Raw genomic sequence first — 57671 nt, forward strand, 5'->3', positions numbered from 1 at the left:
GCTAATAGTAACACTCTCAGTTTAGGTCGTGCCCGTAATCGATTAGAAGGTTTAGTTAGCATAGTCCTCTCAGTATTTCGTTCAATTATTATGTTAACACCTTTTATATAAAGGGCTTTAAGTTTACAGCCGTAAACTTATCTAGCCTATAATGGTTGCTAAAATACCGAGATAGCGCTATAAATAGTAAAACGTCAGTAGATAAGTTGCAGCAGCCATACAATCATCAATAGTATAAATGGCAAAACCCTTTTGAATCACCGAGGATTTATTATATGAGTCAACACAGTCATTCAAACTCATCATCACAAAAACATCGTAAATCGCCACATTTTGAGCGCTCTGATGAGACGCGCGTAGTCGTCACTGGGATGGGCGCGATCACTCCACTAGGCTTGGATGTAGAGAGCACTTGGACGCGGTTGCTGGCTGGTGAAAGCGGTATCTCAACGATTGAGCATTTTGACGCCACAGATTACCGTACTCAAATTGCGGGTACAATTAAAGATTTTGACGCCAAGCAGTATATGAATGTCAAAGACGCGCGACGCTATGATAAGTTTATGCAGTATGGTATAGCAGCGACCTCTATGGCGCTAAAAGATGCAGGGTTTATCAGTGAGGTTAGTGCAGATGAAGCACCTGTACAAAATGTCGATCCAGAACGTTTTGGGGTAATCTTAGGCTCAGGTATTGGTGGTATTCAGACTATCGAAGACAGCTCTGCGATGCTCAATAGTAAAGGCCCTCGCAAAGTCTCACCCTTTATTATTCCAGGTTCTATTGTGAATATGGCAGCTGGGCTAGTGGCGATCAAGCACAACTTGCAAGGCCCTAACTTGGCGACTGCGACTGCTTGCACCACTGCGACCCATGCTATCGGCTTAGCCGCACGGCTTATCGCTTATGGTGATGCCGATGTGATGGTAGCAGGCGGCAGTGAGAAAGGCTCAAGCCCACTTGGTATGTCAGGCTTTGCCGCGATGCACGCCTTATCGACACGTAATGACGAGCCTACTCGTGCCTCGCGTCCGTTCGACAAAGATCGCGATGGTTTTGTGCTTGGAGACGGTTCAGGCATGATGGTTCTTGAGAGCTTAGCTCATGCTAAAGCTCGCGGCGCTTTGATCCTGGCCGAGATGGTGGGCTTTGGCATGAGCGATGATGCCAGTCATATCACCTCGCCGCCTGAAGACGGTCGCGGTGCAGCGCGAGCTATGCAAAACGCAGTTAATGACGCAGGTATTGATGCCTCGCAAGTCGGTTATGTCAACGCTCATGGTACGAGTACGCCAGCGGGCGACGTGGCTGAGTCAATTGCGATCGAGACGGTATTTTCTGCGGTAAAAGACAGTATATTAGTCAGCTCAACGAAATCTATGACTGGTCATTTGCTGGGCGCGGCAGGTGGCATCGAGGCGATATTTACAGTGCTAGCATTGCAACATCAGCAAGTACCGCCGACGATCAATCTGGATAATCTTGAGGATAACTGTAATCTTGATTATGTCGCCAATCAATCACGCAAAGTTGATGATTTAAATTATGCAGTGTCGAATAGCTTTGGCTTTGGTGGCACCAATGGCTCCTTAGTATTCGCCCGTTGGCAGGCTTAGCTTTTATATTGCACCCGATGCTATCCTAGTAGAATAAGGTTTATATTAATTTTGCTACGTTTGCCCCCTTGCAGCCTCTTATCGACCTTGGGTATGATAAGGGGTATTTTTCATTCTGGAAGCCACTATGTCAAGCTATTCGTTTTCCCATCAATTTTATCAGCACTGGACGGGCGCGCCCAAGCCAGTACGGGCAGCGATCGTACAAGAGCTGACCGATATTACTGATTTACTGCAAACTGAGATCCCGTTTGAAAAGTTTGTCTTTACCACTCATGATCTCGATGCGCACCTCGATGACTTATATTGTGTCTATGATCTACAACAAGCAGCGGCGCAAAGACAAGCTGACGAGCAAGCGGCCGAACAACAAAGATTAGAAGAGCAAAAATTAGAAGAGCAAAGACAGCTTGAAGCGCTTGAGAATGAAGCTAAAGAAAAGCAGCAGCAAGCTGAACGGCAACAAATAGAAGCATTAGCCTATACAGAAAACGCTGTAGAAAATACTGATATCAAAAACGAAGACTCTAAGCAGCCAAATAGCAAAGACACACCGAACAAAAAAGCCACTACTCTTACTACTCCTGTAAAAGCGGTCGTGGACAATCTAAACATAGAATCAGCTATCGATCTGAAGCTAAAGAACACTAAGCTAAACGTTGAGCATGAGGCATTATTCAGCGAGCTTGAAGGTCAGATCGATGATTATCTCACCGAGCAGATGTTACAGATGTCTGAAAACCTAAAATCTTGGCTGCGTGCTGAGATCAGTCGTCAACTGGCTGATAAAGAGTAAAATTTTAAATATTGTTCTAGTTAAAATAGGTATTGTTTAGAATAAAAAAGCTACTCTTAACTAAATTTAAAACCTATTTTTTGTTATTAAGTATTATTACTTTAAAAGTCTTTTTCTGAGCTAAAGCCACAGCCTACGCGACATTAACTACATTTTTGCTAACTCAAAGTTTATATATATCTTATAGGTTATTACAAAAAGTAATTTCTATTAATAATTTGGGCTATGCCGTAGGCTGGTGCTTTTAGCCCAGCATCTTTTCCTCGTGTTGTAGAAAAGCGCTCAGTAATTACTTACTGAGCGCTTTTCTATTGGCTTTAAAAATTGCCCTTTAAAATAAACTGCTTTTATATCGCTTGGGTACGCTGGGTCAGCCACTCCAACGCTGCGCCTGATACTCGGCTCTTTAGCTCAGTATAAACTTGGCTATGATAATTGTTAAGCCAGTCAATCTCGACTTGGTTAAGCAGTGATTTATCAATCAGGCGCGTATCAATCGGACAATAGGTTACTGTTTCAAAGTATAAAAACTCACCAAACTCAGTCTCAATCGGATTAGCGACCGCTCGGCTAACGACTAAATTCTCAATACGAATACCCCATTTGCTTTCGCGATATAGACCTGGCTCATTACTAGTAATCATATTGGCTCTCATGGCGCGCTCTTTAGTATTAGGCGCGTTATAAGAGATACCTTGTGGGCCTTCGTGTACATTTAAAAAGTAACCAACACCATGACCTGTGCCATGTCCATAATCCATCTGCGCTTGCCATAACGGCGCACGGCAGATCGCATCGATAGCAGGCGATGAGATACCTTTAGGGAAACAAGCATTGGCCAAGGCAATATGCGCGCGGAGCACGGTAGTAAAGTCGCGCTTATGCTCGCTAGTGATTTGCCCAATACCGACGACGCGAGTGATATCCGTTGTGCCGTTTTGATATTGTGCACCTGAATCTATCAGTAATAATCCGCCTGCGCCAGCCTCGACGTCTAAATAGCTAAACTTTTGCGGTGTCGCCCGATAATGCGGCAATGCCCCGTTTTCATTAAAGCCTGCAATGGTCGGAAAGCTTGGCGAGACATAGTTTGGCTGCTGACTACGCACGGCTATCAACATACTATCGACGTCCAGCTCGCTGAGGCGCTCGCCTTTGTCTAAGCGCTGTTCAAACTCTGCGAAGAACTTGCATAATGCCGCGCCATCTTGACGCATGGCTTCGCGAACATGCTCAATATCAGCATCTGACTTGACAGATTTGAGCATCGTGCTCGGTGCTATTTGCTCAATAAAACCGACATTATCGACTATCTCAGACAAAGTACCAACGGCAACTTTGCTGGGATCCAATAGCAATAAATCATCAGGGGTTAATTGACCTAAAGCACCTTGTATCGCCTCATAATCTGCTAAAGCAATACCGCTATCTGCTAAGCTTTGCGCAATTTCACTGCTGACTTTATTATTATCAATAAACAAAATAGCAGTATCGGCATCAATCAGCATATGCGCCAAAAACACAGGATTGTAATCGACATCAGCACCACGCAAATTAGTCAGCCACGCGATATCATCTAAGCTAGATAATAAATGATGACTCGCACCTGCCTCCGTCATGCCAGCACGTACTGCGGCAAGCTTTGAGGCCGCTGATTGAGCCACGAATTGCGCATCATGCTGATATAACTTGGCGTTCGGTAATGCTGGACGCTCCGCCCAAATCTCAGAAATAACATCTCGATCGGTAATCAAGGTTATGTCATTGGCCTCAAAAGCATCGAGCAATTTATCTTGTTCGCTAATAGACAACACATTGCCATCGACAGCGACGCTATCGCCCTCGCTTAAATGCTCAGCGAGCCAGTCAATATGATTGAGCTGATGAGCAGCACCGAGCTTTTGCAGCTCAATACCTGTCTCTGCTAGCTCATCCGCCGCATGTACCCAATAGCGGCTATCCGCCCAAAGTCCTGCAAAGTCAGCGCTCACAACTAGCGTGCCTGCTGAACCCGTAAACCCTGATAGCCATTCGCGGGTTTGCCAATACTCTGGCAGATACTCGGACAAATGCGGATCGGCTGATGGCACGATAATGGCGGTCAAATCTTGCTTGGCTAGGACAGTGCGCAGATCGGTAATGCGCTGCTGGATATCGGCCTTAGAGGGAATAGTTTGAGTGGTCATAGGATCTCTTTTTATTGATTTGGATATATGAATGGTCAGGTTGCTATTCTATATGGAGCGCCCTACCCATATTCCAAGCTAGAGGCTGTTAGCAGTGATGAATTATATAAAAGCTGAACAATCATTTGTCATTTACCTAGCAGCTCGCTATAGTTAATGTCACTTAAAAATCTATAAAAACATCACCAGAACCTCATAAACTCTCATAACAACATCCAATAAGGCAAGCCCTAATAATGAGTCTAGACTACGCCCATATCCGCGAGCAATTAAACCGTATTATCCACGATTACAAAGACGCTGAAGGCTATGAGCGTGGACAAAGTCAGAACTTTTGGACGCAAATATTCAATGCCTATGGCGTCTCAGGTCAAGTGCAGCTCAAAGCCTTTGAGCATCGCCTCAAAAACGACAAAGCGCAAAAGTACGTCGATGCTTTTATCCCCAAGCTGGTGATGATTGAGCAAAAAAGTCGCGGGCTGGATCTAAATAAAGCCTACACCCAAGTCAGCGAATACTACGATAAGCTCAAGACCGATAAGCCTAGATATATCGTGTTATGCAACTTTGATGAGCTATGGCTGTATGACATCGCCAATCCTATGGATATTAAAGAGCATAAATGTGCGTTGACCGATTTGCCCAAGAACGCAGAGTGGCTAGACTTTTTAGCACCAAATGCGGCGATGACTGAGATCGTTGAGGAAAACCCGATCAACCGTCAAGCCACGGAGATGGTTGCCAAACTGCATCAAGCCTTTATCACTGATGGGGTCAATGCTGACGAGCTGGCGCTATTTTTGACGCGATTGATATTTTGCTTTTTTGCTGATGATACGGGGATATTCGGTCAAAGAAACTTGCTCGATGGGCTACTGACCAATGAGGCCAAAGCCGATGGTAGCAATCTACACGAAGTCTTTACCACGCTATTCGATACTCTAAACACTGAGCAGCGCTCAGCCCGTCTGCCTGAGAGCTATGCTGCCTTTGCCTATATCAATGGCGATCTGTTCTCGCAATCGATTCGTATTCCCTATTTTGATGAAAATCTATATAACCTCGTTGTGCAGTGTAATAATCTCGATTGGAGCGAGATTAGCCCGGCGATCTTTGGCTCGATGTTCCAAAGCGTGCTCGATATCGATGACAGTGCGGCGAGTGACCCAAATAGTAATGACAAGCGCCGTGAGTTTGGCGCGCACTATACCAGTGAGAAGAACATTCTCAAGGTCATTAATTCGCTATTTTTGCAAGAGCTGCGCGATGAGTTCTCAAAATGTAGCAAGGATAAGCCACGGGCGCTCAAGCTGTATGAGAAGCTGCCAACGCTAACCTTTTTTGATCCTGCGTGTGGCTGTGGCAATTTTCTCATTATCGCTTATCGTGAGCTGCGGCTGTTAGAGAATCAGCTTATCGCGCAGATTTATGGCGATCAAAAGGGTCTACTCGATATCAGTAGTATGTGTCAGGTCACGGTCGAGCAGTTTTATGGTATCGAGATTGAGCCGCACGCCGCGCATATCGCTCGGGTGGCGATGTGGATTACCGATCATCAGTTGAACCAAGCCACGGCTGAGCGTTTCGGTACGACGCGCCCGACGACGCCTATCGTGTATAGTCCGCATATCACGGAGGGCAATGCCTTACAGCTCTACTGGGCGGATATTCTGCCTGCCAATGACTGCGACTTTATAATGGGTAATCCACCTTTTATTGGTAAATCCTATCAGAACACAGAGCAGAAAAATGATTTAGCCAAAGCAGCTAATAAAGTAAAAAAGTATAAATCTTTAGATTACGTTGCAGGTTGGTATATTAAAGCCATGAATTATATGCAAGCGGTCACTAAACAAAATCATCAGGTAGAAACAGCCTTTGTCTCAACTAACTCTATTGTGCAAGGTGAGCATGTAGCTTTACTTTGGAAATATATACTAGAAGAAAACGAAGGTTTTATAAACTTTGCGCATCATACTTTTAAATGGAGTAATGAAGGCAAAGGTATTGCCGCAGTACATTGCGTTATCATCGGTTATTCAACTATTAAGCATAAAGAAAAAACGATATTTAATTATAATGATATATCGGGTGATCCTATACCGCAAAAAGCAAAAATTATTAACGGCTATTTAGTTGATACGCCACTTGTCTTTTTGGACAGAACAAGTAAGCAAACCTCTAATCAAAACCCTATGTCTAAAGGCAGTCAACCTACAGACGGTGGCTATTTACTTTTAAATAATGATGAATACTTTGACTTAATAAATGAAGAGCCGTTAGCAAAGAAATATTTACGTCCATTTATGGGGTCACAAGAATTTTTAAATAATATTGAACGCTGGTGTTTATGGTTCAGTGACTGTGACACAGTAGAGTTGAATAAAGATTTAGCCAAAATGCCAATGGTTATGCAGCGTCTTGAAAATGTTAAAGCAATGCGTGAAGAAAGTAGTAAAAAATCAACTCAAAAATTAGCGGCAACGCCTCATTTATTTGACGAGATGCGACAGCCAAATGAAGGTCATTACTTACTCATTCCAAGTGTGTCATCAGAGAATAGAAAATATATTCCTATTGGTTTTTTAGATAGCAATACAGTATGTAGCAACCTAGTTTTTAGTTTACCAGATGCAGGTTTATATCATTTTGGTACATTATCTAGCAGTATGCATAATGCTTTTATGCGTTTAGTGGCTGGACGCTTAAAAAGTGATTATCGCTATTCAAACACTATCGTTTATAACAATTTTCAATATCCGTTTGATGCGCATGATGACGATACCAAAACCATCAAAGCCAAAGACAATATCGAGACCGCTGCACAGCAAGTATTGGATGCGCGGGCGTTTTATCAAGATGGCTCGAACGATGCGCCAACTCTCGCGAAGCTCTATAACACTTATATGATCGATCCTTATCCCAAGCTCACAGCAACACATACCGCCCTCGATAAAGCGGTAGACAAAGCTTATGGCTACAAAGGCAATGGCACAGACGCTCATCGAGTGGAGTTTTTATTGAAGCGTATTGCGGATGGCGGGTGATTAAAGGTTTGAGCTTTTGTAGGGTGCATTCCATGCCCCAGAATCTGAGTTATAACTACCTTCAAAAACGAACTACCAATCTTAAACCCAAAAAACTCGCTATCCATGACGGAAAGCGAGTTTTTATTATACTAAAACTTATTTTAATAATTACTGAGCTGGTGCTGGTTGTACTGCGTCGGCATCGCCGTCGGCTTGTTCAGCAGTTAGATCCACATCAGCTGCTGCGGCTTGATCGACCGTACCATCGGCAGTCGCTGTAGCAGAACCCGTTGCCACTACCGCATCACCCGTGCTAGGTGCGGGCGTGACCGTCGCATCAGCTGGAACATCGGTAGCCGCTGCATCATCAGTAGCCACTTCTGCCACAGGTGCGGCGGCTGGTTCAGCAGCTGGAGCAGCCGCGATAACTGCAGCTTCATCAGCGGCTATCGACTCAGCTGTAGGCTCAGCGCTGATATGCTCGCCTGCTGGACGCAAAAAGGCCGAAATGCCGATAAGCAACACGATGCCTAAAAATAAGCCGACGCCAACTAAGGCAAATAAAAACTCTTTTTTTGGACTGTTATTGACAACATGTTCTGACATAGCCTATCACCCTTACAACAAAGAATATTTTAAATATTGAGCTATTATATCGCAATTTATAGCGATTTGTTAAATCCCTCACCTATTTAAAGGAATTATTATGTTAGCCGCAATAGTTTACGAGCTTATTCAATAGCTACTTACCCAACCGCGCTCTTGCAATACTGTTTTTGCCCAAATAACTGAGCAATAGCAGTAAGCTGATAAAGATCAAAATAGGCGCATTACCAAAAGTCGTATACGGCGTATGGCCGACTCGCGCCTGAATAGTACCGCGCAATACCGTACGCTCAAACTGCGGCGCACGCTTAACGATCTGACCTCTATGATCAATGATTGCCGTTACCCCAGTATTGGTCGCACGCATGAACCAGCGCCCGTTCTCCAGCGCCCGCATTTGTACCATTTGCAGATGTTGCAACGGCCCTGCTGACGTGCCAAACCAAGCATCATTCGATATCGTTAATAAAAAGTCGGTATCGATAGCGTTTTTGCGCGTGGTATCGGGATACGCCACTTCATAACAAATCGCTGAGCCTAGATTATGACCGCGCACGCGCAATGGCGACTGTTGATCATCACCACGGCTATAGCTGAGCATCTCTTGACTACCTGCCAGACCAGGCAATAGATCTAGCGTGCCTTGAAAAGGAATATACTCCCCATACGGCACCAAGCGCTGCTTTTTATACAGACCCTCTGCCTGTGCACCGAGCGCTATGACGCTATTATAGAAGGGCGCGTATTTATCAGTGCTCGGATCGAACGCTGCCTCATCCTTATAAGGAATACCCGTGACCCAAGTGGTATCCGTCTCCTTGGCTATCTCGACCATTTCACCGATAAAGCCGACTGCCTCCGTCTGAAACATCGGAATGGATGACTCAGGCCACAGCACAATGTCACGGCCCCACTCGCTACGAGTGAGGGTTGCATATATCTTGAGCGTCTCCACTTGGAACTCAGTGAGCCATTTTAAGTCTTGCGGGATATTGCCTTGGATGAGCGATACCGAAAGATCTGGCGTACCCTTGGGCTTCGTCCACTGCGGATCAGCCAGCCACAGCGAGGTGCTAACGACTAGCAGGGCAAATGAGGCCAATAGATAGCCGCCACGATTGCGCATCTGCTCAACCACACTAGCTGCGAGTAATACCGCCACAAAAGTCACGGCAAATATACCCGCCACAGGCGCAAGTGACGATAGCCAATACTGCTCAGTAAAGGCATAACCAATAAATAACCAAGGAAATCCTGTGAACAGCCACGTCTTAAGCCATTCTTGAAATACCCAAAGCGCTGCAAAAGCGAAAGGCTGCTTGCCGACTACCCGATTGAATAGTAGCGCCATAAAGCCATGAAATAGCCCCATAATCAGACCCATGATCGCGATCAAAATCAGCGCAAGCCACGCTGGTGTATCGCCGTAATCATGAATAGAGGTATAAAGCCAAAAAGCGCCAACGCACCACAGCCCTGTACCATAAGCTTCACCGATGATAAAAGCGCGCTTGCCGCTCATCTCTGGCAATAACAGCGCATATAAAATCGCAGGCGATATCAAAGCCAATGGCCAGAACCCATAAGGCGCTAGCGCTAAAGTAAATGACGCCCCTGCAAGCCCAGCCAGCACAATCAGCAGACCTAACGGTCTTTTTTTCGACTTGTTCGCATTGAGACGCTTTTGCAAATCATCAGTAGACAGACGCATAGTTATTACCTAAAACCTTTTATGACCTAAAGCTTTGTAACCAAAACTCAGAACCGAACGACAAATTTTTAGTGTTTTTAATGTAAAGAGGCTGTTTACGCATCCGCTCAAATTAAATGCGACTATGATACCAGCCTGCGCCAATAAAGGGGTAAATTTGCGTAGTTAGGTTAGACTGCTAACCATAAAAAACACGGCCGTAGCCGTGTTTTTTTATTTATGTCTAAGACTAATTTATCAATAAAATTAATGACTACCAATCAATACCTGATTATCCGCTTTTATATTGGTCAGCTCAAGATCGTTAATAGAGCGCCCTTCTACATCAGTAATAGTGATTTTCCAGTCATCTATCTCGACGCTCTCACCCTCTAAGTCACTGACATAACCGAGCGCCTGCATGACTAAACCGCCCATCGTATCGACATCGGTATCATCAAAATGGCTGCCTAGCTCATCGTTACAGTCTTCAATCACCGTCGAGGCTTGCACGCACCAAGTATTAGGCTTTTCAGGATGGATGACAATATTATTGATATCGCTGTCTTCATCAAAGTCATCATGCTCATCAACGATATCACCGACGATTTCTTCTAATAAATCCTCCATCGTCACCACACCTGCAAAGTTACCGAACTCGTCAACGACGATTGCCATATGCACTTGGGTGCGTTGCAGTGAGCGTAAAAGGGTATCGGAACGTGCATTTTCACTGATATACAATGGCTGGCGCACTAAGTCTTTAAGACGTTTGCTATCGATTTTTTCGTCTTGATCGCGCACCATATAGACGAGCAGCGGAATCAAGTCTTTTGCCAGTAAAATACCGATCACTGCATCGTCATCTTGGCTATCAAATACAGGATAGCGTGAATGCGTGGTCTCTAAGATGATATCCATGACCTCAGCCAGACTAGTACTCTCGTGCAGGCTGATAACTTGTGGGCGCGGGGTCATGATCTCCCGCACTTGGGTGGCGGGCAAGTCCAATACGCCCTCGAGCATATCAACCGTATCAGGCTCTAAAAACCGGCGCGATTCCTGCACCAGATTGATTAGCTCATCACGGGTTTCGGGGGCGGTCGATAGCCAGCGTTTTAAGCCGCGCATCGACCAGCTACTCGGGCTGGGAGTGTCTTCAGACATGGTAACGTGAGTTAACCTCTTTGGTTGGTAGATATAGATAAAGTATAAACCGTTAGATGGGGATAAAATAGCTAACATCAAACAGGTAGCAAATTAGTTTCACTTTATCGCAAGCCTTTATCACATTCAACGATAAATTTATGCAAATTGTATTGTCAGTGTGATATAAATTTTGCTATGGTCAAAACATTGATTTCATTATTCATTTTAATATACATCTTAACATTGATTTCACCACTTACTTCAACAACTACTTAAGTAACGCAATCCTATGTCGCTCAGCTCCTCTCTTAAATCATGGTTATCAAAGCGCACTGCAAACAAACAGGCTCCAAACCGACCGCCGAGCATTGAGCCTACTAAGCATAAGCCGCTTAGCTGGTGGCGATTACTCATACGTTTGCTTATTTTGATTACCTTGATACTCTCGGCAATCTGGCTGTTGCTGGCTATTTGGTATCAGTTTGGCGCTCTATCAGCCATCACTTGGCTGGCAGCAGTCATAATAGTAGGTTTATTAGCGGCATTAATTACTTCGCGCTATCTACCAAAGCTAACTGATAAGCTAGCTTATAAGCTGATGAATAAACCCGCGCTTACTACCCACAATCGACACCGATACTCAAGGGTCTTACTAGCAGGCTATACCAGCGTTTGGCTGCTCGGTCTGGGCTGGTTTTTCTCTATTGAAGCCAAACAGGAGCGCAACTGGCAGCCTGATGTCAGTGAAGTAGTCAGCTATACTCGCGACGCTGATAATCCTAACTTGATAACCTTTACTAACGTGCGTAACTTCGACTGGCATGCGCCGCGCGGTGATGGCGAAGAGATCACATCCGATGCGCGCTGGGAGACTCGTACGGTCGATATGTCCAAGCTAGCAGGCGTCGATATATTTAACTCCTATTGGATGGGGCCGTTGATTGCGCACACCTTAGTTAGCTTTCGCTTTGAAGATGATCGGCCGCTCGCTTTCTCCTTTGAGATTCGCAAAGAGGACGATGAGACATTTTCGGCATTAGCTGGGTTTTTTCGCCGCTTTGAGCTGAGCCTGATTGCTAGCGAGGAGCGTGATATTATTTATACTCGTACTAATGCGCGCGGCGAGCAAGTGTATCTATTCCCTGTTAGTCACTTGCAGCAAAGCGAGGTTCAGTCGCTATTTGAATCCTACCTTATCGCAGCGGATGAGCTCAATGCGCAGCCGTCTTGGTATAATACTTTTACCAGTAACTGCACTAACATTATTTTTTATATGGCGCGGATCGTCAGCGGTGAGCGCCTGCCTTGGGATTATCGTATTTGGGTCTCAGGCTGGCTGCCCAACTACTTATATGATATCGGTATGCTAGATGCTGATATTAGTTCTAGTGATGCTGGCACTGACGCTAATTCTGAGCAAAATGATAACCAAGAAAGCACTGAGCCGTGGTCAATGGAGACATGGTATGAGCGTGCGCATATCAATCCTAAAGTGCGCGGCTTTGATAATAGTGCTAATTTAGACGTCAGTAATAACAGCGCTGAGTTTTCTAGGCAAATTCGTCAAGGTATTCCAATTCCGCCACTGGCTGATACGCAAGTTGAAGCTGAGGCAGATGCCATCTCACAGGCTAGAATGACGGCTGAATAGAATGTGTGATTAAAGCGTAATGATACGATTTTGATCTCAGGTTTCAATTTTTATTTCAATATAAAGATTTGCCCCTGAATTTTTACCTACTAGTTTGAATATAAATAGCTATTGAATATTTTTTGAATGCATCTTGCTTAAAATGATAAATGTATTTTGGCGATACGGCTTTGATTGTAGTTAATGTAGTCACCTTAATAGCATACTCATTGGGATCGTTATTGTCATAATAAATTGCTGCCACCGACTCCCCTAAGTGCTCTGCAATCGCTTTGATCAGTGGCGAGCTAATCCCTTGCAATAACAATCGGCGCTGCGCCTCTTTAATAGAGACGTCAAAATTTTGCGCATAAAACCAAGGCGCTGCATTTATCCCTGACTCGGTTAAAATATTAAAATAGTGATCGGACAATGGCTCATCTTTATATAATTTATCCGCTAGTGCCTCTATTTTTTGCCAATCTATAGTCATAGTTTCCACAGTTTTAGCAGCTGGTTTATCAAATAGCTTTTGCTCATACTCTAACCTTAGCTTTCAAGGCGTCACCCAATTCACCACTCGCGGCTCCATCTCTTCATCACTCATACCGACCTCAGAGACACAGCGCCCAGCGATACCGATATTTGCCGCGCGCATTTGCTGCTGAGTCGCTACCGCATCTCCAGTCAATAATAGATGCCACGCTGGCAAGGATTGACCTTTATATAAGCGCTTATAGGCACAGTGTGCAGGCAGCCACATCATAGAGGGCAGCTTGCCGATAGTAAGCTGAATGCAGTCAGGTACATACTCTTGGCGCGTGGCGTAATGCTGACAGTATCCCGTCTCGCAGTTCATCAGCTGACAGGCGACATCGGTATACTCAACTAAAGCCTCATCGACATTGCCCTCTTCATCCTCATCAACGTATTTAATCAGACAGCAACTCCCGCAGCCATCACATAGAGCCTCCCACTCGCTATGATTTAGCTCATCAAGTGCAAAGCGTGTCCAAAATTGTGGGCGCAGCTCTGTGCTTTTTGGTTCTGTACTGACTAACTCAGTACTTTCTAACTCAGTATTTTTGGAACCTGAAATCTCTACTTTAGGTTTTTCAGGTGCAGACGATGAGCTAGCTTTTGGCTTGCTGGCGGATGATAAAAAATTTAAATTCATAGGATCAGCTTTTAATAGGTGGCTTGTAGGAAACAATGGGATAAGTAGCAACCATTTTGATAACGAGCGTTACAGTATTATAGCTGTTTTTACGTGATTTGGGCGTTAAGGTAGAACGGTTGAATAAAACGTAAGGTATTAATATCTAGAATCATCTGTTCATACCTTGCTAAAAACTGCACTAAAAAAAGGATAATAATATGTCTATCAAGACTTTTGAATTAATCAGTACCACTGAAAATGGCGTACAGCTAATCAGCTATGTGGCTCTACCTGAGAGCGCCAGCAATGACAATCCAGTCACGGGTATCTTAGTAGCGCCAGAATGGTGGGGCGTGGTCGAGCATCCAAAAGCAGTCACTGAGCGCTTAGCAAAAGCGGGCTATGCGGCTGTCGCTATGGATGTGTTTGGCGAGGGTAAACTCACCACTGACGCAGCAATGGCGAATATGTGGATGGAGCAAGTGCTCGCTGACCAAGATATGCTGATGGCACGTTGTCAGCTGATCTTAAATGACTTTAGCGATCAGATGGGTGTCAATGGTGATAATCTTGGCGCGATTGGCTTTTGTTTCGGTGGTAAAGTCGTGTTAGATATGGCGCGCGAAGGTATGCCTCTCAAAGCTGTCGCGACTTTCCATGGTAACTTATCACCAAAGCAGCCTGCGGATAAAAACTTTGCCGCCAAAGTATTAGTTGCGCATGGTGGTGCTGATTCTATGGTAACGATGGATGCAGTAGAGGGCTTCAAAAAAGAGATGGAGGCAGCAGGTGTCGATTATACCGTCGATGTCTATGACGATGCTAAGCATGGCTTTACAAATCCACAAGCCGATAAACGCGCGGCAGATAATGATGCCGATTTAGGTTACAACGAGGCCGCTGCCAAGCAAAGCTGGGATAAAATGATGGACTTTATGAAAGCTAATTTGGGATAGTTTGTTCTATCTTTTTCATCCTGTCTTAAAGGCGTAGGGTGCACTCTATCGCACTAATTATTTTTTATATTATCGCACTGGTGCGCTGGGCACACCCTACAAAAACTAAGCAGAGTATATTAATTATATTCTGCTTTTTTATGTGCTAAGCGTAGCTGGACTTACGTCTTTCTTAAATAACATCGTCACCGCATTGTAAGATAGAATACTTGATAATAAGTATTAAGAACATATTGAGGTCTACAATGGATTGGTTTTCGATTATTATTTTGCTGATCATCGCTAGTGTCTTTTATAAAAAGCTAAATGCACAGCTTAAGCAACTACGCGGTGATATAACGAAGCTACAAATTGAGCTGCAACAGCACAAAGATAATGCTAAAGCTTTAAAGTCCCCAGATTCCATTGCTAATAATACCACCCCATTGACCTCATCCAGCACAGCAGCGCCACAACCAATATTACCACCGCCACTGCCGACTAGGATTAGTGCTGACGAGCAGACCAACCCTGTGCTAAGTGAGCACTTCGTAGATAATACTCCTGATATAAAAACATCACTCGCTGATCAAAAGCCAGTACCAAGTCAACTAGCCTCTGCTACGCCAATCATGGAGCCAGATGAGCACTCGCTCCCTATCGTCACCTCCCTATTTAACTCGCTGAAAAACTGGTTCTTAGGGGGTAACTTAGTCGTGCGTGTTGGCGTTTTAGTATTACTGGTCGGTGTGGTTTTATTGCTACGCTTAGTCAGCGATTATGTCGAGATTTCTATAGAGTCCAAACTTATCGCTATCGGTGTCACAGGATTAGCGCTGGCAGGTTTGGGTCTGAAATTAGCGATCAAGCGCTTTGCCTACGGTATCACTTTGCAAGGAGCAGGCTTGGCCATCGCTTACCTGACGACCTTTTTTGCTTACGATGTCTATGAGGTACTTGCCAGCGTACCTAGCTTTATTGCTTTAGGGCTGATATCGGCGCTCACTATCGGCTTAGCCATCCGTCAAAACGCTTTTCCTTTAGCGCTGTTAGCCTTGGGCGGTGGCTTTTTTGCGCCCTTATTGACGGCAACTGATACAGGTAGCTTGACGGCATTATTTAGCTATTATCTGCTGTTAAACGTCGCCGTCGCCATCATCGCTCATTACCGTACTTGGAAAGTGTTGAATATCTTGGGCGTTGCCGTGACTTTTGGTCTGGCTTATTACTTCGGTGGTTTTGCCAGTGTAAGTAGCGAGATTGATGCGCAGCGTTGGTCACTTGTGCTATTGGTTGCACTGCATCTGGCACTCTATCTATTTATAGCGATACGCTATACTCAGCAGATTATTATCTATAACGTTAATTATGAAGCCGCTACTTCTATAACGGCTGCAACTGCCTTCAACACCAATTCAAAACCTGTGAATAGCCATAGCAATAACCTCTATCTCTACCCAATGGATATAGGATTGTTGTTTTCAGTACCCGTACTAGCCTTTGGGCTATTTGCTGCTCTATTGCACGATATTGAGCATGCGCTAACCATGACTAGTGCGCTTTTAGGCGCTATTTACTTAATATTGGGCTGGTCGCTCATTCGTCGCAGTCAGCGCTATGCGCTCATTACTGAGGGAATGCTGGCGTTAGGGTTTGGCTTTTTGGCCTTAGTTATACCCTTAGCTTTTGATGCTGAGTGGATTGCAGTTGGCTGGTCGATTCAAGGCGTAGCGCTGGTTTGGTTTGGACGGCGCTCGCTGCGCGCGTGGCTCGTGATCTTTGGTCTATTATTACAGATAGCTAGTGTCGGATTGTTATTCTTATACGCCTTTTTTGGCGATGCGACCACTTTAGCTATGTCACTCTCCGCTATCGCCAGCCTTAGTGTGGTGTTTATTTTGCGAGCCAGCAATTCGCCTAATGTCTTGTTCAATGCCAACTCGCAAGCAGATGCCAATATTCTTCATACCACCAATACTATTGATAATAATAATCTAGATGACATCAATAATGAGGTAACCAAATACGCAAGTGCTCTAGGTATCAGCCCTCAAGCCGCTCGGCAGTGGCTTATGAGTATCAATCGTCAAACCACTGCCTTCAATGTGGTATGGCGCAGTCCTGCCTTTATAAGCTTTTTAACTGCTATAGCTATCGTTTGGTCGCTTTACGTTTTAATCAACGACTTTGATCTGTGGTTTGAGCATTGGCAATTAGCAACAACGACTTTGATAGCACTAGCGACTTTGCTTAGTTTGAGTATTTATTGGCTAATCAATCGTTATCGCACTTGGGCGGAGGTTCGCTATTTTAGCCACGCCTTACTGAGCTTATTTTATCTAGCGCTGGTACTGCAATTACCGCAAAAGTTTGAGTTTGACCATCAATGGAGCGCTATAAACTGGGCAGTTTTTACCGTCCTTTTGCTCGGCTGGCTAATTATCGCTCAGCTATGGCTAAAAACGTGGTATAGCAAGCTTGTCATCAATAAAGATGCTGATGCTAGTACTATTGCTGATGTTGATAATGTTAGTAATGAGACAAATACTAAAAATAATTCTTCATATCAATACGCCAGTTGGTTAGCGACTGGTATATTAGTGCTGGCGGCGGCTGTCTATTACAGTTGGTCGGACTCAGGTGGGGTGGTGACCATCGCTATCATTAGTCTGTGCTTGATTGTATTGATGCAATTTGCTGAGTGTCACTTGGCAAGCATACTGCCATGGTTTGATTGGCATAAAGCATTAGCAGGCTGTAGCGCTCTATTCGTACCACTATTGCTCATCTGGGTCGTTATTACTAACTGGTATCACGATGGTATCGTCTGGGACTTACCTTATATTCCTGTGCTAAATCTGTATGATATCGCAGTGCTGTTGGCGATGGCTTATGGTCTAAAAGTATATACCTTATCTCAAAACGACAACGCCCGACAGAATCTTACGCCGCCCAATCAAAACAAGCTCATTTCTGCAAATATACTGCTTAAAGCGATTGGTATTATTGGCTTTTGGGTGCTCTCAAGTATGCTTGTGCGTACGTTACATGCCTATGCCAGCACGCCATTATGGAACGATGGCGCTTGGAGCAATGATACTGTGCAAACCAGTTTGACGATTCTGTGGACACTGACTGCCCTTATCGCCACCTTTATGTCGAGTCGCAACGGTAAGCGCTTTTGGTGGTTTATGGGTATTGGCTTACTCGGCGTAGTGGTACTCAAGCTGGTGCTGGTCGACTTATCGCAAACGGGCGCTATTTTGCGCGTTATCTCCTTCTTAGTAGCAGGTAGCTTGATATTATTGATTGGTTATCTTGCGCCACTGCCACCTGAGCATGAAAAAGAGAGTGAAATAATGGACGATATTGAACAACAGAACAAGTGACAAGCCATAAGCAGACTTCATGGAGAAATTATAACGTGACAGCTTGGGTTCTGTAGTAAACTGGGCACCACAGCTACTCTGGACGCATTGTCTATGACTAGCAAATTATTTATTAAAAAGGCAGTAAAAGCAGATGGATAAGAAAGCAAATATTCAGTGGTTCCCAGGACATATGAATAAGGCGCGTAACGAAGTCAAAGAAGTCATGCCGCAGATGGATATCATCATCGAGGTGCTTGACGCGCGTATTCCTTATAGCAGTGAAAACCCAATGGTAGCCTCATTACGTGGCGAAAAACCTGTCATCAAGATTTTAAACAAAGCCGATTTGGCTGATCCTGAGATGACTCAAGCGTGGATGGATTATTTTGAGCAAGAAAACGGTGTCAAAGCGCTCGCCTTTGATGATAATAAAGCCGATCACGTCCATCGTATTGTTGAGCTATGCAAGCGCCTTATGCCAAATAAAGCCGAGTCAGGTCGCCAAATTAAAGCAATGATATTGGGTATTCCCAACGTTGGCAAATCCACCCTTATCAATACCCTAGCAGGGCGTGCCGTTGCCAAAACAGGTAATGAGCCTGCGGTCACTAAGTCGCAGCAGCTCATCAAACTAGATGGTGGCATTATGCTCTATGACACGCCTGGTATGCTCTGGCCAAAAGTTGAAAATGCTAATTCAGGCTATCGCTTAGCCGCTACTGGTGGTATTCGTGATACCGCCTTTGACTTCGATGATGTGGCGGGTTATACCGCAGAATATCTATTGAAGGCTTATCCTGAACTGCTAAAAACGCGCTATAAAATCGATGAATTGCCTAAAACGGATTGGGAGTTCTTTGAGATTGCAGGGCACAATCGAGGACTGCTCAAAAGAGGTGGCGTTGTAGATACCTATCGCATGTCAGAAATTCTGGTCAACGAATTACGTAGTGGTACGATAGGTCGTATCAGTCTAGAAACCCCTGAAATGCGTGAAGCGGAAGAAGCAGTCGTCGCGGAGCAACGTCTAGCCGATGAAGAGCGCAAAAAGGCAAAGTTAGAGGAAAAGCATCAGCGTAAATTGCGGGCAAGGAAGAATCGGAAGTAGGGTTAGTTTCATAATTAGGAACTTTGCATAGGGTGCGTTCCACGCACCGATAATGACGCTACAACTAACCATCGGTGCATAAAATGCACCCTAAAAAACTAAATTTAATCATCAACATGAGCTGTTATGAATTCATCGACTCCATCTGCTAAAACCATTCAGATCTATTTACCCAAAGGTAATCCGCGTGGTTTACGTTTGGCTGAGATGACTACGCGTACGGTTCGTTTGATTGAGATTCCACGTATTCATATTAGTGATTTTTTTGAAATGCCTGAGGCCAATCAAGTGGGTCTGTACTTTTTAATCGGTGAAACAGAAAGTACAGATAAGCCATTACTGTATGTTGGACAAACAGGTGATCTAAGAAGAAGATTAAGTCAGCATGATGATAAAGATTTTTGGACACGTGCTTTTGTGATGCTTTCAACTAATAATACTATGACGCAGACTCATGCGTTATATATGGAGCATAAAGCTATAGCAACTGCTATTGACGTTGGTCGTTATGACGTAAAAAATGGCAATAGCGGCAATAAACCGCATACGCCTGATCCACTAAAGGCAGATTGTGAGGAACTTTTTTATACGCTTGATGTTTTACTATCAACCTTGGGACAGCCTATTTTTGAGTCTTTAAGTAACAAGGAAAATAGTAATTTTAAAAACCAATTTTCTACCAATGTTGGTCTTTCTTTCAGTAGCAACGTTGAAACAGTCACAACTGATCTCAAGCCATTGTTATTTTATTGCAAAACAATAGATGCCGATGCACAAGGTTACTACGATGATGATGGGTTTGTAGTATTAGAAGGTTCGCTATTTCGCAAAAAGCAAATATCTTCATTGGGTAAGTGGTCAGCCCGTAAACAAGAAGAAATGGTTACAGAAGGGCTTTTGATTAATTATGATCATAAGTCTTATAGATTGACAAAAAATCATCTTTTTAAAACACCGAGTGGTGCAGGACAAATGGTCACTGGGCGCAATGCAAATGGTTGGTTAGTATGGAAAAACGAGGTAGGTGAAACCTTAGATAAAATTTATCGTCGATAAGATCACTTTATATTCTCCTTAACCAACCTCATATAAACTGATAAAGAAAGTATAAATTTCAGCAAACATCTTCTTATCGGTGCGCAGGGCGCACCTTACCTGCCAAGACCGAATCTATGACCAAAACAAAACCTAGCGAAAAATACAAATCTTCAGAAGAGAACTTTGCTCATTCTACCCAATCTCTCAACACCTTTGCCCCACGCCTACTAGCATGGTTCGCCACCAACGGTCGCCACGATTTACCTTGGCAACAGCATCAAACCGACACGCCTAACCCTTATATCGTTTGGCTATCCGAGGTTATGTTACAGCAAACCCAAGTCACCACCGTACTGCCCTACTTTGCGCGTTTTATGACTTCATTTCCGACCGTGCAGGATTTAGCCGCAGCAGAATGGGATGTGATTGCTGAGCATTGGGCGGGCATGGGTTATTATGCACGGGCGCGTAATTTGCATAAAGGCGCAAAGCAGTTGGTTGAAATTATCAATGACACTGGCGATTATCCGCAGACATTAGAAGGTTGGGAAGCGATATCTGGCGTTGGGCCATCGACCGCTGGCGCTATTGTAGCGATGGGGTTACATGGTTACGGCGTCATCTGTGATGGTAATGTCAAGCGAGTGCTGACACGCTGGGCGGCTATCGATGGCGATATTATGAAGTCGGCGACGACCAAAGAATTATGGGCACTAGCCACAAGGTTGACGCCTAAGGAAAACTCAGGGCTGTTCGCACAAGCGATGATGGATATGGGCGCAACCTTGTGTGTGCGTCGTAACCCAAACTGCGCGGCCTGTCCATTACAAGCGGATTGTCTAGCTCATGCGCAAGGTCGCGAGATGGATTATCCTGTCAAAGCTAAAAAACAGCCCAAGCCTAGCAAATTCAGTAGTGCCTTAATCATTCAAAATACCAATGGCGAGATATTATGGCTACAACGTCCCGACAACGGTATTTGGGGCGGCTTATGGAGCTTACCGTTGGCATTTATTGAAAAGATTAGCGGTAAAACGGTTGCTAAAGTAGGCCATAAAAATGTAGATGATACATCGTCAAAAGTGGCGAGCAATGTTAAAGCGTATGAGCAGGTTTACGAGACAGAATTTACTACCGCTGAGCAAATTATCAATGAATGGTTAAGTGAAAATAAGCTGGTCGCAAAGTCAGTGACTCATGATTTATTTGCCGATGCCCCTGCACCTATTAAGCATTCTTTGACTCATTTTCATTGGTATCTAACGCCACAGCAGTTAACCTTGGATGATCATCAGGCTCAAGAAATAACTAAGATATTACAAGCCGCTGAGATCAATGTGAATTGGTTAAATGCTAGTGAAGCTCAAGAGACTTTAGGATTGCCACGGGCTATGGTGAAGATTATCGAGGGCTAAAAATAAAATTCCACTCTTAACTCTCAATTTATTATGGACTACCGTAGGTTAGCGTCGAGGGATGAGACCCTGAGAGCCGTAAAAATGAAGCACTGTTTCATTAGGCTCGCAAGGAAAATTCTTTAAATAGAATTTTCTATCATAGATTGAAAATAGTTGGGTGTCGCAAGCTCCACACCAACCTACTTTAAAACCGTGAGTATTTTCAAAGATAAAGCATTTAAATCAAGACTTCGGCACTCTGAGCCGCATTAAGCCTTCTTGTTGTACAGTTGCTACCAAACGGCCATCTTGCCAAAACTGACCATGATTAAGACCCATAGCGTTGGATGTGGTATCACTCCACATGTCATATAGTAGCCATTCATTTAGATCAAAATTACGATGAAAATGCATCGAATGATCAATGCTCGCCGCTTGCAGACCGCTGGTCATAAAGCTAATACCGTGTGACATAAGACCTGTGCCAACCAGATAATAATCAGAGGAAAACGCCAGTAGTGCTTGCTGAATAGCAATCGGCTGTTTGCCCAATTCAAGAATGCGTAACCAGTTGGCTTGTTTAGGTTTCATCGGTTCTGGATGAATAGGATCACGCGATTTGATGGGCTTAATCTCGACATGGCGATGACGCATAAAACGGGCTTTTAGGGCATCTGGCACTTTGCCGACATAGTCCTCTTTGAGCTCTTGCTCAGTTGCCAAATCTTCAGGTGGCGGATAAGCTGGCATATCCTCTTGATACTCTAAACCTTCCTCCATCGAGGAGAAAGACGTAATCATCGAAAATATCACTTGCTCAACAGGCGGCTTACCACGGGCTTGCTTGTATTGAATGGCAGTGACTTGACGCGCTGATAGGCTACGACCATCACGTAAGCGACGCACTTGATAGATCACTGGCTGATCAATATCGCCACCGCGCAAAAAATAACCATGCAGGGAGTGACAAGGCTTATCTTCATCAAGCGTATGAGCTGCGGCCATTATCGCTTGCGCCAGTACTTGACCACCAAAGATACGCGCACCGACATAGTCATGGCTTTTACCTTCAAATACATCAGGGCTGACTTCGATAAGCGCTACGGTCGCCAGTAGCTCAGCGATCAATTGCGCGTGATTTGGCATAAAAATTCCTTGCGTTCAATGAATACTGCCTGCTTATACACAGATAGCATTAGCAATGATTTGATTATAACGATACTCAAAGCGATCACTATAATAGGGGTAATCAATAAATAATAACTTTTATTTTAATAACTTAACTCGTATTTTATAGCTTATCCACTATAAGTCTTGCTAGCGCTAAGCTTAGTTTTAAAGCCGGACATCTTACCCAATATTGATACGGTTAGCCAGTTATTGAATGATCAAAAGGGCAAATAAACCTGACCGTTTGGGTTTTATTTTATACTGCAAAATAGCCAAACTATAAAACGTACTAGTAACTTTAATAAAAAGCCATAGCAATAAAAAAGAGATACTTAGCTAGTATCTCTTTTTTATTTTTAGACTATTTTAAGGCTTTACTGATACCAGCACGCGGATTGAATCAGGCACTAAAGATAAAGTCGCCAGCGCCTGCTCACCTTGCAGTTGCAATTGCTCTAAGCGCTCAATCTCGGTATCTCGCACATTGGGATTGATCGTTTGCAGATGCTTGAGGCGTTTGACCTCGCGTGACCATTGCTGGCTAAAGCGAGTATTCGCCTGCTCGCCAATATCTAGCAATTGCGCACGGGCGATGGCCTCAGCTTCGTAATAGCGCTGCTCTATCACATCGCTACGCGCTTTAATGACTTGCCGCGCACGGTTTTTATCCAAGCGCTCAATGTGCGGCATGATCATATCGCTACTGATACGACTCGATAAGTCGCTTCCTTGCTCGCTAATGAATACACGGATGTTTTGCGTAGGTAGTGTCGCAGGTAGATTCAGTAACTTGGGCGCGATAGCCTCTACGCGAAAGTTCACTTCTAACATAACCATACCTTGTGGCATAGCATTACTTTTGAGCATACCGACCGTCGTATTACCAAAGGTGCTGGTACTCGCCAGCTCATAGATCGCACGCATCAATGGATGCTCATGAGTAACGAAGTCGATCTCTTCACGCTGTAGAGCCAGCTCACGCTCAAAGGTCAAGGTCATACCGTCCTCGTCGCCTAACGGCAGACCCTCAATATAGTCACTAATCTCAGTGCTATCGACAGGTGAGATGACCCACGAGCCATCACGCTGCACGCTATAATCGATATTAGCTGATGCCAAAAAACGCTCAACGAATTGCGGCAAAAGATTATTAGCATCAAAATCATGCATGGCGTTCGCGATACGTCCAGCCACTCTTGGACGACACGAGTTGTATTCTAAGAGACGGTCACGACCCATTTGCAGTTGCGACTCAAGACCTAAGCGGGTTTGCTTGGCATCCGCAATAAGATCTTGCAAAATAACTTGGTTATCAGACGTATCCGCACCTTCTATTTTTATGCCTTCTAGCAGCGGCTTTAACTCTGCAATATATTGCTCTTGTACGCTTTGCGCGGTTGGAGATATCTGGTTAAAGATATTGAGCGCACTATTGTACCAGTGATACAGACGCTCTTGCGCGGTGCCTTCAATATAAGGCACATGCAAAGTAATTTGCTCAGTCTGTCCGATACGATCTAAGCGACCGATACGCTGCTCTAGAGTATCTGGATTGGCAGGTAGATCCCAAAGTATCAACTGGCTGGCAAACTGAAAATTACGACCTTCCGAGCCAATCTCCGAGCACAGTAATATCTGCGCGCCCTCAGTATCAGCAAAGTAGGCCGATGCTTGATCACGCTCAAGTAGCGTCATCTGTTCAGTAAAGATCGCAGTCTTAATGCCAGCATGTAGACGTAATATCGCCTCCAGGCTCTCAACGGTCGCACCACTACGCGCTATGAGTAGCACCTTTTTCTGACGCAGTTCGCCCTTTAGAATATCAATCAACCACGGGACGCGTGGCTCATCCTCAAGCCAGCTACCATCGGGTTGGTTTTCTTCACCCCATAACTGCTCGCGCAACTTGCCAACGGTCTGATAGCTGCCTATCCAAGTATCTGGCAGTGGTAGCGGATGTGCTCGGCTTGTACGCCCATAAAAGCCTTTAACGCTCTCACGAGTATTACGGAATAACACTCGGCCCGTACCATGGCGATCCAGCAATTCATTGAGCGCATAAGTGCGCAGTTTCTCGTCTTCATTGATCGCCGCTAGCTCATCGTCACTAACCTCAAGCAGGTGGGTCAACGCGGCTATTTGATTAACGCTTAACGGCTCATCTTCTATTAAGGTACTCGCTACCAAAGCCGTCTGAGCAAAAGCCTCTTGACCATCGATAAACTCTTCTAAGTCATCGAATCGATCGGCATCGAGCAGGCGCAAACGAGCAAAGTGGCTCTCAACCCCAAGCTGTTCGGGCGTCGCTGTTAGCAATAATACACCCGCCGTTTCTTCCGCAAAATCAGCAACTAAATCATATTTCTCATTACCGCCTGAAGCCTCATTCCAATGCAGATGATGCGCTTCATCAACGACTAACAGATCAAAACCTGCCTCCATCGCTTGATCGTACAGATCATGATGATCAAGCAACAAGTCCATACCTGCGATAATACACTGCTCGGTTGCAAAGACGTTTTGCTCAGGATCATGCTCTTTAATCGCGGCGGTGCGCACTAGATCAAACAGCGCAAAGTTGAGATTAAAGCGTCGACGTAGCTCGATCATCCACTGATACTGCAAGCTATCAGGTACTAAGATCAGCACCCGCTCAGCTTTACCTGTGAGGAGCTGCTGATGAATGATCAAACCTGCTTCGATAGTTTTGCCAAGGCCGACCTCATCCGCGAGTAATACGCGTGGCGCGATACGTTTGCCGACTTCATGAGCGATATACAGCTGATGCTCAATAATATCAACACGCGCGCCCATAAAACCCTTGAGCGGATGTCCTGCCAGCGCGGTTTGCATACGCAAAATATCTTGGCGCAAATCATACCAGTCGCTGCGCTCAATACGTCCTGCCAGCAAGCGCTCAAGCGGCTTTGCTAGGGTAATATTAGCGGCAAGACGGGTCTCCATGATAGGCTTTATAGCAGTGCCTTGCTCATCATCTTCGACACTATATTTGAGCACACCCATCACCTCATCAACATCAGTGACGGTATAATTGTAACCTTGTTGATCACAGATACTATCGCCAACTTTGAATATGACTCGTGATAAAGGCGCGGACATCTTGGCGTAGACGCGCATCTCTTCGCTCTGTGGAAATAAGATATGTACACAGCGATCATCGACATCGATGACCACACCTAAGCCAAGTTCAGACTCAGTATCAGATAAATAACGTTGACCAACGGCGAATTCGGAGCTGTGCAGAGAGGCGGCAGTAATAGTCATAGGGCAGTGTCTTTTTGTACTCAGTTAAGAAGAAGATAAGTCGTAATAATGATACGTCTGGGCTATTTATGTTTAGTAAGCGCAAAACCAATCAGTGCAAAGTTAATCAGCGCAAAAGCCGAACCATTATATAACGTTAGCGGTTAGATGAGTGCGTTATTCTCACTTTTCAAGAGACTATCTATTTACCAAGTTCTGAGCGCCATTAAGTCTAAATGCTATCAAATTATAAGTGCTATCGAATTATAAGTGCTGTTAAATGATAAGTGTAATAGTCAGCGGTTCTCGTTCGTGCCTTCTTATGCTACATTGACTACAAAACTCACAACACTGTTTATAGCATGAGCTGATGTTTACCGAAAATAAATATTTAAGGAATAACCATGAAAGCTGTATTTTTAGATAGAGGAACATTTTCTCAAGACTTAGACTTACCAGTACCAGCGGGTATCACTGATTACGTCACTTATGAAGATACTGAACATAGCGACGAGATTATCATCGAGCGCTGTAGTGATGCCGATATTATTATCACTAATAAAGTTAAGATCAGCGCAGCAGCGATTGCCAAGCTGCCCAAGCTGAAGCTCATCCAGCTAACGGCTACAGGTATGAATAATGTCGATCAAGATGCCTGCAAAACCCATAATGTCACCCTATTAAATGTTGCAGGCTATGCAGTCAAGAGCGTACCTGAACATACCTTTATGCTCATGCTTAATGCGATGCGTGCAGGTGTCTATTATCATAACAAAGTCATCGACGGCTCATGGCAAGACAATGGCAACTGGTGTCTGCTCGATGTACCCCTGATAGATCTAGAGGATAAAACCTTAGGTATTATCGGTGTGGGTACTATCGGTAAACGCGTCACCGACATTGCCCGTGCTTTTGGCATGACAGTATTATGGGCGGAACACCAAGGTCGCGAGCCGCGCAACGGCGACTATACGGCATTCGACGAAGTGCTTGCGAGCTCAGATGTCATTAGCTTGCATTGCCCATTAACTGAGCAAACTGAACATTTAATTAATAAAGAAACGCTTGCCAAAATGCACAAGCAGCCCTTGATCATTAATGTCGCACGCGGCGGTATCGTTGATTCGCAAGCGCTAACCGATGCCATCAACAGTGAGCAAATTATCGGTTATGGTAGTGATGTTTTTGAACAAGAGCCAATCGCTGCTGACGATCCGCTGCACAGCCTTAGCAAGCATCCACGGGTGATATTTAGCCCGCATAACGCTTGGGGCAGCGAAAGTGCGCAAATAACCTTATGGAATATTTTAAGCAAGCAAGTGGCTGAGTTTATTGAGAATAGCTAACGTATTAAAGTCAGTTATCGCAATGTGCTATCGACATGACTTTTAGTGTGCTTTTCGCAAACGGTACAGAGGCTGCAAAAATTGTGTCAATAGCACTGATGGTATTTTTCTAGCGACTAAAGCTGAGCCACTTGTCCTTTATCCGTCGATGTTTGAGTATGATACGATCACTTAAGTAATTGCTAGTGACTTTCCATGGATAGCGGTCGCCTTGCTTGGGTAGCTCATCTTTAGCGCGGCTAATATAGCCTGCTGATAGTGAACCCATGATCGTATCTGCTTGGCGCTGCACATTTTCGCCCTCAATCTCAACTTGCGGCACAGCTGTATAATAGCGATGCTTTTTCATATGATTCAATAGCCTTATCAAGTAGCTACAGGCCAGATCGACTTTGAGCGTCCATGAGGCATTGGTATAACCAAAGATAACCGCCATATTAGGAATACCCTCAACCAACACCGCTTTGTAAGTCATACGTGTGCCAATAGTAGTCGCTATCCCATCGACATATACCTTTGCTCCGCCCAGCATTTGTAATTTCAGCCCCGTTGCCGTAACGATAATATCAGCATCAAGGTGTTGACCTGAGTGCAGCTGAATACCTGTCTGGGTAAAGTGGCTGATCTGGTCAGTGACTACTTCTGCCCGCTCGCCATGCAAGGCTAGAAATAAGTCACTATCAGGTATAGCGCACAGGCGCTCATCCCAAGGATTATAATCGGGTAAAAAGTGCTTAACATCCACTCCGCTACCCTTCAGATCTTGTTTGGCCCAATGCTTGAGTAGACCACGCATCACCTTTGGCGCATGTACAGCTAATTGATAGACGCCTTGTTGTCTAAGCATATTGCGTACGCGTAGCAAAGTATAAGCTTGCTGCTCAGATAATGGTGAATATTTGGCAGACAACCATGTCAGCGCAGCGTCATCACCTGCAACGCTGGCGACATAAGTCGGTCTACGTTGTAGCATCGTTACATGGCGCGCGCACTGCTCGGCATCTTTATCGACTAGCGCTGGCAATAAAGTCATCGCTGTTGCGCCACTGCCGATAATCACCATCTTTTTATCGTTATAATCTACATCTTGCCAAAGCTGGGGATGCACGATTTGCCCTGCAAAGTCCTCTTCACCTTCAAAGTGCGGTCGATAGCCTGCTTCGTAATCATAATAGCCTGTCGCGCCAACCACAAAGTTTGCTGATAAAGTAAACATCTCGCCGCTATTATGATTTTTTACGGTCGCCGTCCATAGCTGTTGGCTAGTTGACCATGACAATTGCTGGACTTCATGACGATAGCGAATGTGCTGGATAACCTTGTACTCGCGGGCAGTATCGGTGATATAACTCTTGATGTCGCTGCCGCTGGCGAGCATTCTGACATTGACCCAAGGGCGAAAGCTGTAACCAAAAGTGAGCGCGTCTGAGTCTGAACGAATCCCTGGATAATTAAATAAATCCCAAGTACCGCCTAGGTCTGCGCGTTTCTCTAATACCACAAAACGCTGAGTTAAGGACTGCTTTCTATTCTGTTTTTTTGGCCTATAGCGCTTTTGTTTAGTGGAACTTTTACGATCAAAAAGATTATTACCAAAATAGCTTTGCTGCTTACTTTGTTGTAAATGGCAGGCCATACCGATGCCAGCGACACCTGCGCCAATAACCAACACTTCATAATCTGCGCGCGCCGTTGATGGCGACTGACTATTTGCAAATCGGCTACTGACGCCATTTTTAATAGCTTGTTTGGCTGTGCTAATATCGAGCATAATATTATCCTTGTATAACTTATCACTATCTTATTATGAATAAGCTAGTAGTTTATTGAGAATACTCGACTCTATAGTTCACATCTGTACACCGCTACCTTGTCATGCCCCTAACAATATAAAAGTGCAGCGTTTAAAAGCTTAGCCATTCAAAAATTTTAGCGTTTGTAACCACTTAACGCCTATTCATTCAAAAAGGACACGGACTTTGCCAATCCATCCAAGCACCAAGCACAGGATGCTTAAGGCGCAATTGCTGCGCGTGCAAGTTCAGTCTTGGTGCGATAGTCAAGGCGGCATCCTCAGCATAGATAGGGTCACCAATGATCACATGACCGGCATGCACCATATGCACCCGCAGCTGATGGCTACGACCCGTCACTGGCTGCAGCGCAACCCTAGTCACCGTTTGCCCCGCACAGTCCTCAAAACCTAGTATTTCATATTTAGTCAGCGCATTTTTATGCCAGTCGAGATCCACCACATGACGCGGTTTAGTCGTAGGCTCGTAGCGTACAGGGATAGATATTTTACCTCTTGCACCGACAGCTTCCCACTCGCCGAATACTCGCGCTTGATAAGTTTTTTGCGGCAAGCGCTCAATAAATTGCTTACTGATATGGGTTTGCGCAGCAGCATTTTTGGCAAATATTAGTAGCCCTGAGGTATCCATATCCAAACGATGAATCAATTTGACCTGTGGATTGACGCGCTCAAGCCTAGCGAGTAAGCTCACTTTAAGCGTCTTACCATCGACACTAAGCAGACCTGCTGGCTTATCAATCAGCCAAATATCATCATCTTCATAGACAGTCACTTGCTCTGCAAAATCTCTAAAAAATCGAGCATCCTGTTGAGCTTCTTGTAGATTAAGAGCGGTTGTAGTGTCGTCATTGTAGAGCATAAAATTACTACTTATATAGGGCAAGTTAAAGTTGTTTGAATACTTACAATTTACTCAACAGTAAACTATAAGTACTTGAGGAAGTTAAGTGTTGTTTGATATGTTAATTTGAGTGTCGATTTATTGTATTAATAGTAATGGTTAGCTATTTCAACCAGCTATGTACTACCAAGCATGCTAGTATAACGGCATATTTTTATTCATCCTTAATTTTCTTTAATCGGGCTTTAACTGCTTAATATTAATGCCTGGATTAAAGAAATCATAAAAAAGAGAGAAAATTATGTCAGATCTTATCGTAAATACTACTGATGACAACTTTGATCAAGATGTCTTGCAAGCAGATGTTCCTGTTTTGGTTGATTTTTGGGCAACGTGGTGTGGCCCATGTAAATCTATTGCGCCTATCTTAGAAGATTTAGCGAGCGAGTACGAAGGTAAAGTCAAAATCGTCAAAGTCGATGTCGATAGCAACCCACAAGCGGCGAGCCGTTTTGGTATTCGTAACATTCCTACTTTGTTTGTCTTCAAAAACGGCGAAAAAGTAGATTCTGTTATGGGTCTACAACCAAAGTCTGAGCTGGCTAAAGTATTAGACAAACATATCTAAGCGTTTTGCACTAATCAGACTTGATCAACACTAACCTGATCGAGAATAAAAAAAGCCGTTATCTCATCCAGATAACGGCTTTTTGCTACCGTTTGAGCTAAAAAAATCAATTATCCAATTTTTTTAGCAAAAATAATTGACAAGGCTATCTTGAAAACCGTATAGTCGTGTCTCAAGAAAAATCTAATATATGTTATAAGCGTCCTGTCGCTGGTTACCTTGTGTTTATTATCATTGAATACAAATATAATTATTAGATACCGTAACTAGCTATCATTACTAAATATTGTAACTAGTCGTCATTACTGAATAAATAAATAACTACGATAATAAGTATTAAATACTTATCATATCCCTTTATGTGGCCTTTCTTATCGTCATCATTTCTTTGCTCTTTTTAATAGTGCAAGTAATGACTCAATGTATAAAATCTGGTTCTACCTAAAGATCAACTTTGTGCACACCTCCTATTATCATACTAATGTTGTCCCAAACAATGTCATAGGTTGTGCTTTCAATGGCCTCTCGCGCCTGATCACCTGCTAACGACTTATCTATGAATTTAACTGAATTAAAGAAAAAATCAATCGCTGAGCTATTGACCATTGCCAAAGAGATGGGTCTTGACAATATGGCGCGTAGCCGTAAGCAAGACATCATATTTGCTATTCTAAAAACTCACGCCCGTAACGGTGAAGCCATTTATGGTGATGGCGTATTAGAAGTACTCCCTGATGGCTTTGGCTTTTTGCGCTCATCTGAAGGCTCATATTTGGCAGGTCCTGATGATATCTATGTCAGCCCAAGTCAGATTCGCCGTTTTAGTCTTAAGACAGGTGATAGCATCGCGGGCACTATTCGCCCGCCAAAAGATTCTGAGCGTTATTTTGCGTTGCTCAAAGTGGGTGAGATCAACTTTGATACTCCAGATCGCTCGCGTCACAAGCTTATCTTTGAGAATTTGACCCCATTATTTCCCACTGAGCATCTTAAGCTTGAATCTGGTAACGGTACTAGTGAAGATCTAACCGGTCGAATCATTGATTTAATCGCACCTATCGGTAAAGGTCAGCGCTCGATCATTGTTGCGCCGCCTAAAGCGGGTAAGACCGTCCTCTTGCAGACCATCGCTCAAGCCATTACCCGCAACAACCCTGAGTGTTATTTGATCGTGCTCTTGATTGATGAGCGCCCAGAAGAAGTTACTGAGATGGTGCGTACCGTTCGTGGTGAAGTCGTCGCTTCAACGTTTGATGAGCCGCCGCAGCGCCATGTACAAGTCGCTGAAATGGTCATTGAAAAGGCCAAACGTCTTGTTGAGCATAAGCAAGACGTGGTTATTTTGCTCGACTCTATTACTCGTCTGGCTCGTGCTTATAACACGGTCATCCCATCATCAGGCAAAGTACTGACAGGTGGTCTTGACGCCAATGCGCTTGAGCGGCCAAAACGCTTTTTTGGTGCCGCACGTAATGTCGAGGAAGGAGGCAGCCTGACTATTATTGCCAGCGCTTTGATTGACACGGGTAGTAAAATGGATAGTGTAATCTTTGAAGAATTTAAGGGGACTGGTAACCAAGAGATTACTCTTGAGCGTGATTTGGCAGAAAAGCGCGTCTTTCCAGCGATCAATATCAAACGATCAGGTACTCGTCGCGAAGAGCGTTTGCTCAGTGAAGACAAGTTACGCAAAGTTTGGATCCTGCGCAAGCTATTGCAGCCGATGGATGGCGTACAAGCGACTGAATTCTTGTTGGATCGTCTAAAAGAGGCGAAAACGAATGATGAGTTCTTTGAGCAAATGAAGCGCAAATCACAGAACTAATTCCTTTACACTTGACTTAACCTATATCTAAGACTGCATTATTGCAGTCTTTTTTATTAAAACGATTTTTATGACACCATAGAATCAATTAGCGTATTATCAATACAAATACAAGATGAATAAGTGAATACCCTACTGACGTCACAGTAGGGAAACATCGTTAACAGTCTATTTGCAAAGCTTAGCGTTTCTACTACGACCAGATGCATATATAAAGGCTACTATAAGCGCTAAGAAGATACTCGCATGCTCAATATGTGATACTCTAAATTAAATATTTGACAAAACTTATAGGTGATAATATGAAATTAGCTCAATCTATCGCAATGGCAACCATTGCAAGCTCAGCTTTAATCATGACGGGTTGTAACTCTACTGGTGGTTATAATAGTGGCGTAAGTAATACGACTAAAGCAGCTACTGCTGGTGCTGTTGCTGGTGCTTTGATTAAAAGTGGTGGCGATAGTAAAGATATCGCTCGTGGCGCGTTAGGTGGTGCTGCTATTGGTGGTGCTGGTGGTTACATCTATGACAAAACCAAGAACTAATCTTTAATCCTCATAAAAAATAACCCCGCTATCAATATAGCGGGGTTATTTTTTATAAGATTTTTATTGTATAGACGACAGCTAAGCTCGAAAAAACTAGCGCTAACTTATTTATCGAGTATCAGTAAAGATAACTACAGCGCACCACTAAACGTATCACAGGATTGAATATCACCGCTATCAAGCCCTCGGCTAAACCACTGCACCCGTTGCTGACTGGTGCCATGAGTGAAATTGTCAGGCACAACTGCTCCGCCACCCGCTTGCGCTAGACGATCATCACCGATTTGACCTGCCGCATTAATAGCTTCATCGATATCCCCTGCTTCCAAGAACTGCACTCGCTCCTGATTACGATTCGCCCAAACCCCAGCAAAACAATCTGCTTGTAGCTCTTGCAATACCGATAGCTTATTCGCTTGCGCACGAGTCACTTGCCGACTAGCTTCAGCCACCTGCTGACTAATACCTAGTAAAGTCTGTACATGATGACCGACTTCGTGCGAGATCACATAAGCCTGCGCAAAATCCCCTGCTTTACCGCTATTTTCTTGATCGCCTGAGCCTTGCTGATCACCACTAATGCCCAAGTTGCGACGCATCTCTACAAAAAAGGAAGTATCAAGATAAACGGTTTGATCACCAGGACAATAAAAGGGTCCTGTTGCAGAGGTTGCACTGCCACAAGCTGAATTGACTTGACCATCAAACAAGATCAGTTCAGGCTCTTTATAAGTCTGCCCACCCTCTTGAAATATTTGACCCCATACCGCTTCGGTATCAGCCAATACTACTTTTACGAACTGCGTATCACGATCATCGCTAGTTGCAGGCTCAGTGGAAGTGTTACTACCGCCACCAGCAACGACTTGCCCTGTCTGTAGCGCTGTCATCGGGTTGATGCCAAATACTAGCCACAGAATGCCTGCAATGATAATGCCACCGATACCACCACCTATCATCTTACCGCCACCACGACTGGTGCGAACGTTAGAGCTACCCCTTCTACCTTGCCATTTCATAATATTACCCTCTAATGTTGCTACTATATGTTGAGTATAGTTATAACTCTATTTTAAATCAGTTCTCAATTTATAAATCAAAGTACAAGTTAGCTATATAACTAACTAATTTTACTGGATTATACTTATATTAGTTGATAAAACTGTAATAAATTTCGACCTATCTACAGTTAGTACAATTCAGTTACATTTATACTGTTAATTTTTAATATAAAGTCTTTTCATTTTCATAAAAAACATATAGAATGCGTGCAAGCTGAGTAGCTGTGACTAAGAGTAGTTGATCTTCAAAATAAATTGAAGGCTCAACCTTTAGTTATGTCTACTTATCATTTCATTTTTTGGAGAATATTATGGATATTAAACTACTTGCACTTGCTGGTATCATGGCTGCTTCTATGGGCTTAACAGCTTGTGATAGCAATACTGAAAACGCTGCTGAAGATTTATCTGACGCACAAGAAGAAGTACAAGACGCGCAAGAAGAATTAGCTGAAGGCTCAGCTGACGGTGAAGCTGTAGATCCTGCTGCTGCTGAAGCTGCTATGGCTGCTGAAGCTGATATTGCTGACGCACAAGTTGCTACTGCAACTGACGAGATGGATGCTGAAGTTCCTATGGACGGCACTACTACTAGCGTAGATATGGCTAGCAATACTGAAGCCGCTAACGCAGCTGACGAAGTTGTAGTTGTTGAGCCTGCTCAATAAGTTACTACTTATAAAAGTTTTATAAAAAAGAGAGCTTACGCTCTCTTTTTTTATGCCTGATATTCATGAGTACTGCCTAGGGTCTGTTGAACATTCATAAATGAGCACTGCTGATAGCTAAAATAGGTCTATTCTAGGTAAAAATCGCAGGTAATGCAGATGCCTTGGCTAGATTTTTACAACGAATAAAGCGATTTTAGCATCAGCCTGCAAGGACAGAACTCTTTTTTGTCGATTCGTCATCAAAAAGATCCGATTAGAATGCTAAACTAGATATTTTTAATCTAGAATCGCCTAAAAAATAGTCTCTGTCAGTGCCATGATCGAATGTTCAACAGACCCTAATACCTATATCGAACTCAACTCACGCATTAGATTATTTGCTGATTCAGCATTCAATAGGTACGGGTTGAAATTGACTGTGGTCGAATATTTGAGATAAACGGCAGCATTTTGCTCGGTTGGCGAGGCATAGTTCATTGACCATTTCGCCCATTCACGATGTTTTATCTCGCGGGTTTCTAGTAGCTGTAAATCATAATGGCGCTGATCAGCAATCAGTCCATACAGCAATCTATTGATCTGTGCTCTTGGCCCCTCAATAGTCTGCAAAAAATAATCTTTATTGAAAGTAAGCATGCCCGTTATACCATTGGCAGCATTATTTTCTTGAGCTTGTTTGAGGATTTCATTAAAGTCTTCGGCAGATACATCGGAGTTTGCGCGACTGACGTAAGTCATACTTATTAAGATATGGGCATCGATATTATTTTGGCTCATGCTTTATCTCTTATATAAATGCTGTTTTATATAGTATATCTAAGTATACCAATACGGTAGAGTCCAACTATCAATTTAAGGTCTCATAAAACTTTTGTATACCATTAGCCAAATTATCATTAGCAGAGCTTTGCATATGTTGTACTAAGGCTTGCAGTTGTAAAATATTATCGCATTTTTCTAAACTGAGCATATACACCCAAGCTTCTTGACCTGGTGCTTTTTGCTCAATGTAAGCAGCTAACTCTGCTCTTTTACTTTCAAAACCGGCATTAAAATTTTTATCATAATAATGCTTTTCATCGTCTGCTAACTCTTTAGATTCTGTCTCAGTCTCAAAGCCTGCCGCTACATTTGCTTCTATATTCTGCGTGCGTTGCGCATCCTCCTCTAAGAGTGTCGCTGTTTCAGATGCTGCGAGTAAGCTTGTCTCTGTAGGCTCACCTTGATCACTGGACGCAACCTCTATATATTGCAAATCTTGCAATAGCTCAAAAAGTACGGCTACTCCGCCCGACTCGGCAAATATCTCACTGCTATCCAAAGACTTAAGATAGCTGTCATAGTGACTTTCCCCGTCAATTAAAAACAGCAAAGTTCGAGCCTGACGTGGCAATATATCTAATTCTTTATTTTTGATCTTTTCACGTCCTAGAGCACTTTTTTGAAATACTTGGCTATTATTCATTTGTGGACCCAATTCGGCTAGTTAGTTCGATACTTCTTAACTATTTGTCTAACATAGTTTTAATACTAAAGTATTGAAACTACTTTTCATAGAGGTTTTGATAGCTTCATAAAAAACGAGGCGTTAAGCTTTAATATATAGCTTAACACCTCGTTAGTTTTTATTACTTTTTTTATAATAGCAATCTTATAGACTAGCAGTAATAGCTACTCATCAAGCAAACGCTCGTCTACCTTTTGACGGAATTTTTGTCCTGTCTTAAAAGTAACCACGCGACGAGCGGATACTGCAACCGCTTCGCCCGTTTTAGGATTGCGACCTGGACGACTGTTTTTGTCCTTGAGCTCAAAGTTACCAAAACCCGAAAGCTTGACCTCTTTACCTTTGATTAAACTCTCTGATAATTCCTCAAAAAAATTCTCTACCAAGCAACGTCCTTCTTGACGAGTGATGTTCAGACGGCTCATCAAATGCTCGATCATATCGGATTTGGTTAAAGTGCTCACAGTACGACTCCTATGCTGTTTTGCTATAGTGTGGCTAATATCTGCTATAACTAATTTATGTGAGTAAGCTGGCGTATTATTAAATACAGTTTGGCTATTATAAATGATTTTTGCCTAGTTTTTAATAAAAGATGCAATAAAACCTTTTATTAATAACAAGTTACTGTTATCACTTAGCGCCTTTATGATTTTATCCTGTAACAGATAAGACTTTTATAACGCTAAAGCTAATGATAAATTTGCTAAAATCAACTTTAGCTATCGCGCAATTGTGCATTATGTTTTGAGTTTAAAGCTGTCACTACTTTATCAGTAGCGGCTTTGATTGATTCATCAGATAAAGTTTGCGTAGGGTCCTGCCACGTCAAAGCAAAGGCTAATGAACGTTGGCCTTCTGGTACCTTGTCGCCCTGATATACATCAAACAGCCACATATCTTTTAGTAGTTCGCCTGCCACGCTACGTATCGTAGCTTGCAAGGCTTGCACACTAATATCACTATTGACTAAGATTGCGATATCACGGCGAACCTGTGGGAATTTGCTCGGCGTCGCAATCAGCTGCTGTTCGCGTGCCAACGCCAATAATGGTGCTAAGGCCAATTGTGCTACCCAAGTCACTGGTAGATCCAGCTGCTTTGCGGTATTAGGGTGTAGCTGCCCAAGCCAGCCAATATAATGATCATCTATGTAGAGCTTCGCGCCCTGCCCTGGGTGTAAAAAGTCTAAATCACTACGCTCATAGCAGATGCGAGCGCTATCTGTCTGCACTGGTAGCAGCTGCTCAATATCGTGTTTTAGATCATAGAAGTCGGTAGCACGGTTTTGATAAGCTTGCTCATCCCAAACATTGCCAACAGCAACCAGAGCGATACTAGGCGTCTGCACTAACTCGCTGATGTTTTGCCCAACAAAGCTTAAACCCGTCTCAAAGAATCGAATACGAGACTGCTGACGATTAAGGTTGTATTGCACACAAGGTAGCAAGCTTGATAAAAGCGTACGACGCATCACCGCTAGATCACTGGAGATCGGATTAGCGAGTGGTAATACTGCCCCTAACGCTTCATCATCTATCATAGCTTCTAATTTAGCATCGCTAAAACTAAAGCTAATCGCTTCCATATAACCAATATCGACTAACGCCAATTTCATCTCATGGGTCAAATCTGCCATATCGTCATAGTTCATGCTGACTTGTAGATGAGGTAGCACGCTAGGTATATTGTCATAGCCATAGATACGCGCCAACTCTTCGATTAGATCTTCGCTTATACTCATATCAAAACGATACGATGGCGGCGTGCAGATCAGCGTATTATCTTGCTGCGCCACTGCAAATCCTAATTGCGTCAAGATACGCACCATAGTATCTACTGCAATCTCAATACCTAGCACCTCTGCTACTTTGGTAATAGGTAAGATAATAGCCTTGCGCGCAGGCAACTGATCGAGTTGCTCAACTGTTACAATTTTGCCAGCTTTACCAGCTGCAATAGTTGTAATTAAATCAGTAGCGCGTGCTAGCGCTAAAGCTGGCAACTCAAAGTCAACCCCACGCTCAAAACGCTGCGAGGCATCGGTATGCAGACCAAAGCGGCGCGCGCGTGCGGCGATAGCAAGCGGACTAAAAAAAGCGCTCTCAAGCACAATATTAGTCGTGCTATCAGTGACACTACTGCGTTTGCCACCCATGATACCTGCTAGTGCTAACACCCCTTCATCATCAGCAATCACCAGCTCATCACCATATAAGGTCACAGTCTGATCATTGAGTAAGGTAAGGCTCTCTTGAGACTCAGCCAAACGCACTATTATGCTACCTTTGATCGTATCGGCATCAAAAGCATGCAAGGGCTGACCCAATTCCATCAGCACATAGTTGGTCACATCGACTAAAAAATTATGGCTACGTAGGCCCGACTGCACTAGTCTATCCGCCAGCCATTTTGGGGTAGCTATACTACGATCGATATCGCTAATAGCCTGCAATAAGTAGCGTGGGCATTGCTCTATAGCATCAATAACGACAGTAGGTGTAGCAAAGCTACTGTTAGCGGCATCATCATTGGCCATAGTAATCTCTGGCGGTTGCATAGTCATACTATTGGTGACTGCAATCTCACGCGCGATACCACGGACGCTAAAGCAGTCGCCACGATTAGGGGTGATTGAGATATCAAGTATTTGGTTATCTAAGCCTAAATACTCGCGGATATCTGTACCAACAGGAGCGTCGCTAGGCAGTGCTAATAGACCATCAATATCGTCTACTAGGTCAATCTCAGAGGCGCCGCAAAGCATACCATTTGAGGCGACGCCGCGCAGCTCGCTGGCTTTGATATGAAAACCCGCTTTACCATTACTGCCATCGCTGGTAGGCAATACTGCACCGATAGTGGCGACAGGCGCTTTCATACCAACCGCTACATTTGGAGCACCACAAACGATTTGAAGAAGCTCATCTCCTCCAACATTCACTTGCGTTACTCTCAGCTTATCAGCATCAGGGTGTTGCTCGACGCTGATGACTTCACCGACGACAACGCCGTTAAAGGCACGAGCAACCGCATAACGATCATCAATCTCTAGTCCAGCCATCGTTAATTGTTCGGCCAACTGCTCACTGGTATTAGTAGGGTTCACCCATTGACGTAGCCACTGTTCGCTAATTTTCATAAGTATCTCGGATCAGAATTTTAGAATAAAGGTAGACGTATTAATATCAAAAACGAAAATCTAGCCAAACTGCTTTAAAAAACGCACGTCGTTTTGGAAGAATAAACGCAAGTCATCTATACCGTAATACAGCATCGCAAAGCGTTCAATACCCATACCAAAGGCAAAGCCTGTATATTTTTCTGCGTCAATACCACAGTTGGTTAGCACTTGTGGGTGCACCATGCCGCAACCCATCACCTCTAACCACTTACCATTGTCATCTAAGATATCAACCTCAGCGGATGGCTCAGTGAATGGGAAGAAAGACGGACGGAAACGAACGGTCAACTCTTTGGCGAAGAACGCTTCTAGAAACTCACTAATCAAACCTTTTAATTCAGCAAAGGTGCTCGACTCGGTTACCATCAAGCCTTCTAACTGATGAAACATTGGCGAATGAGTCTGGTCTGAATCATTACGATACACGCGACCTGGGCAGATAATGCGAATCGGCGGAGCGCTTTGCTCCATAGTCCGTATCTGTACAGGACTGGTGTGCGTACGTAGTAGATAATGCGCATCAAAATAAAAAGTATCGTGCATCGCGCGCGCAGGATGATGCGAGGGAATATTTAGCGCTTCAAAATTATAATAGTCGCTCTCAACCTCAGGACCTGTCGCTACGTTAAAACCCGCCTGTACAAAAAACTGCTGCATACGCTGAGTGATCATAGTGACAGGATGCAAATGACCTTTCGCACTACCGCGTGCAGGCAAGGTGATATCAATGCTCTCGCTGGCAAGCTTAGCGTTTAGCGCTTGAGTCTCTAACTGTTGCTGCTGCTCAGTTAATGCTTCTTGGATACTAGTGCGGGCCCCGTGCAACCAGCCGCCATAAGTCTTTTTGTCGTCAGCGCCAAGCTTACCCATCTGCTTTGAGAAGCCCGTTAATAGGCTCTTTTTACCCGTAAACTGCACACGCAGCTCTTGTAATGCGGGCACATCATCTGCTTGATTGATAAGCATTTGGGCTTGACTTGCAAACTCGATTAGCTGAGATTCATTAAGCTCATTGAGCTCTAGTGGTAGAGTCGGTAATGCCGACAAATCGGTAGCAACAGGGGTAGTCATAAGACGCATTATTCCTGATTTAAACAACGTATTGAGGATTTGAGTGAATATGGCAAATTATCTACTTAGAAATAATTTGAATATTCAAACAATAACTATAAAAAAAGCCACCGACTAGCGGTAGCTTTTATTAATAGTAGAGTATTAATCAATATCAATCTCGTCTTTAACACTCATCAACGGAGCATCAAAAAAGATTAATATTTATGCCAGTTCCGCTTTTGCTTTTTCAACGAGTGCAGTGAAAGTCGCTGCATCATGCATAGCGATGTCAGCAAGTACGCGACGATCGATATCGATGTTAGCCAATTTCATGCCATTGATAAAGCGGCTATAGCTTAAACCGTTTAAGCGTGCACCAGCATTGATACGTGCAATCCAAAGACGACGGAAAGTACGTTTTTTGTTGCGACGGTCACGATAAGCATATTGACCAGCTTTAGTAACTGCCTGTACTGCTACGCGATAAACACGTGAGCGAGCACCATAATAACCTTTAGCGCGTTTTAAGATTTTTTTGTGACGGCGATTTGCCTGTACACCACGTTTTACACGGGCCATAATTTACTCCAAGATTCTTTAAATACAGTAAGCGATATTAATTGCTGTTAGGCGATAGATTGCAAAGTCAGATAACTTTTGTACTACTACTTTTATATTAGATAAAAATGATAATAGCCCAAAAGTGACTTTAGTCAATTAGATGTATGGGCACATACGACGAACTGCTGCTTCGTCAGACTTGTCCACCATCTTAAGACCACGCAACTGGCGAATACGCTTAGCTGATTTCTTGGTCAAAATGTGGCTCTTAAATGCTTGCTTACGCTTGAAGCCATTTGCTGTTTTTTTGAAGCGTTTAGCTGCACCGCTTCTAGTTTTCATCTTATTTTTCATGATGAGTTGCCTCTTTTTCTGTGTTAGAACCTGGTCGTCAAATAGTTGATTAAGTTAGTAATTATATCGATAACTACCAAACCTCTATTTGCCTCGAGGTGGGAGGCGCTATTTTAGCAGAAGTGTTGTGATTTTGCCACCGCTAGTTTTGAATTTTATACCTGCGCCAACGATATGCACATTTAGTATTAGTTTTGTTTAATGAGGCGCTGCTCCGGTCTCGCTTTCAGTTGGTTTTCACAGTATCATCGTTATATAAACCACCCCTATTTCATAATTCTTATAAGATTATTTTTATGACTTCCTCTATTCTCGCTACTCCTGATTGGCTCACTACTATCACTTTTAATCAAGACGGTTTAATTCCTGCCATTGCCCAAGATCACGCGTCAGGGCGCATTCTGATGATGGCATGGATGAATGCCGAGGCACTACAATTGACCGCGCAGACTCAGACTGCTGTTTATTATTCACGCTCGCGAGCTAAGCTTTGGCATAAGGGAGAGACCTCTGGACACACACAACAAGTTCATGATATTCGCTTAGACTGCGACGCTGATGTGATCGTGCTTAGCGTGACTCAAATAGGTGGTATCGCCTGTCATACGGGTCGTGAGTCCTGTTTTTATCAGCGCCTAGATCTATCAGGGTCTACGCCAAAATGGCAAACGGTTGATGCGGTCTTAAAAGATCCCAGCGACATTTATGGTAGTAAGGATGATGCCGACGATAATAAAAGCACTATTGGACAATCTGTAGATAATAAAACGGTAGATGATAAAACCAAAGCGCTTATCAATCGCTCAGTCCTTCAACAGCTCGATACCGTTTTGGCTGAACGCAAACAAGCCGATAGCGATAGCTCTTATGTGGCCAGTCTCTATGCTAAAGGTCTCAATAAAATCCTAGAAAAAGTAGGCGAGGAAGCGACGGAAAGTATTATTGCCGCCAAGGACTTTGCACATAGCAATGAGCAAGCCGATAAAGCTGACTATGATGCCGCGCGTGATGAGCTTATCTATGAAGTCGCGGACGTCTGGTTTCATACTCTAGTGAGCTTAGCTTGGTTCGATATCGAATCTGATGCAGTATTGAATGAGTTAGGACGCCGTTTTGGTCTCTCAGGTATTGATGAAAAAGCGGCTCGCTAATCATTAAAGTGTCTAATTAATCCATTAAACTACTTAGGGTTAATCGATCATCTAAGCTATTGATTCAGTCAACCCAACAACTGTAACGTTGTTTTTGCCTTTTTATGGTCAGTACGCGTTATAATATAGGACTACTGACCTGAAGTTTTGGTTACTGGTTTTATCAAGATAATAAGGACAACGTTATGGGTAGTTTCTCCATTACACATTGGTTAATTCTGTTAGTCGTCGTCGTTGTAGTCTTTGGCACCTCTAAACTGAAAAATGCTGGCAAAGATCTGGGCGGCGCGGTAAAAGGCTTTAAAGAAGCAGTAAAAGACGAGGAGACTGAACACGCCAAAAAACACCGTGTCCTCGATCATGATGCTGGCATACCTACTGACCCTCACGCTACGCCTGCTCATACCACTGATGATATCGAAATCAGCCCTGCGCCTACTGATGATCAGCACAGAGTGTAAGCTGTTTGCGACTGTCATAAATAGTGATGCTTAACCCTTATGTTTGATATTGGCTTTTCTGAGATTTTCTTATTCGGTGTTATTGCCTTGATTGTCTTGGGCCCTGAGAAATTGCCACAAGCAGCGCGTACTGCTGGGCAATGGTATGCCAAATTGCGTCGTACTGTTACGACGATTCAGTCTGAGATAGAAGCTGAATTGGATCTAGCCGAGACTAGGCAGCAGATGCAAGATGAGTTGGCCAGTATTCGCAAGACTCGATCCGATATGGCTAATGAGATGGCCCAAATGCGTGGCAGTCTCAAGTCTTTTGAAAACTCGCAAAACGATAGTCTTAAAGCGGATCAGTTTACTACGCTGAATAAAGAGCAGCAAAACTCGCCTGCAGAATTCTCCTATGCTTATGATAGCGATGCTCCTGATGACCTAGAGAAGACATCAGAGTCGTTACTGTCTGGCAGTCAAGCAAATGATCAGGCTGACAATCAAGCTAATGATCAAACTGCTACAAAAGACAGCCATCAAAATGAAAATAAAATTAATGGCCAAACTGTCGTTATCGATAAACCACCACTAATGACACGTCCTTGGGAGAACATGTGGTTTCGACTAGGCGCTTATGATCAAGTACGTCGTCTGCCAGCAGCGCCCTATTTACCCAACTATAAAGCGGATATACTGTTGTACACTAGTGATGCTGCCGATAGCACTCGTAGCAAGACTACTTTAGAGACACAGCAGGCTGAGAAATGAGTCTATTTAAACGCCAAAAAAGCCGCCAGCAAAAGCTAGAAAAGTCAGAAAGCTCAGAAAGCTCAGCGCCTAGTGAGCAACCCAAAGAGCTGTTAGATACACTAGGTGATATGCCGATTACTCAGCATTTGATTGAGCTACGCGCACATTTAGTCAAAATATGTATCGCGGTATTAATTATATTTTTGGCATTAGTAGGCTTTTCGCGTGAGCTATATGACTTTTTATCCAATCCATTAGTAGCGCAATTACCTGCTAACTCCACGATGATCGCCACTGATATCACTTCTAACTTTATGGCGCCTATTCGCCTAACTATATTTGTCGCGGCATTTGTGGCGATGCCTTATATTTTGTATCAGATATGGTCGTTTGTCGCGCCTGGCCTGTATAAAAAAGAGAAGAAAATAGCCGTACCTGTGCTGCTATCCTCGATAATGTTGTTTTATGCTGGGGTTGCGTTTGCCTACTTTATTGTCCTCAAAGGGGTGTTAAAGTTCTTTATTATGTTCGCCCCGCAAAACGTCTTGCCGATGACCGATATCGACAGCTACTTGAGCTTTGCGCTCAAGCTATTTATGGTGTTTGGACTGACTTTTGAGATACCAGTAGTGACCTTTTTATTGATATTGGTCGGTATTGTCTCCATTGACAGCCTAGAGGATAAACGCCGTTATATCATTGTCGGCTGTTTTGGTGTCGCTGCGGTTGTGACGCCGCCTGATGGGATATCGATGTTGATGCTCGCCTTTCCTATGTGGCTACTATTTGAGCTGGGTCTATTGTTAGCAAAATTGCTAATCAAAGATAAAGCTAAGATAGAAACCAGTGCAGTTTTAGCTGATGAGTAATTAATTGAGACGTTATTAACCGCTAATATCCTTTATACTAGGCTGAGAAAATACTGAACTAAAAAACAATAGGCTCACAAACTCATAACTTTTAATTTATTTAATATTTACCAGCCATTGTTTATACCTTGGCTTTTTTTAGCGCTATAGCTTTTATGCTTAATACTTTTAACTCTTATATGTTTCAAAATTTTTAGGTAGCTTTTATGTCTGCATCCATGCCCGCTTATATGAGTAGTCCAACCGATGAGCAGCTTGCTGCGCTCAATATGGCGATGGATCACAAGTCGTTTAAGGTGGTGGCGTATGCAGGTGCAGGTAAGACGACCACACTCAAGCTTATTGGTGAGCGCCTGCGCGGTCGCGGATTATACTTAGCTTTTAATAAAGCTATTTCCAATGATGCGCGCTCAAAATTTCCAGGTCATGTGGATTGTCGCACCTTTCACTCCTTGGCCTATCGCCATGTACCGCGCGATATCACCGCCAAACTATCATTACCGCGATTTTCACCGAAGCGCTTGGGCGATGACTTGGGCTTGCGACCCGTGCAAGTGCGGCGGCAAATGGACGGCGTTAATAAATATATTACTTTGACGCCAGCGCGTCTGGCTCGTTTTGTCAGCGATGCGGTGAGTAACTTTTGTAGCACCCATGCCAGCTATCCTGCGCCAAGACATATCGACTTTCCTAAATGGCTAGATGAGTCAGATGCTGAGCAATTGCGTGAGATGCTCTATCCTGCCGTTGAGCAGCGCTGGCTACAGTCGATAGATGCGCGTCATCCAGCGGGTATCGGTCATGATATTTATCTGAAATTGTGGGCATTATCTAAGCCAAGTATTCCCGCTGATTTTATTCTGTTTGATGAAGCGCAGGATGCTGATCCACTGATGATGGGTATCTTAACCCAACAGTCCAAACAAGTGATTTATGTTGGCGACGCGCATCAGCAGATTTATGAATGGCGCGGTGCGGTCAATGCGATGAAAAAGCTGCCACTGCCGCAGACTTTATTAACCCAGTCGTTTCGTTTTGGTGATCCTATTGCTGAGGTTGCTAATACTTTATTAAAAGCCTTGCAAGAAGATGTGCCCTTGATTGGCAATCCGAATAAACAGTCATCAACGGTAAAAGGATTGGTTCATAGCAAAAAGGACGCGATACTCTGTCGCACCAATGCGGCGGCGATGTCGCAATTATTAACGGGTCTAAAATTAGGCCATCGTGTGGCATTACAAGCGGATACCGAGCGGATGCTAAAGTTCTGTCAAGCGGCTGAAAATTTAAAAAATGGTAAGTCGGCTTATGGCGTGCCTGAGCTGGCTTATTTTTATAACTGGTCAGATGTACAAGAGTATTCTGAGACCTCTGAGGGTAGCGATCTTAAGACTTTAGTCAAGCTAGTCGATGATCATGGTACCAAGGTATTAACCCAAGCCGTAAACAGCCTTACCAAAATTGAAAATGCTGACTATGTCATCTCAACCGCGCATAAAGCTAAAGGGCTGGAATGGGGTAAAGTGCAATTAGATGATGACTTTTATTATGATGTCACAACTAACGGTATTAAGATTAGTCCTGAGGAATTGCGCTTGCTATATGTGGCTTGTACCCGCGCACAAGTGAACTTAGATATTGCTAATATTCAACCGCTGATATCAGGATTGCAGACGGGTAAAAAGGTTATTTATGGGAGTTAGGTTTAGCTGCTTATAAAAGCCTTTCCTGATCCAATAATAAGTACAAGTGTGAGACTTATCAGCATTCAATCTACTGCTAGCAACATGCCCAAGCAATAGTAAGCTGATCTTTGTGTATCTTGCACTGAGTAATATGAGCACAACCAGAATCTCCAAACATATAATCTAAATTATCCTTAGAGTCGATTTGAAATATATAATCCATACATTCACCGCATTTTGGACAATCAGGATACTCTATACCTTGAACCCAAAATGGCCAACCTAGCAACTTATCCTTATGCAAAGCAGTAATATCATTATCAAATGCAAACTCACTTTCCTCATTAGTTAAAGTTATACCTGTGCTGAAGCGCTCCTCTTCATTTGGATAGTCTGCTTTTACTATCCAACCTGTAATATATTTTTTTGGAATCTCATTTTTTACCTCAGACTTGATACTATTTGATAAAAAAGTATTATCGAATCCTAAAACTCTTACCAAAGTGCTTTTAGAGAAAGGAAAATAAGCTTCACACTCCATATCGCACTCCTGAATATCATTAGTACAATAAAAAACTTGTAGATAACCTTCTCCGAACGGATTATTGGCTTCTATTGGTAGCTCCTTTGAGTCAAGTTGAACAAATAATTGCATAGGCTTTTTACAGTTTTCACAGCGAGGCCAAATTTCGGACTCTAAAAGCATTGGCACGCCTGAGAACTTCGAATGTTTCTCAGCATACACTCCATTCTCCACTATTGGATACCAAGCCTGTTTTTTGCACGGTTCTAGTTTCTTCTGAATGTTTTTTATAGATATGCTCATAGGTTCCTCATTTTTTTAACAGTCTTAAAAAATAGTCTCGACAGGTTTTTATCTCATGCTTGTCCAAATTCTATTAAGAGTAATAGCAATACAAGCAAACACAGATAAGTTATCATATACTCCATCAATTTATACCTATATGCCCTCAATGTCTCCCTCAAAAAACCTATTCCAAAACCCTGTCCGCCTCCTTGCCCCAATGGAAGGCTTGACTGATCCTTTGATGCGGCAAATACTAACGCAAATCGCTGCCGATTTAGGCCGTCCTTACGATTGGTCAGTGAGTGAGTTTATTCGCGTGACTCAGCATGTCTTGCCTGCGCATGTCTTCTATCGATTCGTGCCAGAATTACATAATGATGCTAAGACGACATCAGGTACGCCTATTCATATCCAATTGCTTGGTAGCGAAGCCCAACTGATGGCAGAGAATGCTGCCTATGCTTGTGAGCTTGGCGCCCCTGCTATCGATATTAATTTTGGTTGTCCCGCTAAGACCGTCAATAGCCATCGCGGTGGCTCAGTATTGTTGGATGAACCTGAGGTAATGTACGAGATTATCAGTGCGGTACGTCAAGCCGTGCCTAACGATATTCCAGTCTCCGCCAAGATACGTCTCGGCTATACCGATACTAGTAGAATGGATGATATTCGCGGCGCTATCGCAGCTAGCGGTACAGATTGGCTGACTATTCATGCACGCACCAAAACCCAAGGCTATAAGCCACCTGCTTATTGGGATAAGATTCAGAGCTTTAATGCCCTCGATATACCTGTCATCGCTAATGGTGAGATTTGGAATAGCAAACAAGCCCTAAACTGTATGCAGCAGTCAGGAACTCAGCATCTGATGTTAGGTCGAGGAGCAGTGACACGCCCAGATTTACTAGCGCAATTAGAAAAGTCGACTGGGAATAATTTGATTGATAAGGCTGAGTTATCTTGGCAAGTGCTATTGAATCATCAAATTAAATTCTTAGAGGGCGCCGCAAAAAACGATGTGGTACTAGTCGGTCGCTATAAGCAGTGGCTCGGTATGCTGAGTAAAGGCTACGTTGAAGCGCAGCCTTTATGGAATGAGATTAAGCGCGAGAGAAATAGAGTAGCTATTATTGAAACGCTAAAAACTAGCTTGCAACAATAATCACTTTTATAATAAGAATTTTTTGAATCGTTAGCCACTATAACTATTAAAATTACAGCGTTTTAGCATTAAAAGATTGCCAAAGTCTTAAACACTAATGCGAATTGCTAGATAGAACAACATCAAACTACATACCATCGATAATACCCAAAGTATTGAGCGAAACATCGGCAAGTTAGTAATATAAGCGACGCAGTAGCCAATGCGGATCAGCACATATAACCAAGCTAAAATATTGATAATGGACTGTGGCACAAAAAATAGCATCGCAACTAACACTGCTGCCAGAAATATCGGCAGCGTCTCATAACTGTTTTGTTGAGCGGCATTAGCTCTTGCTGCTAACCCCGTGGCATTTTGCATAAAATCACGAGGATTGGCATTGTTCCTGATCTTAAATCCGCCAAACACCTTAGCCGCTAGAGAAACCAACCACGGCAATAAACTAGCAACTAGCATTGCCCATATTGCTGACGCTGCGGTATCAGAGATAAATCCAAAAAGCATATTCATAATCTCAATGACCCCTACCCTGCAATCACTTCATAATCATGAGTGATATTTACGCCACCTTGCACCAGCATACGACTAGCCGAGCAATACTTTTCCGCAGAAAGTCTAATCGCTCTTTCGACTTGCTTGTCTGCTATATCAGAACCTGTGACTACAAAATGCATATGGATAGCGGTATAAACAGCGGGAACAGTTTCGGCCCGCTCAGCGGTCAACTCACAACGCACATCCGTTACCTCTTGACGTGACTTTTGTAGTATCGATACCACATCATAACTCGCACAGCCGCCAAGTCCGAGCAATATCAGCTCCATTGGACTCGCGCCTTTTTCTTTATCCGCATCTATCTGTACATTATGCCCTGATGGCGATACGCCCATAAAAGCTTTGCTCTCTTGCCAAGTAACGCTTGCTTTTGACTCTGCCATTGTTAACTATCCTTTTTTTAAATCTCTACTCATATAAAGTAAAATTAGTGCTGAAATTTTAGGTGTTCAGTTTAGCACAAGCTAAAAGCTGTTTTTATAGCTCAATTGTCATAGCTAAAATTATCTACTATTACCTGTTTAGATAATCGCTACTTTTAGATAGCAATCCTGATTCAATTATTATCACCATACATAGTCGTGAAACATTTTATAGCAAAATATTGTTACACATTTTGATGGTTTCTTGGTTTAATAGCAGTAATGAAACTCATTTTTATCAGGTAGCTATAGTAGTCACCCAATAATAATTATGACTACTGTTTATACCCTGTAAAAACGAGATCTTTTAAATGATTAAAAGGTTACGCTATGATAGATGCAGACGGCTTTCGCGCCAATGTCGGCATCATCTTGGCGAATACACAAGGACAAGTGCTATGGGCAAAACGCATTGGTCATAACGCTTGGCAGTTTCCTCAAGGTGGTATTGACCGTGGGGAGACGCCAATGGATGCGATGTATCGAGAGCTCTGGGAAGAGGTCGGATTACACCCGCGTCATGTAGACTTACTGGCAGTTACCCAAGATTGGCTACGTTACCGTTTGCCCAATCGTTACGTGCGCCATGGACAACACCCTTTGTGTATTGGGCAAAAACAGAAGTGGTTTTTGCTGCGCTTAGATGAGCTGAACACTCAACACATCCGCTTTGATGAAGGCAAGCCAGAATTTGACCATTGGCAATGGGTCAGCTACTGGTATCCCCTCGGACAAGTGATTCACTTTAAACGCGGAGTATATCGCCGAGCTTTACAGGAGCTAGTACGTGAGCTACCGCTAAAGCAAGAGCTGATTATCCCAGAACAGGACAATCATTTACTGATGGAATAAATAGATGATTTGATTTATAAAGTAAAAACACCTTTGTTAGGCGCTAGCATCTTTAGCGTTTAACAGAGGTTTTTTTATGTCTAATGCTGAGAGCACAATTCAAGAATTATATATCAAACCCAAAATATATGACTAAAAGTGCTCGACTCGTTTAGCTTTTGTAGGGTGCGCTACGCCTACTATTAATGGTGCGATGGAGCGTACCCTACGGCTTGATTCATCTTATAAATCTAAACATAATTTAAAGATCGGTCGTTTCACGACTAATAAGTTGAGCTTTTAGTTCTGACTCATCAGCTTTTGTACAGCGTAGAGTTAAAATACTTTGCGTTCTAGTGCCATAGCTTGGCATTTTTATAGCGGCATCGTTTAAAACTATCGGTGCGATAAACACTGATGATAATGCTTGCTCAATTGGCTTTGCTACACCCGTTTTAGGTAATTTGTCCTCAGGTGCCAATGTCTTATCAGACATCACGTCAAGGGCAGCATCTTGCCAATAATCTAAACGGCTATCCTCACCTATTAATGGCAATACTTCTTGTCTTAACCGTCCGCGCAGTTTTTCAGTTTTGAACCAACTCTCATCAGGTTGCCCGTTAGAGAATACATGCAAACCTGAATGCAGTGCTGTCGGCGCATGTCCGCGATTATTGACGATGACCGCTTGCTTATCGTTGCCAACAATCAAATTAAACCCTGCATAATTTTGCAAGTTGATTTGTCGTGCAAAAGCCATAGGACTAAGAGCGCTGGTCAGAAAGTTGGTGACTAATTCACCGCGCGAGCGCTCATCTGCATTTGCCTGCATGCCATCACGAAAGTTCAATACCGCGGCCCAACGTCCATTTTGTTCAGCAGTGACTTGATGTTGTTGTTGATACGATTGTTGCTGCTTTTGTCGATAGACGCCTAGCCAAGTGCCACCACTTTGGCTATCACGACCCGCGTAGACTGGTTGATCTGACCACTGGTGTAAAGCCTGAGTTGGACGCTCAAGGAACTCATCACGATTAGACAATAGTACCAGTGGTAGTTCATCAAACAGCTGCCAAGCAATGGCGACGATGCACATAGTTATCCTTGTTTAATTGTTTATTTTAATAGTTGCCTGTTAACGTTTTTTTAGCAGGATAACTCAGCTGATAGGTACTTTGCACCGTTTGCGACTGCTGACTTCGCAAGTTAAATTCCCAAGCGACTATGCCTTTATTATCATTCCAATCGCGCTCAGTCACTGGTGGTGTATAGGTCGCATTGACTTTGAGGTCATCATCACGACTGATCGGCTCACTACCTAATACTTGCAGGCGAATAGGGCGAGTGTGCTGATTGGTAAACTGATAAGCTTGGGTTTTGGTTAAAGTCTGGGTGCGATTAAATGCGCCTTGGTCGCCTTGCTTGTCTTCATTAGCCAATTGCTTGACGATCATATTAGGGTCAATACCAAAACCGATCCCTTGCTCTTTTAGCAGCTGATAGCTGTAGCGCGACTGACCGATGTAGTTATCGTCGCGGTACAGTTGTAGAGAGCCATCGACCCACGCTGGCGTTAGAAATGGCGCGGAAGCATACCAATAGCCTGCCAGCTCAGCGCTTGGCGTACTACGAACCCAAACCTTACTAGGACCTGATTGCTCATCCAGCAAAGTCCGCACGCGGCGACCATCGCTAGGAATACTAATACGCTGTGGTAGCTTATATTCAATAATGCCATTTTTATTCTGACTACTTACGGTAAAGCTAGGTAGCGGCGCCATACCAGCATCCATTGCATCAGCCTCAGACATTCGTCCAGAGACCACAACAGGTACGGGAGCATAAGCAGGTTCCATCATCGGCTGCACACTAACGGTTTTATTATTTTCTTCATACAGCCCTAATCGCGGCACGTTAGGCAATTGACCCGTGGTATTTTTATTAGGATTAACTGAGCTTAGCGTCAGGGGTATATTGATCCAGTTCTCTCCTGTTTGCTGAGCAATAATAGCCGATGCGGTAATAGCTAACTGCTCACTCTCAGTGTTAAGCCGCGCCTGATAGGTCGGCTGCCAACTCGCACCGCGCACTTGGTAATGTAGCTTAACGGAACTTGGGCTGCGACTGGCTGTACGTACACTGACTTGGGTCACATTATTACGAGTAGAGGTCGTGCTGCCAGCCATCAGCTGATTGAGAGCATCCTGCGCCCGAGCTTGGCGCTGCTGAATATCTAATATTTTCTTATTAATAGCAGTGGCCTGAGTATCTAAGTCGCGCACATTATTAGCAAGCGTACCATCGATACTGATTTGCGTCACTTTAGCTAAGTTTTGCAAATAGACTTTAGTTAAATAAGCGGCCTCTAATTCGGCATTAATATCTGCTAGATTATCTTGTCCAGTTTGTACTTTTGCGTCACCTTGATACTGACACTGCGCGGCCTGCTCCCCGCTCAAGTCCTCAATACTGACTTCACCGATATTGACGTTAGCAGCTGCTTGCACGCTCAAACTATCTTTATCTATAAATGGTGATAAACAAGAGAATACCAGCGTCTGCTCGCCGCTGCCATTGATCGGCAGTGCTCTAGTAACGCTAGCAAGACCCTGATAGATAGTGACTTGCTCAACTTGGCTGTTAGCAGCTTGGATACTAGGGCTAATCATAGCCAGCGCAACGCTAGACAAGAGCCCTGCTGCCAATCGTTTATCATTAATGAGTTGCTGATTTTTTGTATTCATTACAGTCAAAATCTTTGTTGATTGAAGCTTTTGCATAAATACTTCCTCAAAATTTAAGAGCCGTTTTTCTATACTAGCGGTTTTTTATAGCCTTTGCTATTCATTGCATTATGCTAGTGTTCGTTCAAGTCGAATTTTGCTATTATAGTCAGCACTTTACTACCCTATTTAAGACACTTTTATGATCATTCATCCCCAGTACGATCCCGTAGCCCTGTCTATGGGCCCAGTCGAAGTACACTGGTACGGCTTAATGTATTTGTTGGCCTTTGCAGCCGCTTACGGTTTGGCTTGGTATCGCAGCACCAAACGCGATAACTGGTCGACAGATATGGTCTCAGACTTAGTGTTTTTTGGTGCGCTTGGGGTGATATTAGGCGGTCGTATCGGCTACGTCTTATTTTATCAATTCGGTGAATTATTACAAAACCCAGCTTATCTGTTTAAAGTTTGGGAAGGTGGCATGTCCTTTCACGGCGGCTTAATTGGCGTTGGTCTTGGCATGTTGTATTTTGCCCGTAAATATAAAAAGACCCCATTTCAAGTGCTCGACTTTATCGTACCTTGTGTACCGACAGGGTTATTATTCGGTCGTATAGGTAACTATATCAATGGCGAGCTATGGGGACGTGTCTCTGATGGCGGCTATAATTGGCTGACCTATTTTCCGCAAGCGGCGCAAGCTGATTTGGCATTACTACAGACCAATCCTGCGCTCCAACAGCTAGTCACTGAGGTTAATGGCCAAGCGCTACTGCCACGCCATCCCTCACAGCTTTATCAAGCGCTAACCGAAGGCCTACTACTGTTCCTACTCTTGTGGTGGTACTCAAGCAAGCCGCGTCCGCGTATGGCCGTCACTGGCGTCTTTATGCTCGGTTATGGCTTTAGTCGCTTTATCGTCGAATTCTTCCGTCAGCCCGATGCTGATCAAGGCTTTATCTTGTTAGGCTGGGTGACTAAAGGGCAGATATTGAGTGCGCCAATGATTATCATCGGCATTTTCTTAATTATTTACGCTTACAAGCGCGATATTTATGACTGGGGTCGCCAGTCGGCTTATTAAGATGTTTTGAAACTGAGGTAGCTTGAAATTGAGTAATATTGAAAGTAAGTGATATTGAAAGTAAGTGATATTAAAACCAAAGATTATGGAATTTGAAAAGTCATGATTACTACGAAGAATGAAGCGGCTTACCTTGATTTATTAAGGCTCGTACTGGCTGAGGGTACTGAAAAAGGCGATCGTACAGGTACAGGTACGTTAAGTCATTTTGGGGCACAATTACGCTTTGACTTGCAGGCGGGCTTTCCGCTAATGACCACCAAAAAGGTACACTTTAAGTCCATCGCTTATGAGCTACTATGGTTTTTGAGTGGTAGCACTCATGTCGATTATTTACAACAGAATAACGTACGTATCTGGAATGAATGGGCAACGGGTGAGCAGACTGCGCGCTTTAATCGCGTTGAAGGTGATTTAGGGCCTATATATGGTCATCAATGGCGTAATTATGGCGCTAGTAAAACAGCTACTGGATACAATCAGGATGGTGTTGATCAAATCACTGACGTCATTGAGCAAATAAAGACTAACCCTAATTCACGACGTTTGATAGTTTCAGGCTGGAATCCTTTAGAGGCTAATCAAGTCGCGCTGCCGCCTTGTCATACCCTATTTCAGTTCTTTGTCGCGGACAACAAACTCTCTTGCCAGCTATATCAACGCTCAGCAGATTTATTCTTAGGCGTGCCGTTTAATATTGCTAGCTATGCGCTGCTAACTCATATGGTCGCGCAGGTTTGTGACTTAGAGGTCGGTGAGTTTATCTGGACAGGTGGTGATTGTCATATTTATCAAAACCACCGCGAACAGGTAGAGTTGCAACTATCGCGCTCACTAATGATGTTTCCTACTTTAAAGTTAAACCCTGATGTAAAAGATATTCTTGACTTTAGATACGAAGATATTAGCGTTGAAAACTATGAGTCGCATCCTGCTATCAAGGCTAAAGTTGCAGTATAAAAGCTATTTTTTACACTGTTTTGACGTGATTTTTCAATAAGCAAAAAGGACATTTTATGAGTTATGCCAACACCGAAGTTGCCCAAATCGCCGCTATTAGTAGCAATCGTTGTATCGGTAAAAACAATGACCTACCTTGGCATATCTCAGCCGATTTGCAACATTTTAAAAAGATGACGACTGCCAATAGCGATAGTGACATTAAAGGCATTGTCATCATGGGCCGTAAAACCTTTGAGTCAATGAACAGTAAACCGCTACCAAAACGCATTAGCTTCATTATCACGAGTCAGTTGGATTATGCTCAGAAAAAGGGTTTAGAAAACTGCGATAATGCTTATGTTGTGCATAATTTGGATGATGCTTTGACCCAAGCGGCAAGCCTTGCGCATGGCGCACATTTGGAAACGATTTGGGTGATTGGCGGTGAGCAAGTATTTGGCAATGCAATGATGTATACCGACCGTATTGAGCTGACTCATGTAGCTACTGAAATCAATGATGGCGATGCTTTTTACCCTGAGCTGCCAAGCGACTTTGAAGCTGTTCAAGAATCCGAGCAGATGCACGATGAAAAAAGTGCTTTGGACTTTAAGTTTGTGAGTTATAAAAGAGCTTGAAAATAGCCATTAAGTAGTAGGGTGGGTTAGCTCAAGCGTAACCCGCCAAATTCAATCACTCATGCAACACCTTATAAACCGTCTTGGCCAACACGGGCCCAATACCTGTTACGCCTGCCAGCTCTTGCTGGGACGCACCAAGTAATTGTTGCAAGCCACCAAAATGATTAAGCAAATCACGGCGGCGCTTTTCACCTAGCCCTGGTATCACCTCAAGCACTGACGATGAACGGCGCTTATCACGCTTTTTACGATGCGCAGTAATGGCAAAGCGATGCGCTTCATCACGAATATGCATCAGTAAATGCAAAGCCTTGCTATCCATCGGTAGATCTAACGGCTCGTGGTTCAAGAAATGTAATACCTCAAGCCCGGCTTTACGCCCTTCTCCCTTTGCGACACTGACCAGCAAAGTATCGTTAAGCATATCCAGCTCAATCAGCACTTCTTTCGCCATACTCAGCTGACCTTTACCACCATCAATCAATAATAAATCGGGTAACGGCTGCTTCTTATAGCGGCGAGTCAGTACTTGTTTCATCGCTGCATAGTCATCACCACCGACGATATCATGGATCGCATATTGACGATAATCACGCCTACGCGAGCCGCCCTGATCAAACACCACGCAGCTACCAATTGTTGCCTCACCCATCGTGTGCGAGATATCAAAACATTCAATACGGTCGATGACTCGATCCGTTACCGTGGTCAGCACATCTTTGAGCGCGCCAAAACGCGCATGCAGCTCCAGATAATCGCCTAATTTAGTTTTTAGCGCATTATGAGCGTTAAGAGTCGCTAGATCCAACCACTCAGCACGATGCTCACGGACGCTGGTCTTGATAACCACTTTGCTACCAAAATGAGTTGCCAAGGCTTCGCTAACCGCCAGCTGATCAGGTAACTCGTTGCTTAAAATAATCTCCGCAGGCAAGTCGTCGGTCACCTGAAAATAAAACGACATAATAAAGGCGGATAGATTATCCGCTAGCGGCTCGCTACTATCAACATCAGGGAAGTAGTTTTTGCCACCTAGCACGCGACCGCCACGTACTGTCAGCACATTAACTGTAGTCATGCCCGCTTGACTATCAATGGCTATCACATCCGCCTCGCCTTGCACCGTATAGACAGCTTGTCTTGCTTGCACTTCGCGTAGCATCGATAGCTGGTCGCGATAAAACACCGCCTTTTCAAAATCTAGCTCTTCAGCTGCGCCTTCCATCTTTTCAATCAGCGTACTATGAATGTCGCTAGAATCACCCTTTAAAAAGCGGATAGTATTATTAACATCTTCGATATAGTCCTCTGGCGTTACCAGACCGACGCAAGGCGCACGGCAGCGCTTGATTTGATACTCAAGGCAAGGACGTTTACGCTGTTTAAAAAAGGTATTGGTACATTGGCGCATCTGAAACATCTTTTGCATCAGCACTAATGTCTCTTTTGCGGCATGAGCTGAGGGAAACGGGCCGAAGAATTTACCTTTTTGATGGTTGCCTTTACCGCGTCCATAAGCCAATCGTGGATAAGGTTTGTCCGCTGAAATAAAGACATAGAGATAAGACTTATCATCGCGCAGCATCACATTATAAGGCGGACGATGTTCTTTGATTAAATTTTGTTCAAGTAATAGTGCTTCGGTCTCGCTACGGGTAATGATCGTTTCGATATTATCAATACGGGCAACTAATGCACGAGTTTTCGGATGGTCGATGGTCTTAGCAAAGTAGCTATTAACCCGACTTTTAAGTGATTTTGCCTTGCCAACATAGAGAATATCACCATTTTTACCCAGCATCTTATATACCCCTGGCAAATTAGGCAGGCGTTTGATGAGATGTTTTAGACGGACTTTCCGATCCTCTTTGTCATTATTATTGCTATTATTGACGCTGTTATTATTATTAACAGTAGTTACTTCTGGAGCTTTGGCCATAATTAATAATACTCATAAAAACGCTGGGTTACGCTTAGTTATGGGGTAATTTTGCTTAAATTGCAAGCACAAAAAAGCCAGCACTCGGCTGACTTTTAGAAGTTAGGAGACGTCA

At 43.7% G+C, this 57671-nt stretch carries 49 protein-coding genes (1 of these 49 cut by a window edge); 24 read left to right on the forward strand and 25 right to left on the reverse strand.

Going from position 1 to position 57671, the window contains the following annotated elements; all coding sequences use genetic code 11:
- Positions 1–62 carry the 5' portion of a WG repeat-containing protein gene (locus tag ACR63T_RS12280; RefSeq protein WP_472784167.1) on the reverse strand. The gene continues 1330 nt to the left of window position 1, outside the view, so only the first 62 of its 1392 coding nucleotides appear in the window; its start codon is at positions 60–62; its stop codon lies beyond the left edge, outside the window.
- A 213-nt stretch (positions 63–275) separates the two neighbouring features.
- Here ACR63T_RS12280 and fabF point away from each other — a divergent pair, with 213 nt between their 5' ends.
- Positions 276–1616, forward strand: coding sequence for a beta-ketoacyl-ACP synthase II (fabF, locus tag ACR63T_RS12285; RefSeq protein WP_472784168.1), 1341 nt, complete (start codon positions 276–278; stop codon positions 1614–1616).
- A gap of 127 nt (positions 1617–1743) precedes the next feature.
- Entirely contained in the window at positions 1744–2412 is a 669-nt protein-coding gene (locus tag ACR63T_RS12290) for a hypothetical protein (RefSeq protein ID WP_472784169.1), read from the forward strand.
- 347 nt (positions 2413–2759) lie between these two features.
- Here ACR63T_RS12290 and ACR63T_RS12295 read toward each other — a convergent pair whose 3' ends face one another.
- Positions 2760–4598, reverse strand: coding sequence for a M24 family metallopeptidase (locus tag ACR63T_RS12295; RefSeq protein ID WP_472784170.1), 1839 nt, complete (start codon positions 4596–4598; stop codon positions 2760–2762).
- A gap of 236 nt (positions 4599–4834) precedes the next feature.
- Between ACR63T_RS12295 and ACR63T_RS12300 the strand changes: the two genes are divergently transcribed.
- On the forward strand, positions 4835–7645 hold the full coding sequence (locus tag ACR63T_RS12300) for a DNA methyltransferase (RefSeq protein WP_472784171.1): 2811 nt from the start codon (positions 4835–4837) through the stop codon (positions 7643–7645).
- 150 nt (positions 7646–7795) lie between these two features.
- Here the strand turns inward: ACR63T_RS12300 and ACR63T_RS12305 are convergent, their stop codons facing one another.
- The 3 genes from ACR63T_RS12305 to ACR63T_RS12315 all read right to left on the reverse strand — a co-directional run bounded on the left by ACR63T_RS12305 (position 7796) and on the right by ACR63T_RS12315 (position 11090).
- Positions 7796–8233 carry a hypothetical protein gene (locus ACR63T_RS12305; RefSeq protein WP_472784172.1) on the reverse strand — a complete coding sequence of 146 codons (438 nt, stop codon included), beginning with the start codon at positions 8231–8233 and terminating at the stop codon, positions 7796–7798.
- A gap of 136 nt (positions 8234–8369) precedes the next feature.
- Entirely contained in the window at positions 8370–9944 is a 1575-nt protein-coding gene (gene lnt, locus ACR63T_RS12310) for an apolipoprotein N-acyltransferase (RefSeq protein ID WP_305899024.1), read from the reverse strand.
- A 246-nt stretch (positions 9945–10190) separates the two neighbouring features.
- Entirely contained in the window at positions 10191–11090 is a 900-nt protein-coding gene (locus ACR63T_RS12315) for a CBS domain-containing protein (protein WP_201570360.1), read from the reverse strand.
- A 271-nt stretch (positions 11091–11361) separates the two neighbouring features.
- Here ACR63T_RS12315 and ACR63T_RS12320 point away from each other — a divergent pair, with 271 nt between their 5' ends.
- The gene (locus ACR63T_RS12320; RefSeq protein WP_472784173.1) at positions 11362–12723 is read left to right on the forward strand and encodes an Lnb N-terminal periplasmic domain-containing protein; all 1362 of its coding nucleotides are present in this window, start codon (positions 11362–11364) and stop codon (positions 12721–12723) included.
- Between the two features lie 82 nt (positions 12724–12805).
- Here the strand turns inward: ACR63T_RS12320 and ACR63T_RS12325 are convergent, their stop codons facing one another.
- Positions 12806–13195 carry a hypothetical protein gene (locus tag ACR63T_RS12325; protein ID WP_472784174.1) on the reverse strand — a complete coding sequence of 130 codons (390 nt, stop codon included), beginning with the start codon at positions 13193–13195 and terminating at the stop codon, positions 12806–12808.
- Between the two features lie 63 nt (positions 13196–13258).
- Complete coding sequence (locus ACR63T_RS12330; protein ID WP_472785283.1) at positions 13259–13732, reverse strand: YcgN family cysteine cluster protein; 474 nt, start codon at positions 13730–13732, stop codon at positions 13259–13261.
- A 347-nt stretch (positions 13733–14079) separates the two neighbouring features.
- Between ACR63T_RS12330 and ACR63T_RS12335 the strand changes: the two genes are divergently transcribed.
- The 5 genes from ACR63T_RS12335 to mutY all read left to right on the forward strand — a co-directional run bounded on the left by ACR63T_RS12335 (position 14080) and on the right by mutY (position 21728).
- Complete coding sequence (locus ACR63T_RS12335; RefSeq protein ID WP_472784175.1) at positions 14080–14817, forward strand: dienelactone hydrolase family protein; 738 nt, start codon at positions 14080–14082, stop codon at positions 14815–14817.
- Positions 14818–15062: 245 nt separating this feature from the next.
- Positions 15063–18185, forward strand: coding sequence for a DUF2339 domain-containing protein (locus tag ACR63T_RS12340; RefSeq protein WP_472784176.1), 3123 nt, complete (start codon positions 15063–15065; stop codon positions 18183–18185).
- A 133-nt stretch (positions 18186–18318) separates the two neighbouring features.
- Entirely contained in the window at positions 18319–19275 is a 957-nt protein-coding gene (gene ylqF / locus ACR63T_RS12345; protein WP_472784177.1) for a ribosome biogenesis GTPase YlqF, read from the forward strand.
- A 126-nt stretch (positions 19276–19401) separates the two neighbouring features.
- Positions 19402–20331 carry a GIY-YIG nuclease family protein gene (locus tag ACR63T_RS12350; RefSeq protein WP_472784178.1) on the forward strand — a complete coding sequence of 310 codons (930 nt, stop codon included), beginning with the start codon at positions 19402–19404 and terminating at the stop codon, positions 20329–20331.
- A gap of 116 nt (positions 20332–20447) precedes the next feature.
- Positions 20448–21728 carry an A/G-specific adenine glycosylase gene (gene mutY / locus ACR63T_RS12355; RefSeq protein WP_472784179.1) on the forward strand — a complete coding sequence of 427 codons (1281 nt, stop codon included), beginning with the start codon at positions 20448–20450 and terminating at the stop codon, positions 21726–21728.
- Positions 21729–21953: 225 nt separating this feature from the next.
- On the opposite strand, the gene ACR63T_RS12360 is transcribed toward mutY, so the two are convergent.
- Both ACR63T_RS12360 and rapA read right to left on the reverse strand, forming a co-directional pair.
- Positions 21954–22856 carry an acyl-CoA thioesterase gene (locus ACR63T_RS12360; protein ID WP_201570376.1) on the reverse strand — a complete coding sequence of 301 codons (903 nt, stop codon included), beginning with the start codon at positions 22854–22856 and terminating at the stop codon, positions 21954–21956.
- A gap of 390 nt (positions 22857–23246) precedes the next feature.
- Positions 23247–26165, reverse strand: coding sequence for an RNA polymerase-associated protein RapA (rapA, locus tag ACR63T_RS12365; RefSeq protein WP_472784180.1), 2919 nt, complete (start codon positions 26163–26165; stop codon positions 23247–23249).
- Positions 26166–26548: 383 nt separating this feature from the next.
- Between rapA and ACR63T_RS12370 the strand changes: the two genes are divergently transcribed.
- Positions 26549–27490, forward strand: coding sequence for a D-2-hydroxyacid dehydrogenase (locus ACR63T_RS12370; protein WP_472784181.1), 942 nt, complete (start codon positions 26549–26551; stop codon positions 27488–27490).
- 109 nt (positions 27491–27599) lie between these two features.
- Here ACR63T_RS12370 and ACR63T_RS12375 read toward each other — a convergent pair whose 3' ends face one another.
- On the reverse strand, positions 27600–29261 hold the full coding sequence (locus ACR63T_RS12375) for a flavin-containing monooxygenase (protein WP_472784182.1): 1662 nt from the start codon (positions 29259–29261) through the stop codon (positions 27600–27602).
- Between the two features lie 190 nt (positions 29262–29451).
- A complete protein-coding gene (locus ACR63T_RS12380; protein WP_472784183.1) occupies positions 29452–30165 on the reverse strand; it encodes an RluA family pseudouridine synthase in 714 nt (237 codons plus the stop codon).
- A 283-nt stretch (positions 30166–30448) separates the two neighbouring features.
- On the opposite strand from ACR63T_RS12380, the gene trxA reads away from it, so the two are divergent.
- The 3 genes from trxA to ACR63T_RS12395 all read left to right on the forward strand — a co-directional run bounded on the left by trxA (position 30449) and on the right by ACR63T_RS12395 (position 33148).
- The gene (trxA, locus tag ACR63T_RS12385; protein ID WP_201570381.1) at positions 30449–30775 is read left to right on the forward strand and encodes a thioredoxin; all 327 of its coding nucleotides are present in this window, start codon (positions 30449–30451) and stop codon (positions 30773–30775) included.
- A 556-nt stretch (positions 30776–31331) separates the two neighbouring features.
- Positions 31332–32600 carry a transcription termination factor Rho gene (gene rho, locus ACR63T_RS12390; protein WP_201570382.1) on the forward strand — a complete coding sequence of 423 codons (1269 nt, stop codon included), beginning with the start codon at positions 31332–31334 and terminating at the stop codon, positions 32598–32600.
- Between the two features lie 302 nt (positions 32601–32902).
- Positions 32903–33148 carry a hypothetical protein gene (locus ACR63T_RS12395; RefSeq protein WP_305899040.1) on the forward strand — a complete coding sequence of 82 codons (246 nt, stop codon included), beginning with the start codon at positions 32903–32905 and terminating at the stop codon, positions 33146–33148.
- Positions 33149–33282: 134 nt separating this feature from the next.
- Here ACR63T_RS12395 and ypfJ read toward each other — a convergent pair whose 3' ends face one another.
- Positions 33283–34170: a KPN_02809 family neutral zinc metallopeptidase gene (ypfJ, locus tag ACR63T_RS12400; RefSeq protein WP_305899041.1), complete on the reverse strand. Its 888-nt coding sequence runs from the start codon at positions 34168–34170 to the stop codon at positions 33283–33285.
- Between the two features lie 353 nt (positions 34171–34523).
- On the opposite strand from ypfJ, the gene ACR63T_RS12405 reads away from it, so the two are divergent.
- Positions 34524–34880: a hypothetical protein gene (locus ACR63T_RS12405; protein WP_305899042.1), complete on the forward strand. Its 357-nt coding sequence runs from the start codon at positions 34524–34526 to the stop codon at positions 34878–34880.
- 348 nt (positions 34881–35228) lie between these two features.
- On the opposite strand, the gene ACR63T_RS12410 is transcribed toward ACR63T_RS12405, so the two are convergent.
- The 7 genes from ACR63T_RS12410 to rpmI all read right to left on the reverse strand — a co-directional run bounded on the left by ACR63T_RS12410 (position 35229) and on the right by rpmI (position 41542).
- The gene (locus tag ACR63T_RS12410; RefSeq protein ID WP_472784184.1) at positions 35229–35660 is read right to left on the reverse strand and encodes a BLUF domain-containing protein; all 432 of its coding nucleotides are present in this window, start codon (positions 35658–35660) and stop codon (positions 35229–35231) included.
- A gap of 70 nt (positions 35661–35730) precedes the next feature.
- Complete coding sequence (locus ACR63T_RS12415; protein ID WP_472784185.1) at positions 35731–36348, reverse strand: hypothetical protein; 618 nt, start codon at positions 36346–36348, stop codon at positions 35731–35733.
- A gap of 206 nt (positions 36349–36554) precedes the next feature.
- Entirely contained in the window at positions 36555–36854 is a 300-nt protein-coding gene (locus tag ACR63T_RS12420; protein ID WP_201570389.1) for an integration host factor subunit alpha, read from the reverse strand.
- 254 nt (positions 36855–37108) lie between these two features.
- On the reverse strand, positions 37109–39532 hold the full coding sequence (gene pheT / locus ACR63T_RS12425) for a phenylalanine--tRNA ligase subunit beta (RefSeq protein ID WP_472784186.1): 2424 nt from the start codon (positions 39530–39532) through the stop codon (positions 37109–37111).
- 60 nt (positions 39533–39592) lie between these two features.
- Positions 39593–40645, reverse strand: coding sequence for a phenylalanine--tRNA ligase subunit alpha (gene pheS / locus ACR63T_RS12430; protein WP_472784187.1), 1053 nt, complete (start codon positions 40643–40645; stop codon positions 39593–39595).
- A gap of 204 nt (positions 40646–40849) precedes the next feature.
- Positions 40850–41206, reverse strand: coding sequence for a 50S ribosomal protein L20 (gene rplT, locus ACR63T_RS12435; protein WP_201570392.1), 357 nt, complete (start codon positions 41204–41206; stop codon positions 40850–40852).
- Between the two features lie 138 nt (positions 41207–41344).
- Complete coding sequence (gene rpmI / locus ACR63T_RS12440; protein WP_201570393.1) at positions 41345–41542, reverse strand: 50S ribosomal protein L35; 198 nt, start codon at positions 41540–41542, stop codon at positions 41345–41347.
- 296 nt (positions 41543–41838) lie between these two features.
- On the opposite strand from rpmI, the gene hisIE reads away from it, so the two are divergent.
- From hisIE to ACR63T_RS12465, 5 genes are all read left to right on the forward strand, one after another.
- Positions 41839–42693, forward strand: a complete 855-nt coding sequence (gene hisIE, locus ACR63T_RS12445; RefSeq protein WP_305899046.1) for a bifunctional phosphoribosyl-AMP cyclohydrolase/phosphoribosyl-ATP diphosphatase HisIE — start codon at positions 41839–41841, stop codon at positions 42691–42693.
- 185 nt (positions 42694–42878) lie between these two features.
- The gene (tatA, locus tag ACR63T_RS12450) at positions 42879–43154 is read left to right on the forward strand and encodes a Sec-independent protein translocase subunit TatA (RefSeq protein WP_472784188.1); all 276 of its coding nucleotides are present in this window, start codon (positions 42879–42881) and stop codon (positions 43152–43154) included.
- A gap of 39 nt (positions 43155–43193) precedes the next feature.
- Complete coding sequence (tatB, locus tag ACR63T_RS12455) at positions 43194–43907, forward strand: Sec-independent protein translocase protein TatB (RefSeq protein WP_472784189.1); 714 nt, start codon at positions 43194–43196, stop codon at positions 43905–43907.
- 110 nt (positions 43908–44017) lie between these two features.
- Positions 44018–44758 carry a twin-arginine translocase subunit TatC gene (gene tatC / locus ACR63T_RS12460; protein WP_472785284.1) on the forward strand — a complete coding sequence of 247 codons (741 nt, stop codon included), beginning with the start codon at positions 44018–44020 and terminating at the stop codon, positions 44756–44758.
- Between the two features lie 206 nt (positions 44759–44964).
- Positions 44965–46461: a UvrD-helicase domain-containing protein gene (locus ACR63T_RS12465; protein WP_305899049.1), complete on the forward strand. Its 1497-nt coding sequence runs from the start codon at positions 44965–44967 to the stop codon at positions 46459–46461.
- Positions 46462–46537: 76 nt separating this feature from the next.
- Here the strand turns inward: ACR63T_RS12465 and ACR63T_RS12470 are convergent, their stop codons facing one another.
- On the reverse strand, positions 46538–47269 hold the full coding sequence (locus ACR63T_RS12470; RefSeq protein WP_472784190.1) for a DUF1963 domain-containing protein: 732 nt from the start codon (positions 47267–47269) through the stop codon (positions 46538–46540).
- Positions 47270–47417: 148 nt separating this feature from the next.
- On the opposite strand from ACR63T_RS12470, the gene ACR63T_RS12475 reads away from it, so the two are divergent.
- Positions 47418–48413: a tRNA dihydrouridine synthase gene (locus tag ACR63T_RS12475; RefSeq protein ID WP_472784191.1), complete on the forward strand. Its 996-nt coding sequence runs from the start codon at positions 47418–47420 to the stop codon at positions 48411–48413.
- Between the two features lie 87 nt (positions 48414–48500).
- Here ACR63T_RS12475 and ACR63T_RS12480 read toward each other — a convergent pair whose 3' ends face one another.
- Together ACR63T_RS12480 and ACR63T_RS12485 are read right to left on the reverse strand one after the other, a co-directional pair.
- A complete protein-coding gene (locus ACR63T_RS12480) occupies positions 48501–48926 on the reverse strand; it encodes an MAPEG family protein (protein ID WP_305899052.1) in 426 nt (141 codons plus the stop codon).
- Between the two features lie 14 nt (positions 48927–48940).
- Positions 48941–49354 carry an OsmC family protein gene (locus ACR63T_RS12485; RefSeq protein ID WP_201570410.1) on the reverse strand — a complete coding sequence of 138 codons (414 nt, stop codon included), beginning with the start codon at positions 49352–49354 and terminating at the stop codon, positions 48941–48943.
- Positions 49355–49723: 369 nt separating this feature from the next.
- Here ACR63T_RS12485 and ACR63T_RS12490 point away from each other — a divergent pair, with 369 nt between their 5' ends.
- Positions 49724–50245, forward strand: a complete 522-nt coding sequence (locus ACR63T_RS12490) for an RNA pyrophosphohydrolase (protein WP_305899053.1) — start codon at positions 49724–49726, stop codon at positions 50243–50245.
- Positions 50246–50486: 241 nt separating this feature from the next.
- On the opposite strand, the gene ACR63T_RS12495 is transcribed toward ACR63T_RS12490, so the two are convergent.
- Both ACR63T_RS12495 and ACR63T_RS12500 read right to left on the reverse strand, forming a co-directional pair.
- On the reverse strand, positions 50487–51320 hold the full coding sequence (locus ACR63T_RS12495) for an NRDE family protein (RefSeq protein ID WP_472784192.1): 834 nt from the start codon (positions 51318–51320) through the stop codon (positions 50487–50489).
- 25 nt (positions 51321–51345) lie between these two features.
- Positions 51346–53004, reverse strand: coding sequence for a DUF4139 domain-containing protein (locus tag ACR63T_RS12500; RefSeq protein WP_472784193.1), 1659 nt, complete (start codon positions 53002–53004; stop codon positions 51346–51348).
- Between the two features lie 145 nt (positions 53005–53149).
- Here ACR63T_RS12500 and lgt point away from each other — a divergent pair, with 145 nt between their 5' ends.
- From lgt to ACR63T_RS12515, 3 genes are all read left to right on the forward strand, one after another.
- Positions 53150–54034 (forward strand): prolipoprotein diacylglyceryl transferase, encoded by an 885-nt coding sequence (gene lgt / locus ACR63T_RS12505; protein ID WP_472784194.1) that lies wholly within the window; start codon positions 53150–53152, stop codon positions 54032–54034.
- A 102-nt stretch (positions 54035–54136) separates the two neighbouring features.
- On the forward strand, positions 54137–54994 hold the full coding sequence (locus tag ACR63T_RS12510) for a thymidylate synthase (RefSeq protein WP_472784195.1): 858 nt from the start codon (positions 54137–54139) through the stop codon (positions 54992–54994).
- Positions 54995–55050: 56 nt separating this feature from the next.
- A complete protein-coding gene (locus ACR63T_RS12515; RefSeq protein WP_472784196.1) occupies positions 55051–55614 on the forward strand; it encodes a dihydrofolate reductase in 564 nt (187 codons plus the stop codon).
- Between the two features lie 55 nt (positions 55615–55669).
- Here the strand turns inward: ACR63T_RS12515 and uvrC are convergent, their stop codons facing one another.
- Positions 55670–57556 (reverse strand): excinuclease ABC subunit UvrC, encoded by a 1887-nt coding sequence (gene uvrC, locus ACR63T_RS12520; RefSeq protein ID WP_472784197.1) that lies wholly within the window; start codon positions 57554–57556, stop codon positions 55670–55672.
- Between the last annotated feature and the right edge of the window lie 115 nt (positions 57557–57671).

The organism is Psychrobacter sp. M17(2026), from assembly GCF_055699815.1.

Coding starts and splice junctions, on each gene's coding strand:
- ACR63T_RS12335 (WP_472784175.1), top strand. CDS start 14,080: ATGTCTATCAAGACTTTTGAATTAATCAGTACCACTGAAAATGGCGTA.
- ACR63T_RS12295 (WP_472784170.1), bottom strand. CDS start 4,598: ATGACCACTCAAACTATTCCCTCTAAGGCCGATATCCAGCAGCGCATT.
- tatA (WP_472784188.1), top strand. CDS start 42,879: ATGGGTAGTTTCTCCATTACACATTGGTTAATTCTGTTAGTCGTCGTC.
- ACR63T_RS12500 (WP_472784193.1), bottom strand. CDS start 53,004: ATGCAAAAGCTTCAATCAACAAAGATTTTGACTGTAATGAATACAAAA.
- ACR63T_RS12325 (WP_472784174.1), bottom strand. CDS start 13,195: ATGACTATAGATTGGCAAAAAATAGAGGCACTAGCGGATAAATTATAT.
- ACR63T_RS12320 (WP_472784173.1), top strand. CDS start 11,362: ATGTCGCTCAGCTCCTCTCTTAAATCATGGTTATCAAAGCGCACTGCA.
- ACR63T_RS12405 (WP_305899042.1), top strand. CDS start 34,524: ATGGATATTAAACTACTTGCACTTGCTGGTATCATGGCTGCTTCTATG.
- rplT (WP_201570392.1), bottom strand. CDS start 41,206: ATGGCCCGTGTAAAACGTGGTGTACAGGCAAATCGCCGTCACAAAAAA.
- lnt (WP_305899024.1), bottom strand. CDS start 9,944: ATGCGTCTGTCTACTGATGATTTGCAAAAGCGTCTCAATGCGAACAAG.
- fabF (WP_472784168.1), top strand. CDS start 276: ATGAGTCAACACAGTCATTCAAACTCATCATCACAAAAACATCGTAAA.
- tatB (WP_472784189.1), top strand. CDS start 43,194: ATGTTTGATATTGGCTTTTCTGAGATTTTCTTATTCGGTGTTATTGCC.
- ACR63T_RS12510 (WP_472784195.1), top strand. CDS start 54,137: ATGATTACTACGAAGAATGAAGCGGCTTACCTTGATTTATTAAGGCTC.
- ACR63T_RS12465 (WP_305899049.1), top strand. CDS start 44,965: ATGTCTGCATCCATGCCCGCTTATATGAGTAGTCCAACCGATGAGCAG.
- ACR63T_RS12380 (WP_472784183.1), bottom strand. CDS start 30,165: ATGCTCTACAATGACGACACTACAACCGCTCTTAATCTACAAGAAGCT.
- ACR63T_RS12470 (WP_472784190.1), bottom strand. CDS start 47,269: ATGAGCATATCTATAAAAAACATTCAGAAGAAACTAGAACCGTGCAAA.
- ACR63T_RS12315 (WP_201570360.1), bottom strand. CDS start 11,090: ATGTCTGAAGACACTCCCAGCCCGAGTAGCTGGTCGATGCGCGGCTTA.
- ACR63T_RS12290 (WP_472784169.1), top strand. CDS start 1,744: ATGTCAAGCTATTCGTTTTCCCATCAATTTTATCAGCACTGGACGGGC.
- hisIE (WP_305899046.1), top strand. CDS start 41,839: ATGACTTCCTCTATTCTCGCTACTCCTGATTGGCTCACTACTATCACT.
- ACR63T_RS12300 (WP_472784171.1), top strand. CDS start 4,835: ATGAGTCTAGACTACGCCCATATCCGCGAGCAATTAAACCGTATTATC.
- mutY (WP_472784179.1), top strand. CDS start 20,448: ATGACCAAAACAAAACCTAGCGAAAAATACAAATCTTCAGAAGAGAAC.
- ACR63T_RS12305 (WP_472784172.1), bottom strand. CDS start 8,233: ATGTCAGAACATGTTGTCAATAACAGTCCAAAAAAAGAGTTTTTATTT.
- rho (WP_201570382.1), top strand. CDS start 31,332: ATGAATTTAACTGAATTAAAGAAAAAATCAATCGCTGAGCTATTGACC.
- uvrC (WP_472784197.1), bottom strand. CDS start 57,556: ATGGCCAAAGCTCCAGAAGTAACTACTGTTAATAATAATAACAGCGTC.
- ACR63T_RS12490 (WP_305899053.1), top strand. CDS start 49,724: ATGATAGATGCAGACGGCTTTCGCGCCAATGTCGGCATCATCTTGGCG.
- ACR63T_RS12370 (WP_472784181.1), top strand. CDS start 26,549: ATGAAAGCTGTATTTTTAGATAGAGGAACATTTTCTCAAGACTTAGAC.
- lgt (WP_472784194.1), top strand. CDS start 53,150: ATGATCATTCATCCCCAGTACGATCCCGTAGCCCTGTCTATGGGCCCA.
- rpmI (WP_201570393.1), bottom strand. CDS start 41,542: ATGAAAAATAAGATGAAAACTAGAAGCGGTGCAGCTAAACGCTTCAAA.
- ACR63T_RS12475 (WP_472784191.1), top strand. CDS start 47,418: ATGTCTCCCTCAAAAAACCTATTCCAAAACCCTGTCCGCCTCCTTGCC.
- ACR63T_RS12340 (WP_472784176.1), top strand. CDS start 15,063: ATGGATTGGTTTTCGATTATTATTTTGCTGATCATCGCTAGTGTCTTT.
- pheT (WP_472784186.1), bottom strand. CDS start 39,532: ATGAAAATTAGCGAACAGTGGCTACGTCAATGGGTGAACCCTACTAAT.
- ACR63T_RS12480 (WP_305899052.1), bottom strand. CDS start 48,926: ATGAATATGCTTTTTGGATTTATCTCTGATACCGCAGCGTCAGCAATA.
- ACR63T_RS12410 (WP_472784184.1), bottom strand. CDS start 35,660: ATGAGCCAAAATAATATCGATGCCCATATCTTAATAAGTATGACTTAC.
- ACR63T_RS12395 (WP_305899040.1), top strand. CDS start 32,903: ATGAAATTAGCTCAATCTATCGCAATGGCAACCATTGCAAGCTCAGCT.
- ACR63T_RS12350 (WP_472784178.1), top strand. CDS start 19,402: ATGAATTCATCGACTCCATCTGCTAAAACCATTCAGATCTATTTACCC.
- trxA (WP_201570381.1), top strand. CDS start 30,449: ATGTCAGATCTTATCGTAAATACTACTGATGACAACTTTGATCAAGAT.
- ACR63T_RS12415 (WP_472784185.1), bottom strand. CDS start 36,348: ATGAATAATAGCCAAGTATTTCAAAAAAGTGCTCTAGGACGTGAAAAG.
- ACR63T_RS12375 (WP_472784182.1), bottom strand. CDS start 29,261: ATGCTCGATATTAGCACAGCCAAACAAGCTATTAAAAATGGCGTCAGT.
- ACR63T_RS12495 (WP_472784192.1), bottom strand. CDS start 51,320: ATGTGCATCGTCGCCATTGCTTGGCAGCTGTTTGATGAACTACCACTG.
- ACR63T_RS12485 (WP_201570410.1), bottom strand. CDS start 49,354: ATGGCAGAGTCAAAAGCAAGCGTTACTTGGCAAGAGAGCAAAGCTTTT.
- pheS (WP_472784187.1), bottom strand. CDS start 40,645: ATGACTACCCCTGTTGCTACCGATTTGTCGGCATTACCGACTCTACCA.
- tatC (WP_472785284.1), top strand. CDS start 44,018: ATGCCGATTACTCAGCATTTGATTGAGCTACGCGCACATTTAGTCAAA.
- ylqF (WP_472784177.1), top strand. CDS start 18,319: ATGGATAAGAAAGCAAATATTCAGTGGTTCCCAGGACATATGAATAAG.
- ypfJ (WP_305899041.1), bottom strand. CDS start 34,170: ATGAAATGGCAAGGTAGAAGGGGTAGCTCTAACGTTCGCACCAGTCGT.
- ACR63T_RS12515 (WP_472784196.1), top strand. CDS start 55,051: ATGAGTTATGCCAACACCGAAGTTGCCCAAATCGCCGCTATTAGTAGC.
- ACR63T_RS12360 (WP_201570376.1), bottom strand. CDS start 22,856: ATGCCAAATCACGCGCAATTGATCGCTGAGCTACTGGCGACCGTAGCG.
- rapA (WP_472784180.1), bottom strand. CDS start 26,165: ATGACTATTACTGCCGCCTCTCTGCACAGCTCCGAATTCGCCGTTGGT.